This window comes from Streptomyces sp. NPDC048383, from assembly GCF_040651775.1.
Lineage (GTDB): Bacteria > Actinomycetota > Actinomycetes > Streptomycetales > Streptomycetaceae > Streptomyces.
The window spans coordinates 1-56,408 of record NZ_JBEZKS010000019.1; the positions used below are offsets into that span (position 1 = coordinate 1).

53 protein-coding genes and 9 pseudogenes (1 of these 62 running past the window's edge) are annotated in these 56,408 nt (G+C 69.1%); 35 read left to right on the top strand and 27 right to left on the bottom strand.

What is annotated here, in order from left to right; translation table 11 throughout:
• Positions 1-536 (bottom strand): annotated as a pseudogene (locus tag AB0D46_RS15545) (hypothetical protein); the annotation flags it as partial.
• A 226-nt stretch (positions 537-762) separates the two neighbouring features.
• On the opposite strand from AB0D46_RS15545, the pseudogene AB0D46_RS15550 reads away from it, so the two are divergent.
• The 4 genes and pseudogenes from AB0D46_RS15550 to AB0D46_RS15565 all read left to right on the top strand — a co-directional run.
• Positions 763-870: pseudogene (locus tag AB0D46_RS15550) on the top strand (IS5/IS1182 family transposase); the annotation flags it as partial.
• 448 nt (positions 871-1,318) lie between these two features.
• On the top strand, positions 1,319-2,500 hold the full coding sequence (locus tag AB0D46_RS15555) for a HEAT repeat domain-containing protein (RefSeq protein ID WP_362877847.1): 1,182 nt from the start codon (positions 1,319-1,321) through the stop codon (positions 2,498-2,500).
• Positions 2,501-3,050: 550 nt separating this feature from the next.
• Positions 3,051-3,200 (top strand): hypothetical protein, encoded by a 150-nt coding sequence (locus AB0D46_RS15560; RefSeq protein WP_362877848.1) that lies wholly within the window; start codon positions 3,051-3,053, stop codon positions 3,198-3,200.
• Between the two features lie 302 nt (positions 3,201-3,502).
• The gene (locus AB0D46_RS15565) at positions 3,503-4,495 is read left to right on the top strand and encodes an NAD-dependent epimerase/dehydratase family protein (RefSeq protein ID WP_362877849.1); all 993 of its coding nucleotides are present in this window, start codon (positions 3,503-3,505) and stop codon (positions 4,493-4,495) included.
• A 276-nt stretch (positions 4,496-4,771) separates the two neighbouring features.
• On the opposite strand, the gene AB0D46_RS15570 is transcribed toward AB0D46_RS15565, so the two are convergent.
• A complete protein-coding gene (locus AB0D46_RS15570) occupies positions 4,772-5,050 on the bottom strand; it encodes a hypothetical protein (RefSeq protein WP_362877850.1) in 279 nt (92 codons plus the stop codon).
• Between AB0D46_RS15570 and AB0D46_RS15575 the strand changes: the two genes are divergently transcribed.
• The gene (locus AB0D46_RS15575) at positions 5,049-5,333 is read left to right on the top strand and encodes a hypothetical protein (RefSeq protein ID WP_362877851.1); all 285 of its coding nucleotides are present in this window, start codon (positions 5,049-5,051) and stop codon (positions 5,331-5,333) included. The two genes, AB0D46_RS15570 and AB0D46_RS15575, sit on opposite strands and share 2 nt — an antisense overlap.
• Before the next feature lie 218 nt (positions 5,334-5,551).
• On the opposite strand, the gene AB0D46_RS15580 is transcribed toward AB0D46_RS15575, so the two are convergent.
• On the bottom strand, positions 5,552-5,854 hold the full coding sequence (locus AB0D46_RS15580; protein ID WP_362877852.1) for a hypothetical protein: 303 nt from the start codon (positions 5,852-5,854) through the stop codon (positions 5,552-5,554).
• Between the two features lie 52 nt (positions 5,855-5,906).
• Here AB0D46_RS15580 and AB0D46_RS15585 point away from each other — a divergent pair, with 52 nt between their 5' ends.
• From AB0D46_RS15585 to AB0D46_RS15595, 3 genes are all read left to right on the top strand, one after another.
• Positions 5,907-6,098 (top strand): hypothetical protein, encoded by a 192-nt coding sequence (locus AB0D46_RS15585; RefSeq protein ID WP_362877853.1) that lies wholly within the window; start codon positions 5,907-5,909, stop codon positions 6,096-6,098.
• A 197-nt stretch (positions 6,099-6,295) separates the two neighbouring features.
• Positions 6,296-6,595, top strand: a complete 300-nt coding sequence (locus tag AB0D46_RS15590; protein WP_362877854.1) for a hypothetical protein — start codon at positions 6,296-6,298, stop codon at positions 6,593-6,595.
• 284 nt (positions 6,596-6,879) lie between these two features.
• A complete protein-coding gene (locus AB0D46_RS15595) occupies positions 6,880-7,053 on the top strand; it encodes a hypothetical protein (RefSeq protein WP_362877855.1) in 174 nt (57 codons plus the stop codon).
• 289 nt (positions 7,054-7,342) lie between these two features.
• Here the strand turns inward: AB0D46_RS15595 and AB0D46_RS15600 are convergent, their stop codons facing one another.
• The 3 genes from AB0D46_RS15600 to AB0D46_RS15610 all read right to left on the bottom strand — a co-directional run bounded on the left by AB0D46_RS15600 (position 7,343) and on the right by AB0D46_RS15610 (position 9,082).
• A complete protein-coding gene (locus AB0D46_RS15600; RefSeq protein ID WP_362877856.1) occupies positions 7,343-7,582 on the bottom strand; it encodes a hypothetical protein in 240 nt (79 codons plus the stop codon).
• Between the two features lie 99 nt (positions 7,583-7,681).
• On the bottom strand, positions 7,682-8,575 hold the full coding sequence (locus AB0D46_RS15605) for a DUF1206 domain-containing protein (protein WP_362877857.1): 894 nt from the start codon (positions 8,573-8,575) through the stop codon (positions 7,682-7,684).
• A 114-nt stretch (positions 8,576-8,689) separates the two neighbouring features.
• On the bottom strand, positions 8,690-9,082 hold the full coding sequence (locus tag AB0D46_RS15610; RefSeq protein ID WP_362877858.1) for a hypothetical protein: 393 nt from the start codon (positions 9,080-9,082) through the stop codon (positions 8,690-8,692).
• Positions 9,083-9,378: 296 nt separating this feature from the next.
• On the opposite strand from AB0D46_RS15610, the gene AB0D46_RS15615 reads away from it, so the two are divergent.
• From AB0D46_RS15615 to AB0D46_RS15625, 3 genes are all read left to right on the top strand, one after another.
• The gene (locus AB0D46_RS15615) at positions 9,379-9,858 is read left to right on the top strand and encodes a hypothetical protein (protein ID WP_362877859.1); all 480 of its coding nucleotides are present in this window, start codon (positions 9,379-9,381) and stop codon (positions 9,856-9,858) included.
• Between the two features lie 286 nt (positions 9,859-10,144).
• Positions 10,145-10,354: an isoamylase early set domain-containing protein gene (locus tag AB0D46_RS15620; RefSeq protein WP_362877860.1), complete on the top strand. Its 210-nt coding sequence runs from the start codon at positions 10,145-10,147 to the stop codon at positions 10,352-10,354.
• Positions 10,355-10,453: 99 nt separating this feature from the next.
• The gene (locus tag AB0D46_RS15625) at positions 10,454-10,804 is read left to right on the top strand and encodes a PRC-barrel domain-containing protein (protein ID WP_362877861.1); all 351 of its coding nucleotides are present in this window, start codon (positions 10,454-10,456) and stop codon (positions 10,802-10,804) included.
• An 800-nt stretch (positions 10,805-11,604) separates the two neighbouring features.
• On the opposite strand, the gene AB0D46_RS15630 is transcribed toward AB0D46_RS15625, so the two are convergent.
• Complete coding sequence (locus tag AB0D46_RS15630; RefSeq protein WP_362877862.1) at positions 11,605-11,784, bottom strand: hypothetical protein; 180 nt, start codon at positions 11,782-11,784, stop codon at positions 11,605-11,607.
• Here AB0D46_RS15630 and AB0D46_RS15635 point away from each other — a divergent pair.
• Positions 11,758-11,907, top strand: a pseudogene (locus tag AB0D46_RS15635) (GNAT family N-acetyltransferase); the annotation flags it as partial. The gene AB0D46_RS15630 and the pseudogene AB0D46_RS15635 sit on opposite strands and share 27 nt — an antisense overlap.
• A gap of 157 nt (positions 11,908-12,064) precedes the next feature.
• Positions 12,065-12,970: an alpha/beta hydrolase gene (locus AB0D46_RS15640; RefSeq protein WP_362877863.1), complete on the top strand. Its 906-nt coding sequence runs from the start codon at positions 12,065-12,067 to the stop codon at positions 12,968-12,970.
• A 483-nt stretch (positions 12,971-13,453) separates the two neighbouring features.
• On the opposite strand, the gene AB0D46_RS15645 is transcribed toward AB0D46_RS15640, so the two are convergent.
• A complete protein-coding gene (locus AB0D46_RS15645) occupies positions 13,454-13,834 on the bottom strand; it encodes a hypothetical protein (protein WP_362877864.1) in 381 nt (126 codons plus the stop codon).
• Positions 13,831-14,043, bottom strand: a complete 213-nt coding sequence (locus tag AB0D46_RS15650; protein ID WP_362877958.1) for a hypothetical protein — start codon at positions 14,041-14,043, stop codon at positions 13,831-13,833. Before AB0D46_RS15650 ends, AB0D46_RS15645 begins: the two co-directional genes overlap by 4 nt.
• A gap of 335 nt (positions 14,044-14,378) precedes the next feature.
• Here AB0D46_RS15650 and AB0D46_RS15655 point away from each other — a divergent pair, with 335 nt between their 5' ends.
• Positions 14,379-14,528 carry a hypothetical protein gene (locus tag AB0D46_RS15655; RefSeq protein ID WP_362877865.1) on the top strand — a complete coding sequence of 50 codons (150 nt, stop codon included), beginning with the start codon at positions 14,379-14,381 and terminating at the stop codon, positions 14,526-14,528.
• Between the two features lie 105 nt (positions 14,529-14,633).
• Here the strand turns inward: AB0D46_RS15655 and AB0D46_RS15660 are convergent, their stop codons facing one another.
• Positions 14,634-15,098, bottom strand: coding sequence for a hypothetical protein (locus tag AB0D46_RS15660; protein ID WP_362877866.1), 465 nt, complete (start codon positions 15,096-15,098; stop codon positions 14,634-14,636).
• 907 nt (positions 15,099-16,005) lie between these two features.
• Here AB0D46_RS15660 and AB0D46_RS15665 point away from each other — a divergent pair.
• The 8 genes and pseudogenes from AB0D46_RS15665 to AB0D46_RS15700 all read left to right on the top strand — a co-directional run bounded on the left by AB0D46_RS15665 (position 16,006) and on the right by AB0D46_RS15700 (position 26,438).
• Positions 16,006-19,443: a hypothetical protein gene (locus tag AB0D46_RS15665; RefSeq protein WP_362877867.1), complete on the top strand. Its 3,438-nt coding sequence runs from the start codon at positions 16,006-16,008 to the stop codon at positions 19,441-19,443.
• Between the two features lie 161 nt (positions 19,444-19,604).
• Entirely contained in the window at positions 19,605-20,105 is a 501-nt protein-coding gene (locus AB0D46_RS15670; protein WP_362877868.1) for a hypothetical protein, read from the top strand.
• A 114-nt stretch (positions 20,106-20,219) separates the two neighbouring features.
• Positions 20,220-21,854 (top strand): S1 family peptidase, encoded by a 1,635-nt coding sequence (locus AB0D46_RS15675; RefSeq protein WP_362877869.1) that lies wholly within the window; start codon positions 20,220-20,222, stop codon positions 21,852-21,854.
• Between the two features lie 232 nt (positions 21,855-22,086).
• Positions 22,087-23,898: a S1 family peptidase gene (locus tag AB0D46_RS15680; RefSeq protein WP_362877870.1), complete on the top strand. Its 1,812-nt coding sequence runs from the start codon at positions 22,087-22,089 to the stop codon at positions 23,896-23,898.
• Positions 23,899-24,166: 268 nt separating this feature from the next.
• Positions 24,167-24,534: pseudogene (locus tag AB0D46_RS15685) on the top strand (VOC family protein).
• 234 nt (positions 24,535-24,768) lie between these two features.
• A complete protein-coding gene (locus AB0D46_RS15690) occupies positions 24,769-24,957 on the top strand; it encodes a hypothetical protein (RefSeq protein ID WP_362877871.1) in 189 nt (62 codons plus the stop codon).
• The gene (locus AB0D46_RS15695) at positions 24,923-25,330 is read left to right on the top strand and encodes a DUF4253 domain-containing protein (RefSeq protein WP_362877872.1); all 408 of its coding nucleotides are present in this window, start codon (positions 24,923-24,925) and stop codon (positions 25,328-25,330) included. Before AB0D46_RS15690 ends, AB0D46_RS15695 begins: the two co-directional genes overlap by 35 nt.
• A gap of 565 nt (positions 25,331-25,895) precedes the next feature.
• The gene (locus AB0D46_RS15700; protein ID WP_362877873.1) at positions 25,896-26,438 is read left to right on the top strand and encodes a hypothetical protein; all 543 of its coding nucleotides are present in this window, start codon (positions 25,896-25,898) and stop codon (positions 26,436-26,438) included.
• Between the two features lie 280 nt (positions 26,439-26,718).
• On the opposite strand, the gene AB0D46_RS15705 is transcribed toward AB0D46_RS15700, so the two are convergent.
• A complete protein-coding gene (locus AB0D46_RS15705; RefSeq protein WP_362877874.1) occupies positions 26,719-27,378 on the bottom strand; it encodes a hypothetical protein in 660 nt (219 codons plus the stop codon).
• A gap of 11 nt (positions 27,379-27,389) precedes the next feature.
• Entirely contained in the window at positions 27,390-27,710 is a 321-nt protein-coding gene (locus AB0D46_RS15710; protein WP_362877964.1) for a hypothetical protein, read from the bottom strand.
• Between AB0D46_RS15710 and AB0D46_RS15715 the strand changes: the two genes are divergently transcribed.
• From AB0D46_RS15715 to AB0D46_RS15725, 3 genes are all read left to right on the top strand, one after another.
• Positions 27,654-28,154, top strand: a complete 501-nt coding sequence (locus AB0D46_RS15715; protein ID WP_362877875.1) for a DUF6192 family protein — start codon at positions 27,654-27,656, stop codon at positions 28,152-28,154. The two genes, AB0D46_RS15710 and AB0D46_RS15715, sit on opposite strands and share 57 nt — an antisense overlap.
• A 73-nt stretch (positions 28,155-28,227) precedes the next feature.
• A complete protein-coding gene (locus tag AB0D46_RS15720; protein WP_362877876.1) occupies positions 28,228-28,656 on the top strand; it encodes a hypothetical protein in 429 nt (142 codons plus the stop codon).
• Positions 28,657-28,691: 35 nt separating this feature from the next.
• Positions 28,692-29,537 carry an IS5 family transposase gene (locus tag AB0D46_RS15725; RefSeq protein ID WP_362877877.1) on the top strand — a complete coding sequence of 282 codons (846 nt, stop codon included), beginning with the start codon at positions 28,692-28,694 and terminating at the stop codon, positions 29,535-29,537.
• 24 nt (positions 29,538-29,561) lie between these two features.
• Here AB0D46_RS15725 and AB0D46_RS15730 read toward each other — a convergent pair whose 3' ends face one another.
• The 3 genes from AB0D46_RS15730 to AB0D46_RS15740 form a co-directional block, all read right to left on the bottom strand.
• Positions 29,562-30,233, bottom strand: a complete 672-nt coding sequence (locus tag AB0D46_RS15730; RefSeq protein WP_362877878.1) for a chloramphenicol acetyltransferase — start codon at positions 30,231-30,233, stop codon at positions 29,562-29,564.
• Between the two features lie 122 nt (positions 30,234-30,355).
• Positions 30,356-31,207, bottom strand: coding sequence for an alpha/beta hydrolase (locus tag AB0D46_RS15735; RefSeq protein WP_362877879.1), 852 nt, complete (start codon positions 31,205-31,207; stop codon positions 30,356-30,358).
• Positions 31,204-31,659: a MarR family transcriptional regulator gene (locus AB0D46_RS15740; RefSeq protein WP_362877880.1), complete on the bottom strand. Its 456-nt coding sequence runs from the start codon at positions 31,657-31,659 to the stop codon at positions 31,204-31,206. The genes AB0D46_RS15735 and AB0D46_RS15740 overlap by 4 nt, the downstream gene beginning before the upstream one ends.
• 165 nt (positions 31,660-31,824) lie before the next feature.
• On the opposite strand from AB0D46_RS15740, the pseudogene AB0D46_RS15745 reads away from it, so the two are divergent.
• Together AB0D46_RS15745 and AB0D46_RS15750 are read left to right on the top strand one after the other, a co-directional pair.
• A pseudogene (locus AB0D46_RS15745) lies at positions 31,825-32,169 on the top strand (SMI1/KNR4 family protein); the annotation flags it as partial.
• 189 nt (positions 32,170-32,358) lie between these two features.
• Positions 32,359-33,160: pseudogene (locus AB0D46_RS15750) on the top strand (transposase); the annotation flags it as partial.
• Between the two features lie 742 nt (positions 33,161-33,902).
• Here the strand turns inward: AB0D46_RS15750 and AB0D46_RS15755 are convergent.
• From AB0D46_RS15755 to AB0D46_RS15765, 3 genes are all read right to left on the bottom strand, one after another.
• Positions 33,903-36,530 carry an RICIN domain-containing protein gene (locus tag AB0D46_RS15755; RefSeq protein ID WP_362877881.1) on the bottom strand — a complete coding sequence of 876 codons (2,628 nt, stop codon included), beginning with the start codon at positions 36,528-36,530 and terminating at the stop codon, positions 33,903-33,905.
• A 42-nt stretch (positions 36,531-36,572) separates the two neighbouring features.
• Positions 36,573-38,948 carry a non-reducing end alpha-L-arabinofuranosidase family hydrolase gene (locus tag AB0D46_RS15760; protein ID WP_362877882.1) on the bottom strand — a complete coding sequence of 792 codons (2,376 nt, stop codon included), beginning with the start codon at positions 38,946-38,948 and terminating at the stop codon, positions 36,573-36,575.
• Positions 38,949-39,523: 575 nt separating this feature from the next.
• Entirely contained in the window at positions 39,524-41,077 is a 1,554-nt protein-coding gene (locus AB0D46_RS15765) for a sigma-70 family RNA polymerase sigma factor (RefSeq protein ID WP_362877883.1), read from the bottom strand.
• Positions 41,078-41,372: 295 nt separating this feature from the next.
• On the opposite strand from AB0D46_RS15765, the gene AB0D46_RS15770 reads away from it, so the two are divergent.
• Positions 41,373-41,645, top strand: a complete 273-nt coding sequence (locus AB0D46_RS15770) for a transposase (protein WP_362877884.1) — start codon at positions 41,373-41,375, stop codon at positions 41,643-41,645.
• A gap of 154 nt (positions 41,646-41,799) precedes the next feature.
• Here AB0D46_RS15770 and AB0D46_RS15775 read toward each other — a convergent pair whose 3' ends face one another.
• Together AB0D46_RS15775 and AB0D46_RS15780 are read right to left on the bottom strand one after the other, a co-directional pair.
• Positions 41,800-42,879, bottom strand: coding sequence for a nitronate monooxygenase (locus AB0D46_RS15775; RefSeq protein ID WP_362877885.1), 1,080 nt, complete (start codon positions 42,877-42,879; stop codon positions 41,800-41,802).
• The gene (locus AB0D46_RS15780; protein ID WP_362877886.1) at positions 42,876-43,496 is read right to left on the bottom strand and encodes a flavodoxin family protein; all 621 of its coding nucleotides are present in this window, start codon (positions 43,494-43,496) and stop codon (positions 42,876-42,878) included. Before AB0D46_RS15780 ends, AB0D46_RS15775 begins: the two co-directional genes overlap by 4 nt.
• A gap of 125 nt (positions 43,497-43,621) precedes the next feature.
• On the opposite strand from AB0D46_RS15780, the gene AB0D46_RS15785 reads away from it, so the two are divergent.
• Positions 43,622-44,215 (top strand): TetR family transcriptional regulator C-terminal domain-containing protein, encoded by a 594-nt coding sequence (locus AB0D46_RS15785; protein ID WP_362877887.1) that lies wholly within the window; start codon positions 43,622-43,624, stop codon positions 44,213-44,215.
• 73 nt (positions 44,216-44,288) lie between these two features.
• Positions 44,289-44,621, top strand: a pseudogene (locus tag AB0D46_RS15790) (transposase); the annotation flags it as partial.
• 30 nt (positions 44,622-44,651) lie between these two features.
• Here the strand turns inward: AB0D46_RS15790 and AB0D46_RS15795 are convergent.
• Positions 44,652-44,900, bottom strand: a pseudogene (locus AB0D46_RS15795) (IS110 family transposase); the annotation flags it as partial.
• Positions 44,901-44,926: 26 nt separating this feature from the next.
• Here AB0D46_RS15795 and AB0D46_RS15800 point away from each other — a divergent pair.
• A pseudogene (locus AB0D46_RS15800) lies at positions 44,927-44,971 on the top strand (hypothetical protein); the annotation flags it as partial.
• Positions 44,972-45,544: 573 nt separating this feature from the next.
• Positions 45,545-46,363, top strand: coding sequence for a hypothetical protein (locus AB0D46_RS15805; RefSeq protein ID WP_362877888.1), 819 nt, complete (start codon positions 45,545-45,547; stop codon positions 46,361-46,363).
• A 534-nt stretch (positions 46,364-46,897) separates the two neighbouring features.
• On the opposite strand, the gene AB0D46_RS15810 is transcribed toward AB0D46_RS15805, so the two are convergent.
• The 6 genes from AB0D46_RS15810 to AB0D46_RS15835 all read right to left on the bottom strand — a co-directional run bounded on the left by AB0D46_RS15810 (position 46,898) and on the right by AB0D46_RS15835 (position 52,582).
• Positions 46,898-47,761: an alpha/beta hydrolase gene (locus AB0D46_RS15810; RefSeq protein ID WP_362877959.1), complete on the bottom strand. Its 864-nt coding sequence runs from the start codon at positions 47,759-47,761 to the stop codon at positions 46,898-46,900.
• A 23-nt stretch (positions 47,762-47,784) separates the two neighbouring features.
• A complete protein-coding gene (locus AB0D46_RS15815; protein ID WP_362877889.1) occupies positions 47,785-48,537 on the bottom strand; it encodes a class I SAM-dependent methyltransferase in 753 nt (250 codons plus the stop codon).
• A complete protein-coding gene (locus AB0D46_RS15820; RefSeq protein WP_362877890.1) occupies positions 48,534-49,778 on the bottom strand; it encodes a glycosyltransferase in 1,245 nt (414 codons plus the stop codon). The genes AB0D46_RS15815 and AB0D46_RS15820 overlap by 4 nt, the downstream gene beginning before the upstream one ends.
• Before the next feature lie 101 nt (positions 49,779-49,879).
• On the bottom strand, positions 49,880-50,662 hold the full coding sequence (locus tag AB0D46_RS15825) for a VOC family protein (protein ID WP_362877891.1): 783 nt from the start codon (positions 50,660-50,662) through the stop codon (positions 49,880-49,882).
• Between the two features lie 110 nt (positions 50,663-50,772).
• Positions 50,773-51,774 carry a GNAT family N-acetyltransferase gene (locus tag AB0D46_RS15830; RefSeq protein ID WP_362877892.1) on the bottom strand — a complete coding sequence of 334 codons (1,002 nt, stop codon included), beginning with the start codon at positions 51,772-51,774 and terminating at the stop codon, positions 50,773-50,775.
• 163 nt (positions 51,775-51,937) lie between these two features.
• Positions 51,938-52,582, bottom strand: a complete 645-nt coding sequence (locus AB0D46_RS15835) for a hemerythrin domain-containing protein (RefSeq protein ID WP_362877893.1) — start codon at positions 52,580-52,582, stop codon at positions 51,938-51,940.
• A 310-nt stretch (positions 52,583-52,892) separates the two neighbouring features.
• On the opposite strand from AB0D46_RS15835, the gene AB0D46_RS15840 reads away from it, so the two are divergent.
• The 3 genes from AB0D46_RS15840 to AB0D46_RS15850 form a co-directional block, all read left to right on the top strand.
• On the top strand, positions 52,893-53,786 hold the full coding sequence (locus AB0D46_RS15840) for a LysR family transcriptional regulator (RefSeq protein WP_362877894.1): 894 nt from the start codon (positions 52,893-52,895) through the stop codon (positions 53,784-53,786).
• Between the two features lie 309 nt (positions 53,787-54,095).
• A complete protein-coding gene (locus AB0D46_RS15845) occupies positions 54,096-54,983 on the top strand; it encodes a LysR family transcriptional regulator (protein WP_362877895.1) in 888 nt (295 codons plus the stop codon).
• Positions 54,984-55,350: 367 nt separating this feature from the next.
• Positions 55,351-56,408, top strand: partial view of a serine/threonine-protein kinase gene (locus AB0D46_RS15850; RefSeq protein ID WP_362877896.1) — the 5' portion only. Its footprint extends 646 nt past the window's final position; only the first 1,058 of its 1,704 coding nucleotides appear in the window; the start codon lies at positions 55,351-55,353; the stop codon falls past the right edge of the window.

Here is a 56,408-nt window from a genome sequence, read left to right on the forward strand (position 1 = left end):
CCGAGCACCAGCGCGACCATGGCCATGGTGAACTGGATCATGACGAGGACGGTTTCGATGAGTTCGAGTACGTCCCCGACCATCTTGTCGATGTCGGCTCGCGCGCCGGACGCCGCGGCCCGGACCTGCTTCTCGAACTGTTGGCGGTACTCCGGATCCGCGATCCTGGCCGGATCCGCCGTGAACTGCGCCCTGAGTTCCTTGAGCCCTGCGGCTTCCTTCTTCAGGTTGCCGAAGTGCTGGACCGTGTCCTTGTGCGCGTAGTGAACTCCGTACGCGAACATCCCCACGCCCGCGCCGACCTTGAGGGCCTTGTTCGCGAACTCGCGGTAGCAGGACGGCTTCTCCAGGAACGAGAGCTTGTCGCAGCCGGACACCCTGGCGGTGCCCTGGACGATGTGGACCAGCAGATCGGCATCGATCTTCGCTTCAGCTGCGCGAAGCTTCGCCTCGGTCCCGCTCAACTTGGCACTCTGCGCGGCGAGCGCGCTGTCCTGACCCATGCCCAGCGTCAGGAAAACGCTGAGAACGGTCAAAAGGGTGACTGTTTTTAGTTTGAAACGAAGGTACATGTATGTCCCGTGCCGGAGGGCGCGGCGTCCGCACGGATGGTCGAATCCGGCCTGTCGCGCCCTGTGTTCCCCCGGATGGAGCCGCCTCAACGGCGCAACTCCCCCCGATTACTGGCCAGTAGCTTATAACCTCCAATGAAATGATCTTCCGGTTGGCTGGATGGGCCGTAGAGCGTTGCCCCGGGGGTGCATGGCGGCTCGGCGCAAGCCGTGGGACGTCGACGATGAGCTGTGGGCGGTGATCGATCCCTTGTTGCCGAAGGTCGAGCGTCGGTTACGGCTTCCGGGGTGGAAACGGCATCCGCACCGGCCGGCGTTCGGGGCGGCTGTCGGTGGCAGGGCTGATCGCCATGCGGCCGGGCTCCCGGACCCGTCTGTGCCATCGCCTTCGGACACCCCGCGGGCAGGGGCAAGCACCGGAGCATGGGCGAGCGGGACCCCATCGCGCTGGTCGACGGCGTCCATCACCTGGTCCGAACGCCGATCCTGCTGGTCTGGGACCGGCTGAACGCCCACATCTCGCGCAAGATACAGAATCCCTGCGGCAGAGGGCGACGGCGAGCTCCTGGTGACCGAATCCCTTGACTGCGTCGGCTGCGCCCGGTGCCGGTGGGCTGGATGGGGCAAACCTAGACTGAGCTGCGGGGACACGACGAGGGAGTGAGGTCATGGATGTGGGTGGGCGTGTGAGCGGTGTGGTGGAGCCTCGTCTGATCGCCGCTGTTCGGGCGGGGGAAGTTCTTCTGGTGAAGCGGATCCTGGAGGAGGACGGGGATTACGACGAGCGGGCCGCGGCGTTCGGTGTGGCTGTCCGGGCGTGGCGCGGGGACATCGCTCAACTGCTGCTCATATCTGGCGCCGATGCCGGCCAGTGCGCGCCGGACGAGCTGCTGTCCCTGCGTGAGGCGGTTGATTCGGGTTCGCCCGCGCTGGTCGAGGCTCTCCTGGACAACAGCATCCGGGACAGGTATGCCGAGTCCGAGCTGCTGGAGATGCGGGATCTCGCGCGAAACTGGCACGGGGCGGGGGGCGAAGCCGAACTGCGGCGCCGCACGGGCTCCCGGGACGACCTCGTCCGTACCAGGGTCCAGGACGACGAGCACTACACAGTCGGCGAGCTCACTCTCGGCGGAATGACCGTGCGGGACGGTCACGGGGCGATCCTCACATGCCTGGAGGAACTACTCGGCATCCGCACCTCGTGTGAGGAGCTGATGGCACGCGCGTTGGACCACGACCAGGACCACACGACGTGGGGACGGGCCGCCATTCTGCTGTCTCACCGACGTGATCAGGCGACCTGGATGGCTGCCGCGGCCTTGCGAGCTCATACGGACCCGGCTCACCGCTTGTTCGGTGCCGAGCTGATGCGGCTGATCAAGCTTTTCGCCGACAGCCACGAGGACGAGTTCGCGGTCCTCGCCGTGGACGCCCTCACCGACTGGTCGGCCGAGGAGACGGACATCGCCGTCCTCACAAGGGTGCTGCACGGCCTTGATTCGTACTCCGGACCGCGCGCCGAAGCGGCCCTCCTGGCCCACATCGGCCACCCCGATGCCGGTGTCCGGCAGGCGGTGGCCAACGGGCTCGGTACGCGGTTGGAGTCCGGGTCCTTGTCCGACGAGGCTCGTGAGGCACTCCTGTCGCTGATGACTGACGTCGACACGGACGTACGGGTCGCGGCCTGCCGCCAGGCCGGTGAGAGCAGGAACGGCGATCCCGTCCTGACCGACGCCATGGCGGCTCTCCTTCACCACCCGGAGCGCCGGGTCCAGCTCGTTGCCGTGTACGGTCTTGCACTCCACGACGACGAGCGGTGCGTGGAAGCGTCACGACGTCTGGGCCCGCCGCGGCCCGGCTTCCGTGACGAGGAGATGGGCTACCTCGACGCGGCGTGGCGGTACGAGTGGCGCCGCGACGGCATCTGACGTCAACCTGAGCCTCTCAGGTGCTCCAGAGCCGGGAATACCGCACAGGTCCAACGACGCTCCCTGCCAGCTGAGCAGGCGCCGTGGTCCGCGGCCCGCCGGGAGGCATACGCCAACGACCAGGTCCCCGGACACCCTGATCGCGGTCTCCGCCGCCTCAAACCGGTCCAAGTCCGACAAGGACCCGGCCGAGTGGCTGCCCTCCGACGGCGGATATCACCGCACCTACGCCGCGACCTGGGTCGGCACCAAGCTCCGCTGGGACCTGGCCGTCGACGAGAACGAGCGCCAGGCCCTCCTCGGCCTCACCGAGGACTGCTCCACCACCACCGTCGTCTACGAACCGGCGCCATAGGAGCCGATCAACCGCACAGGGCGCCAGCGAAATAGCACAGCCAGGCCCCGGGGCGCGCGTCCCGGGCCCGTGCTGTCAGGGTGCTGCTGCCTCCCTCGCAACGGCAGGCCCGCACGCGACCCGTACGGAGAGATCGATGAGGAGGGCTCCTCGGTCGTGTGGCGGTGGACCGTCACCAACGAAGGGTCCGACTCGGTGAGCAGCGTAGTGCTGACCCACACGATTACTCCGCCCCTGCCCATCGAGCGGGCGACCGGCCCGTCCGAGATCATCGACAGCGTCGTCAAGTCCACGTGGCCGGCGCTGGCTGCCGGCGAGAGCGACAAGGGCGAGATCATCGCCTAGTGCTCTGACCGGGAAGGTTCACCGGGGTCAGTACGCTGAGCGAGGCTGCGGTGGGCGAGGAGGTCGGGCATGACGCGGAGACTATTGATGGACGAGGCCGTGGGATCGCTTGAGGGTGAACTGGGGTCAGGGCAGCTAGTGCTCTGACCGGGATGGTTTACCGCGCTGGGCGGTGAACCAATGAACGAAAGGGCTGGGTGTGGATCCTCAGCTTGAGTGCATCGGCAATTGAGCTGTGGGCGATTCTGTCCACAGCGAGGTTCGGTTCCCACGCCAGTGGTTGGTCGGGCAGAGTCGGAGTCATGAGGCTCTTGATCATGGGTGGTACGGAATTCGTCGGGCGTGCCGTCGCCGGTGATGCGCTGGCACGGGGTTGGGAGGTGACGGTGTTTCACCGGGGTCAGCATCAGGCCCCGGTGGGCGCTCTGGATCTGCGCGGTGACCGCACGGACTCGCGTGGCCTGGCGGCCCTCGCGGATGGGGAATGGGACATAGTCCTGGACACCTGGACGGGCGCCCCCACGGCCGTACGCGACGCGGCTGGGTTGTTGGCTGACCGCGCCGGCCACTACGTCTACGTTTCCAGCCGTTCTGTATACAGATATCCCGCCGCCGGGGCCCTTACCGAGAACGCTCCCGTGGTGGACTCCTCTCCGGACGCAGAGGATGTCCCCTATGGGGAGGCAAAACGCGGCGGCGAACTCGCCGCGATCGCCGCCTTCGGTGACCGCATACTGCTGGCCAGGGCCGGCCTGATTCTGGGCCCGCGTGAGAACGTCGGCCGCCTGCCGTGGTGGCTCAACCGAATAGCCGAAGGCAGCCGCGTACTCGCTCCCGGCCCACGCGAGCTCCCGCTGCAGTACATCGACGCCCGCGACCTCGCGGCCTGGATGCTCGACGCCGCAACGCGCGGTCTCGCCGGTGCCTACAACGTCGTCAGCCCATCGGGCCACACCACGATGGGTGAACTGCTCGACGCCTGCGTCCGCGTCACCGGCTCCGACGCGGAGCTGCGCTGGACCGATCCGGCACCGATCCTCGCCGCGGGTATCGAGGGCTGGACCGAGCTGCCGATCTGGATCGCGCCCGGTGAGGACCACGACACCATGCACCGCGGAGATGTCACCAAGGCGACCGACGCCGGCCTGCGCTGTCGTCCCATCGGGGAGACAGTGGCAGACACCTGGGCCTGGCTCCAGGAGATCGGCGGCACCGCGCCGCAGCGCCCCGACCGATCGCCGGTCGGCCTCGACCCGCGGCGCGAGGCCAAGTTCCTCGCCAGCCTCACGGACTGACGTCAAGGAAGTATTTCTGACCTGCTGTTTTCAGAGCGACTCACGCCAGCTACTGAGCTTCACCAGCGTCGCTGCCCTTCACATCTGACTCGCTTCCGAGGAGGAGGCCGGGATCCTGGCGCTGCACCGGGCGCTGCGTGAGGCGCTGCCGCGGCACCGACCGGAGCTGGACGAGACCGCTGCGCTGGCACGGCCGCTGATGCCGGACCGGATGCAGCCGCCTCGGATCGGTCGCCCCCGGCCAGAGATGTGGCCGGGGGCCGTGCCCGCGGCGGGCTACGACTGGTTGGTGAGCCCCTTGAGCCGGGCCGCGTAGTCGGCTGCGATGCGGGCGGCATCGCCGGGACCTGCGGTCTCCAGGCGCGACTGATCGTCGATCGCGGTTTGCCGGGCGGCCTTCAGCTGCTCGATGCGTTCGTCGTCCGGTATGGACGACCGCCGTTCGGCGGTGATGCGGGTGTTGTAGAAGGCGATGATCTCACGCACGGCGTCACGCGCGAGCTGGTCTTCGTCGCCGTCCAGGGGCTCGAAATCTGCCGTGTTCAGCTCGGACATGGGTCCACCTCTCCGAAATGATCTCGACCGTAAAGGGATCATTCTCCTCCACCTCACTGCTTTCCTTCATGTCTGCTGCAAGTCGCTCCCACAGTCCGCGCTCGCCGATGTCGCCCAGGCGCTGCTCCTGCCCGGCACCGTCGGCACGGCCGTGGGCGCCCTCACCGGCTCGCTGGTCAAGGCGCTGCGCGAACGGCGGCAGACCGTCCAGGCGCTGGCCGGCTGCGCCCGGCTGGGCGACCTGCTGAAGGCCGAACCGGACCTGGACTCCCTGTCCTTCTAACCGCACCTCCTGGCCTAGGAGATCGCCCAGCTGCCCGCGGACAAGAGGACGGTGCCTGTCGTTCTCCTCGATACCTTCGAGGATGTCGGGGACCGCACGCACCGCGATCTGGAACGCCTGATCCAGCGGGTGGTGTGGCTCATGCCGAACGTATTCTTCGTCGTCACCGGCCGCTCACGCCTGCAGTGGGCCGGCCCGGGCCTGCAGGGACAGCTCGACTACACCGGCCCGACCGCCTGCCCCGGCCTGGCATTCCCGGAGGCGTCCCGGCCGCCCGCGCCGCCCGCCCGGCCCCCGGACACGCGCGGCAGGTCCTCGTCGGCGACTTCTCCCCCGAGGACTGCGACGACCACCTCGCCCGACGCCTCCCCCGCGACGGCCGGCCCTTCATCAGCACCGACATCCGCCAGGTGATCACCGACCACTCCCACGGCCTGCCCCTCTACCTCGACACGGCTGTCATGCGCTTCCTCGAAATCCGCCGCACCGGCCACACACCACTGCCGGCCGACTTCGACCACGACTTCCCGGCCCTGATCGCCCGCACCCTGTCCGGCCTCGGACGAGCGCCACGTGCTCCGCTCGGTCGCCCTGCTCGACTCCTTCGACCTGACCCTGGCCGCCGCAGCAGCCGGCTTGCCACACGAGGCGGCGGCGATGCGGCTGATCGAGCGGCCCTTCGTACGCCAGAACCCCCTCGGAATCTGGCCCTACCACCTGCACGGCCTCATCAACCATCCGCACCGCCGACGACCACACCGATGACCGCTGATCGACGCGAGACTGGCAGCAAGCCGCCGGACGGCCCCTCACCGGGCTCGGCGCCCAGTGGCAGGCGCACACCGGCCGGACCGAATCCTCCTCATCGGCTGCCTACGCCAAGGGCTTACCCTGGCCCGAGACTTCCGACTCGCCCTCGACTGGCTGGCCGAGGCCGCGTGGGCCTACACCAGCGACTCCGTGTGGGAGCCCCTCGCCCCACCCACCGCCTCAACACCGACACGCCCCTCGAGACGGCAGCGGACGCCTGGTGGAGAACACTCAACGCAATCTCCCGACGCCAGCACAAACACCGCGACCGCACCATCGCCCGCCTCACCGCCATCATCGACAGCCGACGTCGTCCCGCAGAACTGCAGGTTGTCGCCGTGTACTACCGGGCCAAGGCCGACCGCAACCTCGGCCATACCGACGCCTCCCGGACCGGCATGCAACAGGTAGCCGACGGAGCCGGCCGTCTCGCACGGGCGGCCCGTCGGTGACTGGCCCACCTCGCCGCCTGAGCGGCGACGTCCGCACCGCCCGCGCCATCGCTGACCCTCGTCATCGCCTTTACCGATCCCGGCCGCGCCACCGACGAAATCGAACTCACCGAACAACTCCTGACCGGCCTCCGGCTGGGCTGGCCGCCGCCGTCGCGTTCGAGGGGACGGCTGGTGGGTCCAGGCCGACATGGAGCGCGCCGCGGCCGCCTACGCCGTCTCCCGCACCGAAGCCGAAGAACACGGCATCGCCGAGGAACGAGCCCCATCCCAGGCCCAGCGCCTTGCGCACGACCAGCTTCACCTCGAAGATCGCAGCCCTCGTACGCGACGCCAGCAGCCCATCAGCCCAGGTCGAGCACCGAGGGCACCTGCTCCGCACGGAAATCAACACGAGCGGGATCGTCACCGCCGCAGCTCTTCTGGAACTCGCCCTCACCTTCCACCACGCCGTCTAACACGAGCCGGACGAGGCCCCCGCCGCGATCGACCGGCTGCGCGACTATGTCCGGGGCGGTGACCACGCCTACTACTACGACATCGCCCACTACATGGCCGGCCTGACACTTCCCGCCGCCTCGACCGCCCGGTGGATCAACGGTGAAGAGCGGGCACGCACCGGATGGCACGCCCTGGTCCGGGAGCGGCAGGAACAGTTGCGCAGCGGTAACTGACCAGGACGTACCGCGGCCCCGAACCCTCGCCAGGTCCGGGGCCGCGGAGTGACGGGCTGATGCCCAGCGACGGTCAGCCGGCGTCGGGACGCTGGCCGACCAGCTGCGTGAGCAGCTCGATGATCCGGGCCTGGTTACGGTCGATCTTCTCGTCCAGAGCTTCGACCTTCTGGTCGAGGTTGCCGATCTGGAGGCGTACCGAGGTGAGGTCGGACTTGATGATCCCGAACTCACGGTCGTGCTTCTCCGAGACCTCTTCGAACCGCCGGTTCAGGGCAGCGAGCTCACTGTGGGCGATGGGGTCCGCGGGCACACGGGCACTCCTGCCGGATCACAAAACCGCAGATAAGAAAACCCACGACATCGCGTGCGCTGTACGAGGTCTGCAGCGGTCGGATACCGCACTGGGCGGTCAGTCGGCACCGCGGGAGGCTGGCTGATCCGCCGAGGCATCGTGTTCGGGGGCCTTGCGCCAGCGGGCTTCGCAGAACGAGTAGAGGCCGAACACCAGGAGGCCCAGTGCCGCGGCGATCAACAGCACCGGCCCGACGGGGGTCGCGGCGAACGATCGCAGCGTCTGGTCCAAGCCCCTCGCCTGGTTGGGGTCGAACCGCACCGCGGCGAGCAGGACGAACAGGCCCGTCACGACGGCGACGACGCCGCACGCCATACCACCGACGAGGCCCAGACCCGCGACGATGCGCCGCGTCGTCGGGCTCATCTCGCCCGTACGGAGATTCTTCTCGAATTTTCGCATCAGGCTGCGCACCACGATCACCACGCCCACGATGGCCAGAACAGCGCCGAACGCGCCGACGAGCACCCGGCCGAGGGGCCATTCCAGCACCCTCGCGGTGTACTCCTTCGACGACTCATCGCCCGCGCGGGTCCCGGCGGACCCGCCGACCAGCGCGGTCTGCGCCACGCCGACACAGATCACGGCGTAGAAGACCGCGATGCCCAGGGAGCCCAAGCGCCGGGTCCATGTGTCACCACCTGCCGTCGCCTGCCCGAACACGGCCTCGGACAGCCGCCACAGCGCCATCGCCGCCAAGCCAACCACCAACGCCCACAGCAGCACCCTGCCGAACGGCTGCTCGGCGATGGTCCGCACCGCCCCGGACCGGTCGGCCTCCTTGCCGCCGCTGTCGTCACCGAAACCGATCCGTACCGCGAGGAGTCCGACCAGGACGTAGATCACGCCCCGGGCGCAGAGCCCGACCCGGGCCGTGACCTCCATGGCGCGACTGTCGGCCATACGCTGCCCCTGGGTCTTGACCTGGGCGGCGTTCTTCTCGATCGCCATACCTGGCACCTCCTGTGCGCTGCCCCGATCTCGACACGGTGCGCACGCTGAGCCGACGGGCCCCCGCCCACCGTGCGACGCCCTGGAAGGCGGGCGATGGTTGCGGCTGTCGGTCTATCCCGCGCCGCGGTTGCCGGGAGGGTCCTGGGGGTCCACACCGGTAGTGGCGGAGGCGTCCTTGGTTCCGCTGGGACGCTGGGAGCGGCCTCGGCGGCCGGTGTCATGCATCCCCTGATCGCTGGAGCCCTTGCTCTGGTCCTCGCCTCGGCTGCCCACGCTCTTGGAGGGGGTGCCGTGGGGGTTGCCCGCCTCTTCCTTGGAGACGGTCCTGCCGGGTCCCTTGGCAGGTGCGTACTTCTCGGGGTGGAAGGAGCGGTGGGCGCTGGGGTTGTCCTGCTGTTTGGTCTCGTCCACATCTGGCGACCAGCCGTGCTGCTCGGTGCCCTGGTGTGGGCTCGGCCCTTCACCGTGGGTGGGCTGGGAAGCCCTAGGCTGTTGCTTGGCCATGGCCTGACCTGCTGTTCGTATGCGGAAGGCGTAGGCCGCTTGATCGCGTCGGCCATGCCGCCGATAGCCCCTATTGTCCCACCAGAGGCCCCAAGGCCGCCGTCCCGCGGCCTGAGGGGCGGCAGGGGTCGCCCATGCGCCACCCAGTCGGTCCCACGGTTCCCGATACGCGCGATCCAGAAGGCGACGTTTGCGGTTCGTGCACGCTCCGGGTTCGGGCGCTGGAGGGGGTTGTTGCGCCCGCCCAGCTGTTTGGCGCGCCGATAGCCCACGGCCGTGGCAGCGGCCGTGGTGGGATGGCCTTCGCCGAGGGCCTGGGCAGTTTCCGCGCGGGCGGCGTCGCGCTGCTGGATGAGGTCCTCACGTTCGCGGTCCACCACCGCGCTCTCGCGCTTCGAGGGGAGGAAGTCGACGCGGTTGCGACGGGATGCCCGACGGGCTCCGGCGAGCATGAGGACCAAGCCGAGAAGCGTCAGGGCGCCGATGGCGATGCCGTAGAGGAACAGCGCGCCGGTCGAGCTGGTGACGTGATAGCCGAAGACCGAGAAGTCGTTGGTGAGTTCGTGGGCGCTGCCGAGATTGGCCATGACCCCGGCCACCGCAACAATCAGCGCGGCGAGCAGGATGATCAGGCCCACTATGAGGATCATGGAGCGCTCCCTGCTCCGCACTGCCTCGTGCGAATGAGCGGCCGGCGGCGGAAGCCCGCCAATCCAAGGGCGCGTCTACCCGAAGAAGACGCAGCCACGCGGAACCGAAACTTCCTTCACACCTGAGCAGGGCATCAGACCAGCGATGCGGGACCTGGGGACCCGGCCTCGACGGGGCCGGATGGGGCCCAGGCCGGGATGGGCATCGTGGCGAAGTGTGGACCTGGGCAACTGGGGCATGCGGCGTTTCGCCCTCCTGCGGGCAGAGCTACAACGGATCCGCCGCGCCGCCTGAACGTGCGGCCGAGTGGGGGACACCCGTCCCGGGTGGCGTAGCGACCCGCTACCCAGGCCGACGCAGCGGGCAGTGATGGCGAAGCCATGTTCCCCCGGTGGTGAGGAGTGACCGTCCATGTTGGAGCGCACCCGGAGCAAGAAGCGGACCGAGATCACGTTCGTCCTGCCCGCCGGCCACCCGGCCGGTGAGGTCAGCGTGGTCGGTGACTTCACCGACTGGCGGCCCGGCGCCCACCCCATGGTCGAGCGTCCCGACGGAAGCCGCGCGGTCACGGTCACCTTCCCGGTGGACCAGCGCCACGGATTCCGCTACCTCGCCGACTGAGGCCACTGGCTCGACGAGGAAGGAGCGGTCGGCCGCAACTGCCTCCTGCACACCTGACCCCCGCACGACCTCGGACTCTGACCCAGAAGGAGAACACCTATGACTGACGACATGTGGAGCTACAACCCCGAGTCGCACTACACGCCCGGCACCAGCCTGGTCGGCTTCAAGGTCGAAGCCAGTGACGGGAGTATCGGCAAGGTCGACGAGGACACCGACGAGGTCGGCGCCTCCTACATCGTCGTCGACACCGGCCCGTGGATCTTCGGCAAGGAAGTTCTCATCCCCGCCGGCACCGTCGTCCGCGTCGATGTGCAGGAGAAGACGGTCAACGTCAACCTCACCAAGGACCAGATCAAGGACTCCCCCGAGTACGACAAGGACAAGCACCGCGGCGACGCCGCCTACCGCGACCAGCTCGGCCAGTACTACGGGCGCGACCGCATCTGAGCCCAGCGCGACGGCTGCGGCTCACCACCACGCCGGGGAGCCGCAGCCGTGCAAGGGATCGGCAAGGGAGCCAGACCATGGCGCGCAGAGAGTCCGATTCCGGCAGGCGCGCTGCCCGAGACGAGGGAAGGGCGCACGGGAGCACCGAAGAACGCGCGGACCGCATACGGGCGTACTTGCTCCAGGAACGGCGCGTGGCGCAGACCGGGGCGTGCGGATCCCCGTCCAAGTGCTGCTCATCGCCGTGTTCCAGTCCCTCTTCACCGACCCCGGCGACACTGACTGCCCCTGTACGTCGTGCCGTCACCCGGGAGCCGCCATGGCCGGGGCCCCGGATCGAGCCGGTCCCCCGCCACCGCCTGGTCAGCCCGCCACATCTGCTCGCAGCGACCGTGCTCCTGGTCCTGCGCATCGCCACCTGGCCATCGGCGGAGTTTCCCGGAGTACGTCAGTGGGCCGGGCGGTGGGTGGTCCGCCACATCGAGCGCACCGCGAGGTAAGAGCAGGGCGGTGACGAGGACCAGTGATCGGCGCACCGCTGTGGCAGTACGCCGGGCGAGGCGCCGTCGAACCAGCCGACCACCGGACCTGGGTCACCGCCACGCAACTGGAGCCCATCCCGGGGGTGAACCTCTCACTGGTTGCGACTCACCAGCCCGACTCCGGGCCGCCACCCACTTCCAAAAGCAGCTTCCGTCACCGCTACCCACTGATCATCCACGGCCAGGAGTGACCGCCCGCACACGCCCACACCACCGGACCCAGCGCCGAACCCCCCTGCACCGGGGGCGGGGCGCCCGTCAGACCGGCTGGGCTGCGAAAACGAAGAGGCCCCCGGCACCGCGGACGGCGGCGTACCCATTCGTCGTGAACTGCGGCATCTTCTCGATCCCGGAGGCGAACAGCTTCTCGTCGCGGACGTCAAGCGCGGCTCCGGTGCCGTCCAGGTACGTGCTTTGGTTACCGCCGTCTGCGATCATCTCGCACCCTACGAACTGCGCTGCGTGCTGCTGGCCACCGCGGACGCACACGCGGTCTACGCCAAGATGGGCTTCGAATCCCTCACGACGCCGGCGAAGTGGATGACGCTCGGCGCACAGTGAGGGCCCGGGCCGGTCGAGACGGTTCCGGACCCCTGCGAGCGTTCAGCCAGTAGCGAGACGAAACGTATTGCGTGACTCCGGGGCGTGCGTCATGATGGTGACGTCGCAATACGAGACGGTCCGTTTCGTCTCCAATCGTGCAGTGGGGAGCGGTGCTATGAATGAAAGATTCGTCCAGGTCAACCCGACGGCGCGACTGTGGTCCGAAGTGCGCGGCGCCCCACAGGATTCGGCCCTGCTGCTGATCATGGGGGCCGGGGCGTCCGGGCTGGGCTGGCCGGAAGAACTGATCGACGCGTTGGCCGTGAGCCATCGCATCATCCGCTACGACCACCGGGACACCGGCCGCTCAAGCTGGAGTTTCGAAACTCACCCGTACCGCATCGTCGACCTCGCCTCAGACGCGATCGCCGTCCTCGACGCACACGAAGTCGAGCGGGCGCACGTCGTCGGCCTCTCCATGGGCGGCATGCTCGCCCAGTTGTTGATCGCCGATCACCCCGAACGGCTGCTCAGCGCGACAGTGATGGGCACCTGCGCTCTCAGCAGCACCCCGCTGTCGCACCCGGACGGCTCCCGAACTCCAGTGGACCGACTACCACCCGTCGACGCACGGTTGCTCGAAATGTGGTCCCGTCCTCAAGAGGACCGCGGCCTGGAGGGCGAGTTGGACCACCGCGTGGAGCACTGGCGTTTGCTCAATGGCGATCGGATCCCCTTCGACCCCGAGGAATTCCGGGCCTCGGAGCGCCGCATCATCGAGCACTCCGGACGCTATGAGGCACCCATGACCCACGGGCGCGCGGACCACTCCGGCATGAACCGCACCGAGGAACTCGCGCGCACCGAGGTGCCGACCCTGGTCATATCCGCCCCCGCCGAGCCCGTCTTCCCACCGCCGCACGCCGACCATCTCGCCCAGGTGATCGCCGGGGCACGGCTGGTCGAGATACCGGGCATGGGTCATGCCCTACCTCGAGCCGTCCACGCCCCCTTGGCCACGGCCATTCTCGACCACACCCTGGCCACGGATGCCCCCGTCCGACCGGAGCCGGGGTCGTAACCCGATGGTCGCGCACCGGGGGGCGAACCCAACCGTCGGAGTTCAAGGGATGGGCCACCGCCGTCGGCCTCACCTGGGCTGACCTTGGCGGTAGCTGTCTCGCTCCGGCACCGGCCACAGTCTCGCAGGCTTCGTCGGCGCCAACACTCGGCTGGTCCAGGCCCGGCAGGAACACCTGCGCGCCGGAAACCCCCGACGCACGGACGGCCCCGACCAGAGGTCTCCGGTCGAGGCCGTCGCCATGGACGGGCCGGGCGCTGTGCCCAGAGGGATCAGCAGGCGCCGGGACGCTGCTCCACCAGCTGAGTGAGCAGCCCGATGACCTGGTCCTGGCTGCGGTCGATCTTCTGGACGAGGGCTTCAACGCGGCTCTCGACCCGCCTGTCTCCTGCCGCAGCCCGGCAAGGTGGCGACGAAACGTGGCCAGACCAGACGCGAAGCTCTCTTCGTAGCGCTTCACCGGGGCGCCGGCCAGGTCGCTGGTCAGGGGGTGAGGTCCAGGATCCGTGCCGGCTGACCTTCCCAGCGCTTCGGCAAGGTGGTGGCCACGATCGCGCCCTCAGGCCGGTCCGCAGTGGGCTGTGCCGCGTGCTGACTGTGGGCAGCCGCCCACGTCTCCTGCTGTGCCACCGCGAGCGCGGCGGGCAGGTCCAGGTCGAGGACGGTGATGCCAGGTAGGGCGGCCAAGTGCTCGGCAGTGCCAGGGCGGGCCCGGTCGGCTTCAACGAGGGCGCACGAGGGTGCGTAGAGGAACCAGCCGGTCTCGGCGTGCGCGCGATGGATCAGCCGGGAGGCCAACACGTTGCCCTGCCCGGCCGCCGCCATCGCTGTCTCGTCGAGCACGATGTGCATCGCTTCACTCACGGGCGCTGCACCTGCGCGAGGCGTCGGTCCAGTTCGTCGTCGAGTGCGTCTCGCTCGGACGCGGTCGGGTCGTAGCCGTTCCAGGCCCGCAGTGCCGCCTGGGCCCTCTTCGCGCGTTCGGCGCGTTCGGCGGGCGTCAGCATCGTCTCCGCGAGCCGGGCCAGGTAGGCGCGCAGAGACAGTCCCTCGGCGGCCGCAATCGCGGCCAGGCGAACGTACCCGTACCCGTACCCGTACTCCGATCTGCATGATCGCGGATGCGCCGACTGGAGCCGCCGATCAATTCTGTGCTGTGGATCATGAACGGTTCACGTCTGGTGAGGCGGGGGGCGTGGGTACCTTGGCCGCGGGAGACGGACGCGGTGCCGCGTCGGTCGGCGAGGCTGGGAGTTGCGGTGGAACAGCTGGTACAGGTCCTGCCCGACGAGGACGGTGTCCGCGTGATCGTGTGCGGGGGCGAGTTCGACCAGGACAGCCTCGGCCCCCTGAAGGAGGCTGGCACGGCGGCTGCGAACGATCCGGATGTACCTTCGCGGACTCCTCCATGCTCAACCTGATGCTGCTCCTGCTGCGTACCGGCCGTCTGGTCCTGGCGGGCCCGGTACCAGAGCGGCTGGTCCGACTGTTGGACATCACCGAGGCCCGCGCTCTGTTCACCACGACAAACGGCACCGAAGAGGCCCGCGCGCTGTGACGCCGTCACCGGCCACCCCGCCGACACCGGCGACGTAGTCACCGGGACCCCGGCAACTACGCCTCCTCACCGACGAGGAGGACGGGCACGGCCGGTGGATCGCCGTCATGTCCTACGACTGACCGAATCACCGATCACGCGCTGCGCTGCGGCTTCCGCCGCACAGCCATCTTCCTCGCGGAGCCAGCCGCAGGCCTCACAACCTTCGTCGCGGCCTTCTTGCCCGTGGGGAGGTCGTGGACGGAGGCGTCGACTCTCCTGCCGCGCGGCACGTGCGTCCTCGACTGACTTCTGGAGCGCGGCCATCAGGTCGACGACCTCCCCCGACAGTGCCGGCTCGCCCGCGGCCGCCACCGGGCGGCCGGACTCCTTCGAGGCGATCACCTCCTCGACGGCGGCACGGTAGGCGTCGCGCTGCTCCGACAGCTCGAACCCGCCGGTGGCCAACGCGGCCGCCAGGTCAACTGCGGCCTGAATCTCCGTATCGGTGACGTCCACGGCGGCCGGCGCCGGGACCGCGCCGGGCGGGCGCACCTCGTCCGGCCACCGCATCTGGTGCAGGGCGATCACGTCGCCGGTCGGGGACGGTGGTCGCCGCCAACCTGCTCGGTGTGGTCGTCCGAGTCCCGTACCGAGACAGCCTCCATGACGACGCTCCACGGGGGATCCCCGCACCGATCCATGCCACCGAGATCCCCCCTGCTCTACGTCGAGCCGGGAGCGTGGGTCCCTCCGCTCCGCCGTGGTTCGAACGCGACTGCGGGCCGCCGTCGGGCGGGTGCTCGACGGAGGCGCCAGGGCCCTCGCCCAGGCTGCGGCGGGGCCTTGTAGCGGGCTGTGCGCCCGGTCGCGACGTCCAAGGCGAGGGGCAGGTCGCTGAGACGGCGGGCCACCCGCCCGAACCGCCCATCAGCCCGAGCTGCCATCAGCCGGAGCCGGCGACGCAGGGCGGTTTCCGGGGGCTCGCCCCCGTGCAGCTGCCCCGCAATACCCCTTCGCCGGCTGCGATCTGACAGGTACTTCGCGACGTGGAGCGTCCTGCGGATCACGCCGCACTGCACCCCTCCGAGGGAGGGGGATCTCGCCCGGTCCCGGATCCGCCGCGGAGAGAGAGGGCGGAGCGCCGCAGGAAGCCCGCGCAGGCCGGAACAGGTCAGGGCCCCTTTCGGCCGGCTGGTTTCCCTTCCCCCCACCCCGCGGTGCGCCGAGAGTAGTGATCGCCGCCGGGAGCGAAACGCGAACCCGGTCGGCGCCACCGGAGAACACGACATCGCGGTCGTGGTTCCCGAGTCCGAAACGGCACACCCGGTGCGGACCACCGACCATGACAGCCCGTCAGGCCGGGAGCACGTCCTGGTCGGGATCAGCGCAAGAGAAGGGAGTCGTGATGGCATCACGTTCACGACAGCTCAGCAGACGTCAGATAATCACCGCCTTCGCCGGGGTGGCGGCCGGTTGTGCGTTGTCCAATTGCACGGTGCTCAGTCGGTCCGCGTACGCGGCGGGTCCGGTCGGGTCCGCCGCGGTGCCCGAGGGGGCCGGCCTGCCGGACACCGAACGCGGCAGGGTCGTCTGGGCGTACCGGACGGGCGGCCGAGCCGTTCGCGTCGCTGCCGCCGCGGCCCTGGTGGGGAACGCGGCGGACGTGAAGGCGTTCCTCGACGAGAAGCTGGCCTCGGCCCGGGCCGAGGACAACAGGTTCACCCTCACGCAGTCGCTGGTCATGGCGGGTAAGGCGACTCGCGAAGGCATCGGCACGGCGCTGTCGGGGGGCACGGCGGCGGTCGAGGCCTTCCTCAAGGGCGGGTTCCAGACCGCGGTGCGCGAGGACCTGAAGGTGGCCGTGACCACGGTCATGGCCCGCGGTGGCCGTGCCGTCAAGCGTGACGCGTCCGCCGCGCTGGAGGCCGATTCGGACTTCGCGTTGCGCGCCTTCCTCAGCGGCGGACAGTTCACCGCTCACGAGGAGGACGACCGGGTGCAGGTGACGTCGATCCTCGTGACGGCGTCACCGCAGGTGAGGGTGTACGCGCAGCGGGCACTGGACGACGGGACGCCGAGGGCGATCCGGTGGTTCCTGGAAACGGGCCAGTACATCGCCCGTGCCCGTGACGAGGAGACCGCGACGATCCAGCAGCTGGTCAAGGTCGTGGAGGCGGAGGGGCAGCGCGCCGGTCGGAAGACCGACGAGGCCGTCGAGCTGTCCCAGCAGGCCGTGAAGGCCGCCGAGAAGGCGAAGGAGGCGGCGCTGGAGGCCAAGGCCGAGGCCGAGGCCGCCAATCAGGACGTCCAGCGTTCCGCGAGGGCCGCGAACAAGGCGGCGCAGGCGGCCCGGGGTGCGGCGGCCGCCGCGTCGACCGCGGTGTCGGCGTCGCGGACGGCGCAGGCCGCCGCGCAGCGTTCGGTGGCGGCCGCGCACGCCGCCGCGGCAGCGGCCGCGTCGGCGGGACGGGCGGCGACCCGGGCGTACCAGGCCGCGATCGGGGCTTCCAAGGACGCGGGGATGGCAGACGCGGCCCGAGCGGCGGCGCAGGCCGCCACGGCCATGGTCAGGTTCGTCCGCGCCGTGGCGGAGAAGGCCGATCTCGCGGCCAAGTCCGCCGAAGCGGCGGACGCCGCGGGTGCGGCCGCCGCCGGCTCGGCCCTCAACGCCGCCGCCGCGGCTCGGGCGTCGGCCGACGCGGCCGTGGCTTCCGGCGCCGCGCAGTCCGAGGCCGCCGTAGCACAGCGGGAGGCCGCCGTGGCCGAGGCCGCCGCGGGCAGGGCGACGCGGGCCGCGAGCAAGTCGCGGACCTTGGCCGGGCAGGCGGCGACGGCCGCCCGTGCGGCGCGCGACGCGGCCAACAGTGCCGCCGATCATGCCGAGAAGGCGGCAGCGGCCGCCCTGGAGGCGGCGAACCACGCGGGCCAGGCGGTCGACTACGCCAACCGGTCGACGGCAGCCGCCAACGCGGCCGTCGAGGCGGCGAACAAGGCCGCCGACGCCGTCGACAAGGCACGTGCGGTCGAACAGACGGCCCGTGAGGCCGAAACCGCCCGACTGGCCGAGGAGACCGCCGAGGCGATCGAGCGGGCGCGGCTGGAGGCGAGCGCGGAAACGAATCAGCTCGAACGGTACAACCGGGAGCGGACCCAGGAAGCGCGCCTGTCGCAGGAGCTGCTCGGGCTCATCGGCTCCGCGGAGTCGGCGCTGAAGGCCGGCAGGACCGCGGACGCCGTGGTGGCCGGACGCAAGGCGGCGATCCAGCTCATCGGGCGGGCGGGAACGTGGACCCATCGGGCCGCGGAGTTCGCGCTGGCCGGCTCGGACGAGGACGTCGTCCACTGGATCGACGCCGACCGGCTGATCGCCCTGCGGCAGGACAACGTCGAGAACGTCGCGGCCATGGCCGCGATCTCGACCAAGAACGTGGCCTTGGCGGCCGTGGCCGTGCTCAGGACCGAGGACCCCACGAAAGTGCGGACGTTCCTCGAAAGCGGAGCACTTGAGGCGGCCAAGGAGGACAACCGGGTCGAGGCCACGACGATCCTGGCCGACGACAACACCGGCCCGGCCGAGCGCCGTGCGGCCGTGGCCGCGCTGGAGAAGGGCACCGCCCAGGCCCTGCACGTCTTCCTGCACGTCGAGCGTGCCGCGGCCGTCCGCGAGGACGACCGCGTGAAGGCGACCACCCTCCTGGCGAACGGAGGTCCCTACGTCAAGGCCGCCGCCAAGATCGCGCTTGAGGGCGACTCCCACATGCTGCGCCGCTTCATCGGCACCACGCAGCACGAGTTCGCGCGGATCGACCATGACCACGCCACGCACATCAGCGCGATCCGGGCGATGATCGCGGGCGCTGCCAAGGTGGCCCAGGAGGCGCAGGAAAACGCGGCACGGGCTTCCGAAGCGGCAGCCCTCGCACGTGACGCGGCCGCCAAGGCGGTCGAGTGGGCCGACCGTGCCAAGGGTTACGCCGCGGCCGCCAAGCTGTCCGCCGAGGAGGCGCGCAAGAACGCGGCGTCCGCCGAGGCGTCCGCTGCCTCCGCGGCACGCTCCGCTGAGACCGCGCGTCAGGCGGCCGTGGCGGCGCGCAGGGCGAGCAGCGTGGCGCGGAGCGCGGCGACCCGCGCCGTACGGTCCGCCACCGAGGCCGCTTCCTACGCCGCTGACGCCGCGGCCTCGGCCGCCGCGGCCCGCCAGGCTTCGCTCGCGGCCGGGGCGAGCGCCGGCGCGGCCTCCCAGGCCGCGGCGGAGGCCAAGCACCTCGTCATCGAGGCCGCGATGCGCGAGGCGATCCAGAAGGCCCTGGACAACTCGAAGGTCCCCATCGTCCCCGGCAAGAACGGCCTCCCCGAAGGCGCCGAGAGCTGCCTGACGCCGTTCGGCACGCCCATCGAGTCCAGCAACAACACCAATCCGTGGGAACTGGGCGTGGATTGGCTCACCGGAAAGGGACCCCGGTCGCAGTGCTTCGGTCCGAATGATGAACTCACCCGCGTCTACCGTGAGCACGAGCACACGCAGAAGGCCCTGGCCTTCTTCGCCGACCGTACGCGGAACGGGAACTTCGAACTGGGCCACCCCTATCTGTACGACTACTCGCTCAGCGGCTTCGACGGTGCGGGGAAGTACCTGAAGGACTACGGGACGCTCTCCACAGCCGGCCTCACGGGAAACCTCGCGTACACGTTCCTGGGCTCGCACTCGGTCCGGATGACCCCCACCCGCAAGAACGCGGACGGCTCCGTCGTGTGGCGGTACACCGCGTACAACGAGTCGGACATCGAGTCCGCGACCCACCCCCCGGTCATCGGATACACGGACTGGTGGAGCAACAGCGTGGGCGCGCTCATCGACAAGATCGTCGGTGATTCCGGTCCGATGTCGCCCAAGACCCAGGTCATCGAGTTCGACGTCACGCTGAAGCCGTGACGGACGGCACGACGAGCGGGAGCGGGCTCAAGGCTCCCACGGCGTCCCGATCCTGACGGGCCGCCTTCTCCGAACCTCGCCGAAGTGGCGGCGCCGCCCACACTGCGCGCCGCCGCCCCTCCGGCATCACCCCCTGATCAATACCTACAGCTAGGACTGTCATGAAGTCACGCAACGCATGGAAGCGCATTCTTGGAACCGCTGCCACGGCCGGTGTTCTGGCCTGGGCCGTGACGGCCGGGGGCGGTCAGCCGTCCGACGTCACCGCCGGACCTGTCGCCGAAACGGGGCCGGGATACGCCATCGAGGATTACAACTACCCGAACGCCGACAAGGTCCTGGCCGAGCAGGGCATCGTCCTCAAGCGGGGTGACGGCCACATCGTGCTCGCCGACTGCCGGAGCGAGGAGAACCTCCTCAAGTTCCTGGCCCGTGACCGGGCGGACGTGTGCTTCAAGGTCATCGGCGATGAGGGCTTCCTGACCTTGGAACTCAAGTCGGTGCACGGAGTGCGGACCGACGATTCCGGCAACACCCACCTCGCGATGACCGCCGAGAACGACCGCGTCGAGTACAACATCCCCGCGAAGACCTGGGAAGGCGTCGGCGAGTCCGTGGACGGTCGGGACCACGTCCTGGTCGAGATCCGCGTCACCAAGTAGTCCGCGCCGCCCTACGGCGAGATCGCGATCCGGGCGCCACTCGTGCCCGCCCTCGGTCGCCCGACCGGCGCCCCAGCCATCTGCCACAGTTCTCGGAAAGATCGAAGGAAAACCATGTCCCGCATACGTCCGCGCACGATGTGGTCGGCCACGGCCATGACCATCGCAAGCGCCACCGCGCTCATTCCCGCAGGTACGGCTCTGGCCGCTGCCGGCACTCCCGCCGCCGCCGGCACCTACACCCACACCGCCCGGCTGACCATCGGGGACGAGTCCAACGGCCGAGCCTGCTCGGCGGTCCTCGTCGACGAAAGCTGGGTCCTGAGCGCGGTCAGCTGCTTCGCGAAGACGCCTGGGGCGTCGGTTGCCGCCGGCAAGCCGGAGCTGAAGGCCACCGCGAGGATCGGCACGACCACGCTCGACGTGGTGAGCATCGTTCCTCGCGGTGACCGGGACGTGGTGCTCGCGAGGCTGTCCGCCCCCGTCACCGGGATCACCCCCATCAAGCTCGCCGCCGCGCAGCCCGCCGTGAACGCCGCCGTGTCGGCGGCAGGCTTCGGCCGGACCAAGACGGAGTGGGTGCAGGACAAGGTCCACACCGCCGCGTTCGGTGTCTCTTCCGCCGATGCGGCGACGCTGGCCCTCACGGCCAAGGGCGCCGACGCGATCTGCCAGGGCGATGCCGGGGGGCCGCTCGTCAACGGCAAGGGCGAACTGGCCGGCATCAACAGCCGTTCCTGGCAGGGAGGATGTCTGGGAACCCCCGCCACCGAAACCCGCACCAACGCGATCGCCGCACGGGCGGATGACCTCCGCGGCTGGATGCAGCAGGAAATTCTGCCGCAGACCCCCGGTTGGAAGACCCAGGCCCTGGTGCAATCCGGCAGCGGCCTTTACCAGGCCACCCGCGGCAACGACGGCTCCTGGACCGCTTTCAACGACGTCCAGAGCCGGACCGGCGCGGTCCCCGGCGGGCTTCGCAACTCGGCGGCCGTCGGTATGAACGGCGACACCCACGTCCTGGCCGTGAGCAACGACAGCAAGTTGTTCCACACCATCCGCAAGCAGGACGGCACCTGGGGCACCTTCGGCAACGTCTTCGAGGTCGCCGGCACCCTGGGCAACCTCACCAGCGTCACCGCGACGAACATCGGCTGGGACCTCCACGTCGTCGCCGTCGCCGACGGCAAGGCCCTGCACACCGTTCGCAACGCCACCGGCCACTGGACGCCCTTCAAGGACATCACCAGCGGCAAGGTCGCCAACGTGACCGGCGCCGCCACCGCCGTCGTCCGCGGTGAACTCCAGGTCACCACCCTCAGCGGCGGCAAGGCCTACCACACCATCCGCCAGACCAACGGAAACTGGCTCAACTGGGGCGACGTGGCCGCCGCCGCCGGCGCCACCGGACCCATCACCTCCCTCAGCACGATCGGCGCCGGAGACGAGACCCACATCGTCATCGCCACCGACAACGGCAGCCGCCAGTACCACGCCGTACGCAACTTCAACGGCACCTGGACCCCGCTGACCGAGATCAAGTCCATCCTCGGCACGGTCACCGCCAAGTCCGTGGCCACCGCCAACATCGCCGGTGAGGTCCAAGTGGCCGTTACGACCACCGACGGGAAGCTCCTGCACACCACGCGCCACACCGACCGCACCTGGGCCCCCACCACGACCGTCCCCACCCCGGGCCTGCCGGGCGCCCCCGGTCACCTCGCCCTCACCGGTACCTGGAACGGCTGACCCACCCTCGCGACCCGGCGCCGACCACACCAGTGACACCGGCCCGACGATGAGCCGGACGGCGCCGGTCACCAGGACTCGGATCCAGGTGACCGGCGCCGCCACAGGCACCCGGCACTCAGCCGGCACCGGCATCGGCGCAGGCGCCGGCCACCGGTCCGGCACACGGCACACGGCACACCCGAATTTCGACGCACACCTCACCCCATCCCGTTCTTGAAGGAACCCGCTCATGTCTGCATTCCGTCCGCGCACCGCGCGGATATCGGGCCTGCTCGTCATCGCCACCGCGGTCGCCGCGGGCATCGTTCCCGCCGGTTCCGCCCAAGCCGTCTCCGGCCCGGAGGTGACGGCCGGCCAGCACGCCTCCGTCGTCAAGCTGAACATCGGCGACGAGGCGAACGGCCGCGGATGTACCGGCTCCATCGTCGACGTCTCCTGGGTCCTGACCGCAGCCAGCTGCTTCGCCGCGACGCCCGGTACCGCGGTGCCGGCCGGTGCGCCGGCGCTCAAGACCACCGTGACCCTGGGCGACGGCCGACGCGTCGACGTTTCCGAGCTCGTCCCCCGCACGGACCGGGACGTCGTCCTGGCCCGCCTCGCCACTCCTTCCGGCGGGACCGCGCGCATCAAGCAGGCGGGCACCGCCCCGGCGGCCGGCGCCGACCTGACCGCCGTGGGCTTCGGGCGGACCAAGACCGAGTGGGCACCCGACAAGGCCCACACCGGCGCGTTCACCCTCAACACCTCCAACGCCACCACCCTGACCATCACGGGCAAGGGCACCGACGCCATCTGCAAGGGCGACACCGGCGGTCCGCTGCTGAACGCCGCCGGCGAGCTGGTCGGAGTCAACAGCCGTTCCTGGCAGGGTGGCTGCCTCGGCACCGCCCCCACGGAGTCCCGCACCGGCGCCGTTTCGGTACGCGCCGACGACCTCGGCGGCTGGATCAAGGAGACGGTACGACGTTCCATCGCACCGCGTGACGTGAACGGTGACGGCCGCTCCGACGCGGTCATGGTCTACCACCACGCCAACGGCTCCGTCGGTTTCCACAGCTCCCTGGCCAAGACCGACGGCGGTTTCGGTGAGTACAACGTCGGCTACACCGTTCCCGCCAGTGGCGGCTGGGACCGCAACGCGATGAAGCTGATCACCGGTGACTTCAACGGCGACCGCCGTACCGACATGGGCATGATGTACCGCCAGGCCGACGGCACCATGAAGATGTACACCGGCCTCGCCGACAACGCCGGTCTCATCCAGCCCTTCACCAGCAGCTACACCACCCCGGCCAACGCGAACTGGGACTGGAACGCCATCCAACTCCACTCCGGCGACGTCAACGGTGACGGCCGCTCCGACACGGTCATGGTCTACCACCACGCCAACGGGTCCGTCGGTTTCTACAGCTCCCTGGCCAAGGCCGACGGCGGTTTCGGTGAATTCAACGTCGGCTACACCGCCCCCGCCAGTGGCGGCTGGGACCGCAACGCGATGAAGCTGATCACCGGTGACTTCAACGGCGACCGCCGCACCGACATGGGCATGATGTACCGCCAGGCCGACGGCACCATGAAGATGTACACCGGCCTCGCCGACAACGCCGGTCTCATCCAGCCCTTCACCAGCAGCTACGCCACCCCGGCCAACGCGAACTGGGACTCGAACGCCATCCAGCTCCACTCCGGCGACGTGAACGGTGACGGCCGCTCCGACGCGGTCATGGTCTACCACCACGCCGACGGCTCCGTCGGTTTCCACAGCTCGCTGGCCAAGACCGACGGCGGTTTCGGTGAGTACAACGCCGGTTACACCGTTCCCGCCAGTGGCGGCTGGGACCGCAACGCGATGAAGGTCATCACCGGTGACTTCAACGGCGACCGGCGTACCGACATGGGCATGATGTACCGCCAGGCCGACGGCACCATGAAGATGTACACCGGCCTCGCCGACAACGCCGGTCTCATCCAGCCCTTCACCAGCAGCTACACCACCCCCGCCAACGCGAACTGGGACTGGAACGCCATCCGGCTCCACTGACCCCCTCGCCGGACGCGGTGCAACCCACCCCCGTCCCCCACCTACCGTCTCCCGCCTCGGCGCCCCCTCGGCAGCCGGGGCGGGACGGGTCGTGCTCACGATGAGGGGGCTGCCGACAGTTCCCTGACGGGTGGCTGACGGAGCATCGGTTTTGCCCTCACGGGAAGCGAGCGTGCTCCGCGCGCCGTCCCCGTGTACGTCCGGGCGCGTACGGATCGATCAGGAATCGAGAAGTGCGGGGCACGGAGCCAGCTCTAGCCTGCTCACCATGGACATCACCATTCACACGACCTCCCTGCCGCACGACGACCCGGACGCGTCGCTCGCCTTCTACCGCGACATCCTCGGTTTCGAGGTCCGCAGCGATGTCGAGCAGAGCAGGATGCGCTGGATCACGGTCGGCCCGGCCGGTCAGCCGGGCACGTCGATCCTTCTGACGCCACCCGTCGCCGATCCCGGCATCACCGAAGGCCGAGCGCCGGACGATCACCGAGATGATGGCCTAGGGCACCCACGGCTGGATCCTGCTGGCCACCCCGGACCTCAAGCGCCACGTTCGAGAAGGCGCAGGCCGGCGACACCGAGGTCGTCCAGGAGCCGACCGAGCAGCCGTACAGCGTCCGCGACTGCGCGTAGCTGCTGTCGACCACGGCTGTCCCCGTCCCGCCCGGACGGTTGATCACGTCCGATGAAGGTGACGAGGCGCGCAGGCCCTCAAGCTGAAGCACGGCGCCGTATCCGCAGGGTTTGTGGACGCGGAATCACGACGAGCATCCCCGCTCAGGCGTCTGGCCCCAGCTTCTCGACTCGAGAAACCCCGAAGACAGCGACTTCCGTCCCTGGGGCACCGGCGAGCTCTTCCCCAAGCAGATGTCATCACCCGACGACCACGACCCGAGCGAGCTGTTCACAAGGTGGTGGGCGACGTACACCGCGATCGATGACGACGACGGCATGTCGCCCGACAAACGGCCGGCCGTCATGGCCCCCTCCGGGCAGACCTGGCCGGGCCTCGCACCCCGCCGTGAAGACGCGGCGGACTCCAGCCCTGGCCGCTGAGCACGCAGAACTTTTCGTTCTGAGTCGGCCGCGGTCATGTCTGGGCCTGGTCGCCGCGCCTTCCGGCGCCGACGCCCTCGCCCTCGTCGGCTGGGACGGACCCGCCAACTGGGACAACGACACCGCCACGTTCTCCGCCGTGGTGAGCAACTGGGAACAACGCTTCGGTGCATGCGTCGCCGCCCTTGGATCCGACACACCCCACGTGAGCGTCGCCACACCCCCGACGAGCAGGGAAGACGCCCTGCTCGTCGCCGCCGAACACTTCCCCTTCTGTCCCGACAACATCTGGCAGGGCCCCCGCCCCCAGACCCTGGACGCGTACGCCGACCGACTCATCGACACGCACTGCCGGGAATTCTGGTGGGACTGATCCCGGCCCGTCGAGAAACGATCACCCGATGGGGAGCGATCTTCAAGCCCGCGGACTTGCCTCAGGTCAGCGGCACTCGTGAACAGCCCTGAGGTCCGGACCCTGCTGAAAGCCGCCGTCCATGATGGAAACGACGGCAGGCAGGGTGAGCTGCGCCGTTTGGCTGGATGAGCTTGTCGGCGCTCGGGCGCTTACGCCTCGCCGTGGACTTGGTCCGCCACGTCTTTGCCGAGCACACTGACTTGAGTTCCACCACTCGAGTCGATCCGTCCGCGATGCCCCCTGCGGACTGGTTTGAGGGTTGCTGCGATACCCTCGCCGCCGACCTGCCCGGCGACTCCCTCGCCCGGGTACTGGGCGTCCACATCCAAGTCGCCGTCCAATGGCAGAAGGCATCAGCCGGCAACTGGGCCCCTTTCGCCGCCGATGTCAGCCGCCGTGTCCCGGAGAACCAATGAAGCTACCCATCGCCATCCACCAAGCACGGCTCGGATCGACAGAGTTCAAGGTCATCCGACCAGCCCGGCCCCTGGTCCACGCCGTGCTCATCGACCATGATCGGCACTTGGACACCTACCTCGATCAGGACGCCGCCCAGCGAATCGGTGGGCTATGGAAGCTCGCCGCCTCTTCGCCGCGTTCGCTGGTCCACCTGCCGATGCGGGGGAACCGTGGCCCCTCCCGCGAGTTGCCAGAAGACGGCACACGACAGCTTGATCTCGTGCTGCTGCACCACTCGCTCCAGTTCGCCCCCTCACGCTGGAAGAAAATACGAGGACGGCTCGGCCCAGGGCGTCCGCAGACCGTGACGATGCCTGGTGCAGGACACACCGACGAAGTCGTGATTGATCACGAGGCACGGCATTACCAGGAAAACCGGGATCTGTTCCACCAGCATCTCCACGCCGAGACCCTTTTCATGACCGGCAGCGCGAAGGTGTTCGGGGACACCGCCCGGCACTTCTTCGACGTCGCCCGAAACGGCCCCGGATACGTCCCCGTCCATCCGAGCTACCCGCACTTCTGCACCGAGCTCCACTCCAACGACGGCATTCTCGGCAACGCGCGCGAGATCCACATCGAGTACTGCGACCAGTGGGACGAATGAAACCCAGGCCCAACGCCACATTCAGAACGCCCCTGACCGGGCAGAAGACCAGCAGCCGCAGCCCTCGATACGGGCGGCGTCATCGAAAGCGAACAGCCTCCCGGCTGCAATTACCAGTAAGGGAAAGGCTGCGGCTGTCAGCCCTGGGGACGGGCGTCGTGAACCCACGCGCTGACGCACCGATTCGCCCCGCTCGATCGGCCGCTCCCGCAGGCGTCGCGACGGCCGGGCCCCTCCTACCTCGCCGAGATGTCCAGCCACTCCCCCACCACACCGGCTGTCAGTCCGCCCCCGCACCGGTGCCGCTGAGGACGTCGCGCATCGCCTCACGGATGTCATCGACGGGTTCGCGGGCGGCGGCGCGTACGAGGGCCTCCTGCAACTCCACCGGGACCGCAGCGCGCGGCCAGTCGGCCACGGCGTACGCCGCCATCCGGCGGTTGCGTTCGCAGCGCGTGGCGAGTGCCGTCCGCAACAGCCTTACGCCGTGGCCGGGATGGGCGCCCAGCCGGCTGACGATCAGGTCCAGGATCCGGTCGGCGGCGTACTCCGACCCGAAGAAGATGTCCGGTTCGGGGTTCGCGAGGAGCTCGACGAGTGGAAGGAGTTGTTCGGCGGCCGCGACCACGCCGGCGATCTCGTCGGTCGGGCAATCCTCCGTCAGCAAGTACCAAGCGGTCGAGTCCAGGGGCGCCGCCCCGATGCGGCGCAGCACGGTATCCCGGTAGGGCAGGCCGAGGACGCGGGCGGCCCAGGGCGCTTGGTGAGCGTGCGGATCGTCGTCATCGGCCAAGGCCTCGATCACCGTTCGGCGGGACTCCGGACGGTCGATGATGGCGGTGATCTCCGCTCCGGCTCGCGCCAGTTCGCCCTCGGGTGGCTTGCCGAGGGCGAACCAGTCCCGGATGCCTGTGAGGGCGAGGAGGTCCTGCGGAGTCACGGGGGTGGCCGTCAGGTGGCGCAGGTAGTGCGCAGGGCGGGTGCGGCGTCCTCGTACGCGTCGAGGGAGGCTCCGGGGCCGTCCATGTCGGTGAGTGCGTGGATCAGTCGGGTGGCGCCCTTGAGGATCGGTTCGTCGAGTCGCTCGCGGGCGAGTACTCCGGCGAGGTCCCCGGTGCGGGCGGCGACGAGGCAGAAGTAGCTGTCCAGGACGTCACCGGTGCAGGCGTCCCGGATCAGCCACTCCCTGATGTGTGGGTGCCGTGCGCCGTCAAGGTGCTCGACGGCGGACACGCGCGCCCAGCCCTTGGTCGCGCGGGCCAGCGGGAACACGGCGAGCTGCGGGTCGCTCGGCCGGGACGCGGCGAGGGCGGTGCAGGCAGGCCGGAGACCGCGGCCTCACTGCCGGCGGCCGAGCGGGTCCGGGTGGTGCAGGAGCTGACCCGGGACGGCGAGGTCGCCACCCAGGTGACCTCCCGCCTGCTCCAGCGCCCGAGGGTGGCCCGGGAGGCGATGCGCGACGACGACACCCGCTTCACCGTCAACCGTGCCCAGTTCGACAACTCCGAACAGACACGGGACAAAGTCCGCGAACGGATGCCGGCGGTCCGCAGGATCGAGCACACCATCGAGTACCTCGACCTGGTCGGCTCCTGCCACAGCTACGTCGCCACCCTGGGCCGACTGGTGCCCCGGATGCGTGGCCAGGAGTTCACCGACGACGAGCGTGAAACGGTCCGGCGGGGAATCGCCAAGGTCCGCGGGGCAGCCGACTGATTGGAGGCCGCCCTGGAGACCGGCCGGTTCACCCTGGATGAGCAGCTCGCCCAGCTGTTGAAGGGCGAGTGAGGTGCTGCCCGCCCGCCGCCGGATACGCGGCGCGGCCACCCCGCTCAGCGTGCACTACGGCGACCTGGTCCGCGTCGCCCTCATGGAAGCCAGGCCCGCCGGCCTACAGACCAGGCAACTGGTCGCCGCAACCCGCCTCACCCCGTCCCAGGTCGCCCGGGGCGTCCGTCACCTGCGGGATGTCGGCGCCGCCGAACACCTCACCCCGATCATCTGGCGCCGCCGCGACGGATACCTCTTCTCCGACGAACCGGCCGACTGGATCGAATACGAGAAACAGCAGTTCCGACAGATCCTCGGCCGCCTCACCCGGATGATCACCGGCACGCTCGACCCGCACCTGGCACGCTACCCCGACGACGAATGGGCTCAGCTCGCATCCGCCCAGCTCACCGGCGTCCGCGCCACCCTCGCCCAACTCACCAAATAGCCTCCCAGGCCCGAACCGACCGAAGGGAGGCCGTGATGCCCTTGACCTCCCGTCGGCGCCGCTATCCCTCTGACACCACCGTCGCGGAATGGGCGCTCCTCGAACCGCTGCTGCCCGTTCAGGCATGCCTGACCAAGGCCGGAGGTCGGCCGGAGAAGTGGCACCGCCGCGAGATCATTGATGCGATCCGGTACATCGTCGGCAACGGGACCAAGTGGCGGGCTCTGCCATCTGACTATCCGCCCTGGCAGACCGTCTACTACCACTTCGCGCGCTGGATGCGGGTCGGGATTGTCGGTTTCATCCGTGACCAGCTCCGCCGACAGATCCGCACTGGCCAGGGGCGATGCCCCTGGCCAGTCACGCTGATCGTGGACTCGCAGTCCGTCAAAGGCGCCTACACAGTCTCCAAAGCCACCCGAGGCTACGACGCCGCGAAGAAGATAAACGGACGCAAGAGACACATCGCGGTGGACACCCTCGGCCTGCCCGTGATGATCACGGTGACACCCGCCGACATGACCGACCGCGACGCCGCCCGCGAACTCCTGTGGCGCCTGGGCCACATGCAACCCCAGATCGCCCAGGTCTGGGCCGACTCCGCCTACGCCGGCCAGCTCATCACCTGGGCCGCCGACTTCCTCAAGATGACCCTCAAGACCGTCTCACGGCCCCGCAATGCGAAAGGCTTCGTCGTTTTGCCCCGTCGCTGGAGGGTCGAACGCACATTGGGGTGGATCACGAAAGCGCGGCGCAACGTCCGGGACTATGAGAGGCTGCCTCAGCACTCCGAAGCCCATCTGACTTGGGCACTCATCACGCTCATGACCCGACGCCTCACCCGCAAAAGACCACAGACCAAGTGGTCCAAGAAAGGCTGACGGCTCGAATGCCCGATCCGTCACTCAGGCCTTTGGAGTCTCCTCCAGCCAGGTCAGGTCCGTCATGAGAGCTTGCAACTCGTTGACGAGCCGCGTGGAGTGAAATCCGTCTGCGGCAGCGTGGTGCACCTGTACTGCCAGGGGGAGCAGGACCCGGCCGTCTTTCTCAACATAGCGGCCGAGGGTGAAGATGGGCGCGAGATGGTTCCAGCCGTTGCCGCCGATGTTGAGGTTGAACCCGGTGAAGGACGCCCAGGGCAGGCTCGACACGTCAAAGATGTTGGCCGGCAGCTCTCCCTGCGGGAAGAAGTCGCTGGCGCGACTGTGCTCCGCGAGCAGAGGGGCGGCTACATCGTGGAACGCGCCGAAGTCAGGGTCGTAGGGCGCCCACACGCAGGCGAACGTCTCGCGTTCCGGGTTGAACACCGTGAACGCTGGGTGCACGACAGGCCAGACCGCTGGCCCGCCCGCGGCAGTGAGGCACATCTTGAACTCATCGTGACGGTTGACGATCGTGGCGAGAGCCCAGACCTGCGCGATGTAGGACTTACGCTGCGATCGCCGCAGAGCCACACTGAAGGCGGAGACATCCAACTCGACTGTCATCGAGTACGTACACGGAACGAGCCGACGGTAGTGCTCGAAGTGCTGCCGACGCGGCCACGTGTCGAGGTCGATCGAGATAGGGACATCCATCAAATCATGATGCCATCTGCTGGCATTTGACCCGGAACCGCATTCGAAGACCGCCAGGTTCGGCGAGACAGCAGTTGTCGGCGTACCCCCGAATGTGCTCACGCCGGTACAGGCGAAGGTGCTCAGTTGAGGTCAGTCGTGGACACGAGGAAGGATTCGACCGCGAGGTTGAAGGGTGCCGTGCTCTCGAGGCTAACCATGTGGGCCGCCGAGGCGAACCGTTGGTGCCGGGCATCGGGAACGGCTCGGGCGATGGCCTGAGCGTTTGACGAAATGTCACTGCTGTCGAGTTCTCCGTCGAGAACCAGGGTGGGCACGCCGATGGAGGCCAGCCGGTCCGCCGCACCGACTTCTCTCGGCATCCCCGCCCCCAACCCGCGGGCGTGCCGCATGACGTTGGCGGACGCCGACGCATGCATCCGCTCGCGCAGTGTGCGGCTGACCTGGGACGGTTCACGGTACGGCCCGTCCACCCACATCCGGAGAAAGTGCTCCACGAACCGCTGCGCTCCGCCGTCCGGGTCGCCCATCGCGGCCATCTGCTGTGCGGTGTGGTGCGCGACGTAGGGGTCGGCGAAGGGCCGGCCGCTCACCCCGGGCGAGGCAAGGACCAGGGCCGACACAGACTCAGGATGAGCTATCGCCGTGTCGACCGCGGTCCGCGCCCCGAGGGAAAGCCCTACGAGCGTGGCGCACGGGACATCGAGGTGGGTGAGCAGAGAGTGTAGATCGTCATGGTTGGCGTAGTCCCCGGCCACGGTGGAGGAACGCCCGTGGCCGCGGGCGTCGTAGCGGATGACGCGGTACCCCAGGCTCGCGAGCCACGAGAACTGCTCGTTCCACATGTTCAGGTCGAGCATGCCGCCGTGGAGCAGTACGACGGGGGGTCCTTCGCCGGCCGACTCGCAAAAGAGCTCGCCCGCCTCGACGGGTACGGTGGTGGCTGTGACCGCGTGTGTCCGCGCATGCGTCATCGTCGGTCGTCTCCTCGATCCGTGGGGTGCGGCGGGGCATCCCGTGCAAGGTCCTTGAACTCCTCGCCCAGGCGACGGAGCACGTGCAGAGCCGTCGTGACGTCACCGGTGGTCAGATCGGACAGCCGGCGCCGCAGTTCGGTTTCCTCGGCTTCCTGGATGCCCCTGATGATGGCTTCCCCTTTCAGGGTGAGCCGGATCAGGCGCGAGCGCCGGTGCTCCGGGTTCGGGGCGCTCTCAGCCAGCCCCAGAGCTGTCGCATCGTTCACCAGACGCTGGACCGGCTGCCGGTCCAGGCCCAGCAGGCGGGCCAGTTGAGGAACCGTTCGAGGGCCACCCCTGCACAGTTCGTCCATCACCGCATGCTGACCAGCTGTCATCCCCGTGTGCATCAGCTCCCGCTCCACGGCACGCACGACCGTGCGGTGCAGCGGCCACAGGCTGCGGATCACTTCGTACAGCAGAGGCCCCAACGGGGGCTCACCCCTCGTACGCCCATCGACACTCATGATGTCATCATGACATCTTCTATGTCTATGTGGCCATAGGTTCAAAGCAGCAGAGCCTGAGCACGTTCACTCGTACGCGACTGGGCAGAGTGAGTCGTACGCCGACACTGTTCCCTGCTTGTCATGAATCCGCGCGAAGAACCGGGGGCACCCTGCGGCTTCGACGGCATAGGTTCCGGGGCACACGAACTCGACCTCTTCCTCCACATCATCGAGATGGGCTGCACCGACGTATGCATCATCGCGGTGACCGGTCCCCTCACCGGCCGCGTCCTCATCGGTAACAGCGACGGCTACTGGGGCCCCAACGTCTCCTCCGCCACCGACTTCCTCGACTGGTACGAACGCTGGCTCAACCACATGAGTGCCGGACGCGACAACCGGGCCCTGGAACTCACCTCACCCCAGCTTCGTGCCCATCCCGACCGGCATCGCATGGCTCCGAGGATCTGACGCTCCGTAACAGCTACACGGAATGTGAGCCAGAACCCAAACTCGTGAATAAAGCCACCGGGAGAGCCCGCCCCTGCCCTGGCAGGGCGAACCCCCGCACGCGGAGGGCTGTAACCGGTAACCGGCAACTCACGCCGGCCGCCCGCCCTCACCGCCGGTCGGAATGGTGGGCCGAAAGAATGGACCGGTGAGCACCGCGATGTCGTCCAACGTCTTGTGGACGCCGGCCAGTGGCGGGAGGGGGATCCGGAGGTCCTGGTCGTGCTGGATGCGGGCTACGACGCTCCCCGCATCGCCCACCTCCTGGCAGACCTGCCCGTCGAGGTCCTGGGCCAGCTCCGCTCGGACCGGGTGATGCGCAGGCCCGTTCCGGTGCCGTCGGTCTGCCCGCCGCAGGGCGGCCGCCCGCCCGAACATGGTGGTGAGTTCGTCTTCGGCCGACCCGAGACCTGGGGCGAAGCCACCGCGGCGACCGTCACCAACACCGACCGGTACGGGACCGCGACCGCGCAGGCATGGGACCGGCTGCACCCCCGGTTGACCCGGCGGGCAGCCTGGCTCGACCACGAGGGGCCGTTGCCCATCATCGAGGGCACTGTGATCCGCCTGACGGTCGGGAAGTTGCCCAGCGGCGGGGTGAACAAGCCCGTCTGGCTGTGGTGGTCGGGCACCAGCGCGGGCCCCGCCGACGTCGACCGGTGCTGGCGGGCGTTCGTCCGCCGCTTCGACGTGGAGCACACCTTCCGCCTGCTCAAGCAGACTCTCGACTGGACCAGGCCCAAACTGCGGGACTCCGCTGCGGCAGACCGTTGGACCTGGCTCGTCCTTTGCGCACACGCTCAGCTCCGCCTCGCGCGCCCACTCGCACGCGACCCGACGTCCCTGGGAACGACCCGCGGAACCGAACAGGCTCACCCCCGCCCGGGTCCGCCGGGGGTTTAGGAACCTGCGGGCGAAGACAGGCACGCCAGCCGGTGCACCAAAACCCACCGGGTCGGCTGTAGGGCTCGCCGGTGGCGAGGACGCGTCCGACGTCGTAGCGGGTGGCGGGCTGTCGGTTCTTCGAGCCGGCCGGGCGACCGGGGCCGACCCGCCCACCACAAGGTCGGCACGAAACCCAGACGCACACGAAGCCGCGACGCACCAACTGAGCCGCAAGTGATGTGCCATGGCACGGTCTCCTCTGGCAATGTCACCCCATGATCTTCCACAGAAAGGCCCATGCCGCGTAAGCGGCCAGGGCAAGTCCGCGCGGGGCAGCACCTGCGCGACCAGCTCACCTACCGACCACGCATCCCTGGTCTGTCCGCGGCAGCTCACGCCGAAGTCGCCAGGGTAGAGACCATCCGGAACTACCTGAACGTCGGCGTTACGGCCGACGCCGTCAGGATGTGGCGCGACCTCGTACACGATCCGTACCGCAGACTCTGGATCGAATACGAGGACGGCGGCTGCGGCGTGTGGCAATGCTGTGGCAGCCCCTTCGGGGCCCGGAAGTTGCTAGAAGCCGTGATACTCGGCATGTCCCGACCCCGAGCTCGCGAGCTGCGGTCCCTTGTGGATCAACTCGACGGCCTCTACTGAGCAAGTTCAGGCCGGACGTTAAACGTCAAGCTGAGCCCCGCGAGTACGGCAATCGTCAGCCCGTCACCTCCGGGTGCTCCCCAGGTCCTTCGGCCGGGCGGTGGCGGGGCCGCAGGCCGTTGCGCCTGCGGCCCCGCCCGGTTGTCGGGTCAGGAGGGGTCGCCGTACTGGAGGCCGCGTCCGTTGGTTCCGACGTACACGCGGCCGAATGCGTCGGGGTCGCCGGTGATGACGCCGGTGCCGCCGATGCCGCCCCACTGGTGGGCGTCGTCGTTGACGCGGAGCCAGGTGGCGCCCTTGTCGGTGGAGCGGAAGACGCCGGTGACGTCCTTGACGGTGCCGATCAGGTACAGGGCTTGGTAGGAAGCGCCCGGTGCGGCCTTGCCGAAGCCGATGGCGGAGGCCGACTTCACCGGGGCGAGCCGGGTGAAGGTGCGGCCGCCGTCGGTCGAGTGCAGCAGTCCCTGGCCGCCGCCGGCGATCCACAGGTCCCCCGCGGCTCCGGGGACCGCCTCGAGCCGGCCGTCGGCGGGCAGGTTGGCGGCCCGGGCGCTGAAGGTCGCCCCGCCGTCGGTGCTGGCGTACAGGGTGCCGCCGGCCAGGGAGTAGAACGTCCCGGCCGAGGAGCGGTCGGCGATGACGACGGCGTTGGTGCCCAGGCCGTTGACCTTCGACCAGCTCGCTCCCTTGTCGGTCGAGCGGTACGGGGCCTGGCCGGTCTGCGTCCAGACGATGGCCGAGCCGTCGGCGGAGAGCGCCACCCGGCCGCTGTCGGCGCCGGCCACCGGTTCGGACGCGAAGCCCCTCCAACTGCGGCCGCCGTCGGCGGAGTAGGCACCGTCCTGCGCGCCGCCCCGTCCGACGCGGACCATCATCGAGGGGGTGGACTGTGCGAAGTCGATGGATGTGCTGTTGGCCATCATCGGGTTCGTCAGCCGCCCGGAGGGCACCTCGGTCAGGGAGTCGTGGCGGAATCCGCCCAGGTCGCCCAGGGCCGTGACGACGTGGGCTCCGCCGGGCGGGGCGATCGCGTCCAGCACGGCGGTTTCCTCCAGCCCGCGGGCGCCCACGGTCCAGTGGCTGGTGGCGCCGCTGTCGGAGGCGTTGGTGTCCTTGCTGCGCAGGATGCCGCTGCCGGTGCCGTACAGCACGTGGCCGGAGTCGAAGGGGTCGATGGCCAGGGCGGTCATCCAGTGCCCGGTGCCGGTGCCCACGTACGGCGCGGCGGAGGCGTCCCGCACCGTCTTGTCGGCCAGGGCCTTCCACGTCGTGCCGCCGTCGGTGGTCCGGTAGATCTCGTCCTCCGGCCACCAGCGGTCGAGGGTGGTGACCATCACCGTGGAGGGCTTGCGCGGGTCGACGGCCAGACCGGAGAACCCGTAGGTGCCCTGGGAGGGGGAAACGTTCTTCCACGTTCCGCCGGCCGGCGTGTGCTTCCAGACCGAGCCCCCCGTCACGCCATTCGGGCCGAGGGCGTTGGTGTACGTCAGGTACAGCGAGCCGTCGCCGGAGAGCACTCCGTGCTGCGGCATCTGTCCGGTGGGCTGCCCGGGGACGGCCTGCCACGTGCTGCCGCCGTCGGTGGAGCGGTAGAGGGAGGTGGTCCTGTCGGCGACGCCGACGTAGACGGTCTTGCTGCCGGCCGGGCCGTACGTCACGAAGGAGATGCCCGCGCCGCTGCCCGCCCCGTCCTTGACGGGGAACGAGGGGACCTGGCTCCAGGTCGCGCCGTGGTCGGTGCTGCGCCACAGGCCGTTCTTGCGCGTGCCCAGCAGCAGGGTGCCGTTGTCCGCGGGGTTGACCGCCAGCCGTTCGCCCGCCCCGCGGCCGTCCTCGTTGCCGCCCAGCTTGAAGGGCAGGTCGGTGCGCTGGAAGGTGCGGCCGCGGTCCGTGGAGCGGAGGATCGCGCCGTTGCCCGCCCAGTTGTTGGTGTAGGTGCCGGTGGCGAGGTAGAGCCGGCCGGGGTCGACCGGATCGGTGGCCAGCGCGTCGATGCCCAGCAGGTTCCAGTCCTTCTCGCCGATCCAGTCGGTCAGCGGGATCCACTGCTCGGCCCCGGTGTCCCAGCGGTAGGCGCCGCCCATGTCGGTGCGCGCGTACAGCAGACCCTTCTCCCTGGGGTTGAACACGAGTCCGGTGACGTAGCCGCCACCCACCACCTGGGCGTTGCGCCATGTGTACGGTCCGGATCCGGGCGTCTTGGTCCCGGTCGTCCTGACCAGTTTCCACTGCTGGTTGGTGCCGCCGTGGCCGCGGTACTGGATGACTTCCGCGCCGTCGGCCGTGGAGCTGCCGGAGACGTCCAGGACCTGGCCGCTCCTGCGGGAGGTGAGGACGACGGCGTCGGAGCCGCTCACGTCGTCGATCCGCCATTCCTGCGAGGTGGCGGAGCCGTCGGTCTGCTGCTCGGCGGCGGCCGCCTGGGCGGTCGAGTCGCCGGTTATGCCCAGCACCTTGCCGCTGTTGCGGTTCACCAACTCGTGGTAGCCGTCCCCGGTGGGTCGCAGCTGCCACTGCTGGTTGGCGGTGTTCTGGTCGGTCCACTGCTGGATGCGGGTGCCGTCGGCGGTGGAGAAGGCGTTGACGTCCAGTGCCTTGCCGCTGCGTACGGAGACCAGCCGGTAGTAGGCGCCGGCGTCGACCGTCGCGGCCTGCGAGTCGTCCTGCACGTACAGGAGGTACGGCACGAGGACGGCGGGCACACCGAGCAGCAGTCCGGTCCCGGTCCAGCGGCGGCGGTGGCGTCCGCGGCGCACGCCGTTCGTGGGGTTCTTCATGGGGGGTTGTGCTCCTTGCTTGGTTCTGTGGATCGGGGCAGGTCAGCGCTGCAGGGTGAGGAGACCCGGCCGGTAGGGCAGTCGGTCGTAGGGGCCGCCTGCCGCGGGCGCCTTGCCCTGGTAGAGGAACCGCAGGTTGCAGGGGTCGACGGTCATGGTCTGGTCGGGGTTGTCGCGCACCAGGTCGCCGTGGCTGATGTCGTTGGTCCAGGTGGCTCCGCTGTTCGCCTTGCCGGCGAAGGGGTTGCTCTCTGTGGCGGCCTGGGGGGTCCAGGGGCCGTTCAGGGTGGAGGCCGTGAACGAGCGGAAGTAGCGGGCCTGGTTCGCACCCCTCGCTTCGACGATCATGAGGTACTGGTTCTGGCCCTGGACCTTGTAGACCTGCGGCGCCTCGAACAGGTTGTCGGGCGAGTCGCTCATGACCGTCGTGTACGAGGAGCCGAAGTTGCCCGGGAACTTTCCGATCGGCATGCTCGCCCGGTAGATCTTGCCGTTGTCACCGGCGAAGAACAGGTACATGTTCTCGCCGTCGGCGATCAGTGTCTGGTCGATCGGGCCGGTGGGGGAATCGGTGCGGGGGATGCTCCCGCTGAACAGCGGCTGCGGCGCGGACCAGCCCTCGGGGTTGGCTGGGTCGCTCGACGTGCGGTAGATGAAGGGCCACGCCCCCCACTGGGAGGCCAGCACCCAGATCTTCTTGGGCGCGAAGTAGAACAGCGTGGGAGCCACCGCGGCCTGGCTCATCCCAGTCTGGCGGGCCGACGCCATGTCCGACCAGTTCGTGAAGGGCCCCGCCATCATGGAGCCGTACGAGGATCCCGAAAAGTACGACCCGTAGACCATGTGCTTGCCGTTGTACGTCACGTGGGTGAAGTCCTTCAGCGACGCCCACCCGTTCGCCGGCTGCGCCAGCGCACCCGTCGACGTCCACCGGTAGGTCGACGGAAGAGCACACGTGCCCGTCGGCGTGGGAGTTGTCGGGGTCGGCGTCCCGGATGGGCCGGTCCACTTCTGGTTGCCGCCGGACCAGCAGGAGTGCAGCTGGATCCTGGTGCGGTTGGCGGTGGCCGCGCCGACGGCGTCGAGGCACAGCCCGGACTGGACGCCGGAGATTGTGCCGTCGGTGTTGACGTTCCACTGCTGGCCGGCGCCGCCGTTGCAGTCCTCGATGACCACCGCGGTGCCGTTGCCAGTGCCCTTGTCCTTGGCGGCCAGGCACTTCTTGCCGTAGACCGTCAGCTGCTTGCCGGAGGTGCGGGTCCAGCGCTGGTTGCTCCGTCCGTGGCAGTCCCACAGCTGCGCCTGGGTTCCGTTGGCGGTGGTGGAGCCCTCGATGTCGATGCAGCGACCGGAGGCGACGCCCTTGATGGTGCCGGTGCCGGTCCCGGGGGTGGTGCCGGGGGCTGCGTTGAAGGCGTTCACGACGGCGGTGTAGGCGGTCTTGGGGTTGCCGTTGCTGTCGAACAGCAGGGGGTTCTCCCCCTTGCGCCAGGAGTCGCTGTCCCGGATGCCCCAGACCGTGATGCCGGTACACCGGGCCACGGACAGACAGGCCTTCACCGTGTTGGTGTAGTGGGTCGGCGACGCCTGGGCGATGTCCAGCTCGGTGATCTGGACGTCGACGCCCAGGGCGGCGAAGTTGGCCAGGGTGGTCTGGAAGCTCGCCGGGGGGCCGCCGGCGCCGAAGTGGCTCTGGAACCCGACGCAGTCGATCGGCACGCCGCGGGACGTGAAGTCCTTGACCATGCTGTAGACGCCCTGGGTCTTGGCGTCCGACCAGTTCTCGATGTTGTAGTCGTTGTAGCAGAGCTTCGCGGAGGAGTCCGCCGCCCGGGCGGTGCGGAACGCTTCCTCGATGAAGCCGTTGCCCAGCACGTTCTGGAACACCGAGCTGCGGTGCTGGGTCGACCCGTCGGCGAACGCCTCGTTGACCACGTCCCAGGAGTGGATCTTGCCCTTGTAGCGGGTCATCAGGGTGGTGATGTGGTTGTTCATCACGCCGCGCAGCGTGTGGGCGTCGCTGATGGAGTTGACCCAGGAGGGGAGCTGCGCGTGCCAGACCGCGGTGTGGCCGCGCAGGCGCTGGCCGTGCGCCGCGGCATGGTTGACGATCTGATCGGCCGGGCCGAAGGTGAACGTGCCGCGGGACGGTTCGACGGCGTCCCACTTCATCTCGTTCTCCGGGGTGATCATGTTGAACTCCCGGTCCAGGATGGCGGCGTACCCCGCTTCGCCGAGCCTGCCGGCGGCCACAGCGGTGCCGAAGTACCTGCCCGAGGGCGCCGCCTGCGTGCCCAGGGGTGTTGCGGCTCCGGCAGAGCTGGGGAGGAGCGTCACGACACCCCCCACCAATGCCGCGGCCGCCAGTCCGATCGTCAGTGTCCGCAGGCGCCGACCGTGCCGGTGTAGGCCCTTCATGCTGCTCCTCGGTGGTCTCGGGTCGCCTCGGAGGGTGTGATCGTGGGTGAATCGTCCGATGCGGCCTGATTCGCCGAGGGGTGCGTGCGGTGCAGGACGAGGTGCCGCTCCTGCGTACGGGGCGCGCGGCGTTCACGGGTATGTCGCGTCATGGGGCGCTTCCTTCCGGGGATGTGCCAATGGCTGGGGGGCCTCTCACACCGGCTCGCAAGGTGAGCGGCGGAAAGAACCCCACGAAGTGGAGGCTTCCGAACGCGAGGCCGCGTAACAGAAAAGCCGCGCCACCCCGAAGATCACCCCGTGATGCATCTCGCAGGCAGAAAGTGTTACGCCCGGCCCCTCGGTCTGGTCGTCCCTGGGGAAGGGGAGGCCGCGCTGCTCCGCTGTGCTGTTCGTCAGGGCACCGGCCAGCAGTCGCCGTGCCCGAGCCTTCAGGTCGGTCGGTTCGGCGAGGCGCCCGTCGACGGGTGGCCCGCTGTAGCGGTGTGCACTGCGCAGTGCTGGAGCCGGCTGCGGGTTCGCCGGCTGTCACTGCGCGGCTCGCGGCTCCGTGCGCGATGCTCAGCGACCGGTTTTCAGGACCAGGCCTTACGGACGATGAAGGAGGCCTGGCCGGCGAAGGCCCGGCTGCCGTCGGAACCGTCGAGCCAGATGCCGCCGTCGCGGTGGCGGATGACCGACCCGGGGTAGTTGTGCGAGTGCATTGTCACCGACCCTGCGACCACCCCGGGACGCGGACAGAAGGTGGCGTCCTTCCGGAACAGGTCGCTGCCGTCGTCGGTGCTCAGCCGCAGCCGCAGGTAGTGGTGCCGCAGGTAACGGCCGTCGGACGCGCGGAAGGTGACGCACCCTGTGTCGGCCAGTCCCCGGACCACCGTGAACGTGACGCGCTGCCGTGCCTGCGTGCTGCTGGACGCGGAGACCGGACCCAGCGCTGCGAAATCGCCGGCATACGTCAGGTAGAAGTCGGGTCGGTCCACGGGCTCCAGTGAGTGTGCGCCCAGCGGAACAGTGCCTCCTGCGACGGCGGACGGACTCGCCGACGGCGGTCCGGCCGACGTGGGGGTGCCCGACGGGACCGGCCCGGGATGGCCGACCGTGGGAGCGGCACTGACGCCGGGCGCCCGGGGCTCCGGTTCCGGCCAGGTCGCGTAGGTGGCGGCCCCGGTGATGAGCACCGCGCCGGCGGCGAGGCTCGCCAAGGGATGAGCGGTCGCCGCGTGGAGTTTGCCGGCCACCGCGCCGTGCGGGCTGCCACCCATCGTCGCCGTGCCGGCGGCAACGGGGACCATGGCCGGCCCGGCGGCGATCGCAGCCGAACCCGACAGCAGGCCCTTGGCGGTCAGCGTGGCGATGAGTCCGGCAGGGACGGCCAGGGGCGCGAAGCTGAGGAGCAGCAGCTCTACAGGGACCCGGTTCGTCGTCGTCGCCGTGCAGACCGGACAGTCGCGGGTGTGCCGCGCGATCCGCTTCCGCCACACCGATGTACGCAGACCGTCCCAACCGGCGACGGTCTCCGCCAGCTGCGGGCATCGCGGGTGGGCCGCCAGCGCGGCGACGATCGTCCGGCTCAGCTCCAGCTGCTCGCGCATGCGTTGCAGGCGCACCCCGGCGTGGGCGACAGTCAGGCCCGTCGCGACGGCGATGTCCTCACGGCTCAGCAGTCCGGCGCGCTCCTGCCACCACAGCGAGAGCAGCACCCGGTGGTCCGGGTCGAGCCACCGACGGGCTTCGGCGATCTGACGGCGCTCGTCCGACACATGGAGACGCAAGATCGTCGCGTCCTCGGGTTCGGGGCCGGCGTCCGGTATGTGGAGTGCTTCGTCGATGACCGCGGTCCGGCCGGCAAAGACGCGCTGCCGCTGCCCATGGGTGTGTATCTGGCGGAGTGTGATCGACACCAGCCAGGAGCGGAAGCTGTCGGGGGCGCGCAACGCAGGCAGATCGCGCACCACGCGCAACAACGTCTCCTGGACGACGTCGTCGACGTCGGCATGTCCGCTCAGCGCCCGTCGGACGATGTTGTAGACCAACGGCAGGTAGCCGGCGATCAGTTCTTCGCGTGCCCGGGCATCCCCGGCCTGCGCCGCGACGACCAGCCCGGCATGATCCGCGTCCATGAGCCCCATTCCCACCCTCCTCATCAAGGCGTCAGACCCTAACGTCCGCAAAGGTGTACGACCAAAGCCCGTGCCTCAGGCCAAGGATCGGACCCCTGCCGGTGGCAGGCTCCGTCCCCGTGCCTGTTGGCGCGCGGGCGGGGGCCGTCCGATCCTCGCCGCGCCGTCCCTCGGATGCACAGTGGGCAGGGCTGGAGCCGTTGCTGCCGGTGGGTGGCGAGCCGGGCCGGCCACGGCTGTGGACTCGGCGGCAGCTGATTGACGGCATACGGTGGCGGACCCGGGCAGGGACACGTGTCGGGACGTGCCGGAGCGGTACGGACCGTGGGACCGGGTCTACGACCTGTTCCGCCGGTGGCAGCGTGACGGCACGTGGCAGCGGATCTTCGAGCAGCTCCAGGCCGATGCCGATGCGAACGGCCTGATCACCTGGGACCTCAGTGTCGACTCCACTGCCTGCCGCGCCCATCAGCGTGCCGCCGGGGCGCGTAAAAAGGGGCCCTCCGGAAAGAGCCTTCCGGCGGCTTGTCCATCGAGCCCGACGACCACGGACTCGGACGCTCCCGCGGCGGCCTGACCACAAAGATTCACCTCGCCACCGAGCAGGGACAAAAACCCATGTCCCTGCTGATCACAGCCGGGCACCGGCACGACAGCCCGTACTTCCAGCCCGTCCTGGAGAAGGTTCGAGTTGCCCGCCCCACACCGCTCGACCGGCCACGGCGAGGCCGTCAGCTCTTCAGTAGCCTGTCCGCCTCGTTGACGAGGTCGGCGAGGTACGAGCCCGCCGTCGGTGACTCCTGGGCCAGGGCTGCCGCCTGGCCGGCCCATAGGCTCACGTACTCGGACCGGCCCTGCGCCGCCGCAGCCCGGCGGATCGGCTGCATCAGGGCGTTCTGTACGGGATACGGCGGTACGTGGTCCTCGTGGGGTGCCATGTCGCGGACGAAGCGGTTCGGGATGCCCCGGGCTGTGCGGCCCGAGAACAGGCGGGTGAGGACCGTCGTACGGGCCCCGGGGGTGCCGAGCGTCTCCTTGTGGATCACGCTCGCTCCCGACTCCTGGCAGGCGAGGAAGCCGGTGCCGATCTGGACCGCGTCCGCGCCGAGAGCTAGGGCTGCGCTGACGCCGCGGCCGTCGGCGATCCCGCCGGCGGCGACCACAGGCACCGCGACCGCGTCCACCACCTGCGGGACCAGCGAGAACGTGCCCACCAGGGACTCCCGCACGGGGCGCAGGAAGGCTCCCCGGTGGCCGCCCGCGTCGCTGCCGGAGGCGACGATCGCGTCCACGCCCGAGATCTCCAGCGCGATGGCCTCGTCGACGGTCGTCGCTGTGCCGATCAGCGCGATGCCGAGCCGCCTGGCTTCCTCGACCAGACGTCGGGGCGGCAGCCCCATCACGAGGCTGATGACCGGCGGGGCTGCGGCGAGCAGGGCATCTACTTGTGCGTCGAAGTCCGGCCACGCGGCCACGTCGGCGGCGGTGGGGGCGGGGACGCCGAGCTCCTCGTAGTACGGCCGCAGCCGCGCCACATGAGAGGCCAGGTCCCTGTCGGACGGCTGGAGTTCGGATTCACCATCGAGCGGAACCCACAGGTTCACCGCGAACGGCCGGTCCGTGCCCGTTTTCAGCCGTGCTACCAGATCCCCGATCTCCTCCGGGAGGAGGATGTGGGCCCCGTACGAGCCGAGCCCGCCGCCCTCCGACACCGCCACGGCCAGCTCGACGGAGGAGAGTCCGCCGCCGAACGGTCCTTGGATGAGGGGCAGTTCGATGCCGAGGAGCTCGCCGAGACGTCCCGGCCTCATCCGGTCACCGCCGAGGCGAGTTCGGCCTCGCGACCCAGGGCCTGACGACGCGCGGCCCGTGCAACGCGCTCTCCCAGGCGCCGGGCCGTGCGCAGGTCGGCCGTGCCGGGCGCCTGCTCCGGACCGAGGTCGGAGGGTGATTGCGCCATCGCGCCGACGAAGCCGCCGAGCCGGTTGAGGTCCTCAGGGGTTCCCTCGGAGGAGTAGATCCATCCGGGCACCAGGCCCAGCGGCACCCAGGTCATTCCGTGCTGGGCGGCGAAGACGGTCATCGACAGCAGGGCATTGTCCTTGTTGCCGTTGGCCCCGGCGGAGTTGGTGAAGCCGGCCGCAAGCTTGTCCTGCCAGCCCCGCTCGGCCCAGACCGGCGCGCTCGCCTCGGCGAAGTGCTGGAAGACCGCAGAGGTCGAGCCCATGTAGGTGGGAGAGCCGAAGACGATCGCCTCGGCCGCGCCGAGGGCGGTCCACAGGCTCTCGTCGAGGACCGACACATCTCGCAGATCGGGGCGGACTCCGGGCACGGAGTCCACACCCTCGGCGACAGCGGCGGCCTGACGGGCGGTGTGCCCGTACCCGCTGTGATAGGCGATGACGACGGTGGTCGGGGGTACAGCCATTGGGGCAGCCTCCTGGAGCGCGGCGAGCCGATTGCCTGCCGACCTCCCGAACACTAGACGACCGGTCAACTAAAAATCCACACCAGGAACTCTCGGGATAGTTGACCGCCCGTATAGTGACCGTCATGGGACGCAACAGCACGGCACGCGAACGGCTCCTTGCAGCCACCGGCGAACTCATGCGCAGCCACGGCTACAACAGTCTCGGCGTCGCCGAGATCTGCACCCGTGCCGAGGTGAAGAAGGGCAGCTTCTACCACTTCTTCGAGTCCAAGCAAGCCCTCACCGTCGAGGTCGTCGACGCCTACTGGCAAGGCGAGCGAAGCTGCTGGGCTGGGGAGCTGTCCGCTCCCACTCCCGCCCTCGACCGGCTGCGGCGGCTGCTCGACGCCATAGCGGCTGTCCAGCGACGGATGAAAGAGGACTCCGGCACGATCGACGGCTGCCTCCTGGGAAACCTGGCCCTAGAGCTGAGCACCCGGGAGCCGGACATCCAGGCCCGCCTGACGGAGATCTTCGACGAACAGATCCAACTGGTCACCACCGTTCTCAGGGACGCGGCAGCCGAGGGTGCTATCCCGGCGGACCGGGCTTCGGCGGGAACCGCCCGAGCCCTCGTCGCCCAGCTGGAGGGCATGGTTCTCTTCGCCAAGCTCAAGAACGATCCGGCAGTGCTCGACGACCTCTGGCCGCACACGCTGATGCTGCTCGGTGCCTGACTTACTGATCGCTTCAGAATGAGTTGAGCTGCGGGTCTCGCACGCTGCGATCTTGGTTCGGCAGGGTGGCCGGATGCGTGCTGATCTTGTTCCGGACGACCTGTGGGGGCAAGTGGCCCCGCTGCTGCCGCCCGCTCCCGAACGACGCCGTCGGCATCCCGGGCGACTTCGCGTTCCGGACCGGGCGGCTCTCGCTGGCATCATGTACGTCCTGCGGACCGGCGTCGCCTGGCGCGATGTTCCCGTCGAGACAGTGGGCTGCTCCGGTGTCACGGCCTGGCGCCGGCTGCGGGACTGGACGGAGGCGGGCGTCTGGCCACGTCTGTACGTCGCCCTGCTGACCGAACTACGCCGGGCGGGCTCGTTGGATCCGGACGACTGCGCCGTGGACGGCTCGCATGTCCGGCCCTCAAAGACATCTCAGGGAGCGAAGAAGTCAAGCCGGCTGCCCGTCGGAGGGCGCGAGTAGTGGGCTGAAGTGTTGTTCGTCGTAGTGCTTGCCGCTCTGGAGGCAGTGGTGGAGCTGGCCGAGAAAGCGATTGAGCAGGTTGCGTTGGGCGGCGTTGTGCCAGTCTCCGTGGTCGCGGCGGCGCCGATAGTGGGCGTCGGCTCCCGGTGGGGCCTGGAGGGCGGCGAATGCCCAGAGGAACCCGGCGTTCATGAGCCGGTTGTTCTTGACGAAGCGGCCTCACGCCCGAGGGCGTCCAGGCCTGCCCGCACTGCCGTCCGGACACCGCGCTCGGGCTGCTGGAGTAACCGATGAATCGAGACCGCATGTCCCCCGTGATCGTGATCCACCCGCCCGACGCCACTGGCGGGCGGCGCGTGCACGCCGGCTCGGCCATCCTCGGCCTCGCCCACTCGATGCGGGACCTTCAAGAATTTCTGCGGCGGGCGGGCCTGGGCTGGGAACAGGACCAGACCGGCGCCTCCCCGCTGGCCAAGTGGACGCGACGGCGGACCCGAATCCTGGGAACCGCAATAGGCCTCGCCACGAACTATTCGACCGGGCCCAGAGGCGGCGCGAGGTGATCCCGCTTCCGGCCAGGAGCATGATCGACGCCCGCTGTAGCAGGTGGGTTCGCGGATGCGAGCAGGTCAGGCGTACCGGCTCCAGCCGCCCCGCCCAGTCGACACCGCCTCCCGGGAGCGGGACGATGGAAACAATTGACGTATGCCACCGCGCCCTCCTTCGTCATCCGCGGACGGAAGGACGGCCGTGGACCGCCCGTCCGCTGACGGAGACCGCACGGACGGAACGCGAGGGAGACGAGCATGTCCCCGAGAACAACATCCGCCCCACACCACCGCTCCGGCCGACCCACTCGGGTGCCCCTCGTCCTGGCCGCCGCAGGTGCGTTGGTGGTCGGCCTGGCAACCTCCGCCACCGCACAGGACCCGATCTACAATCCTCCACGCCTGGTGAGCCTCCAGCTCCAAGCACCCAACGTCACTGTCATATTCCGGGACAACTCCGAGCCGGACACCGCCTTCTTCATCGAGCTGACAGAACGGGACAACCCGACCTACGCGAGGATCAACAAAACCCTGCCCGGCACCAACGCGCCAGGTGTGGGCAGGACCGTCACCCGGTCCGTCAACGCCGGCATCAAACCCGGCATCGCCTACTGCGCCACGGTCAAAGCCTTGGTGCACTCGGAGGACCCCCTCCTGTACGACCTGGAGGACGCCGTCACGGACCCGTCCAACAAGGTCTGCGCGAACCCCACCGACGCGGCCAACCCGGCCGGCTCGCCCAGTAACGCCTCACTGGGCACGATCACAGGCGAGGCGGAACCGGCGGCCGGCACCAATCGCAACTTCTGGCTGCCGTACGGGAATGTCGGCGCCGAGGTCAAGGGCGCGGTGATCGAGGTGTCCACTTCCGGAGCCCTGTCGATAAGGAGACCCCCGGAGAACGGCACCTTCAGCGGCTTCCAGTGCGTGCAGTCGGGAGCGGTAGCCGGCAGTACAAGCGGCGGCTTCCGCTGCACCGGTGGCACGCTCAAGGCCGGTGAGAAGAACCAGATTCCGGTGCTGGTAAAGGTGGGGACAGCTGGGCAGGGTGCCATCCACGCCACGATCCGCGCACCCGGCGACACCAATCCTGGAGACAACAACAGCACGCACACCGTGCGCGTCAAGTGACTGCGCCCGGAGCCGCGCCAGGTAGCGCATCTGCGTCCGCGGCAAGGTGAACCTTGCTCGTGACCGCGCCCCGGGACCCGAGCAGGGCTTCCTTTGCTTGGCCCTGCGGATCACGTCCCGCTGCCGCGCCGCGAGTCAAGCGGCCCCGGGTGGCCACGGCGCTCCGATCCGCGGTCCAGGCGGTGCGGACTATGCCTGCCTGAGCGGGGCGAGTCGTGGACCGTGCTTGCCGATCCGGAGGGAATGAATTCTGTGTTGTCCGCTCCAAGGACACTCCCGTGGATGAACCCTTCCCAGCATCTGCTGGTTCGCCGGGGAAACCTCCTCCAGTGCGAAGTGGGCGCCGACCTGCCCGCGCCCGGGAGGGGTGGATCGCGTCGCCGGGATTAGGCCGAGCGAGCAATTGTGCACACGTCTGGTTGGGGCAGGGGACAGCGGCCTCGCAGTGGATGAACAAACAGCTTCGTGGTGCGCGACGGCCTCGGCAGGGACGTCCGTCCCCGCCGAGGCACTCGCCCCTCTCGCACAGGAGGGTCAGGCGGACGGCATCGACCCGGTGACCAGTGTGCCGAGGAGACGGGCCGCCGGTGCGGGGTCGACCAGCCACTTCAGGTGGCTGCCGGGAAGGGTGTGGACGTCGTACGGGTTGTCCGGGGTCAGTTCGTCGCCCTCGCGGATCAGTCGGTCCTGGAGGGCGAGGGGCAGGCTGGTGTCGTCGGCCAGGCGTATGTAGGTCTTGGGGACGCGACCCCAGGTCTCGGCCTGCGCGCGGTCGGCGTGGCCGCCGGCGTCGAGGTTCTCGTCGGGTTGGAAGGTGTTCAGGAAGGTGAGGAACTGCTCGTCGGTGCCGTCGGCGAGGAACGCGGCCTTGAGCGCCGCGAGGGAGTCCGGGTTCGCGGTGCGGAAGTTGACGCGGAGCAGGCCGAGTTCGGCGGGGTGCGCTGCCAGTGCCGAGGCGAAGGCGGCGGGGTCGATCGTGGCCATCTCCGGCTCGGCGTAGTAGGCGCCCACTTCGAGGTTGGTCGGGGCCCAGGCCGAGACGTAGACGAGGCGGTCGATGAGGTCCGGGCGGGCATTGGCCGCCGCCGTGACGGTGATGCCGCCGCGGCTGTGGGCGACGAGGATCACGGGGCCGTTTCGCTTGGCCCGCTCCAAGATGCCTATCAGGTGTGCGGTGTTGTCGGCGAGGGTGACGCCCTTGACCGAGCCGGGCGTGGTGGCCAGCGCGGCGGGGTCCTGGGGTGACTGGTAGGCGGGGGTGAAGGTGGCCTGGAAGCCGTGGCCGGGGAGGTCGACGGCGACCGAGCGGTGTCCGAGGAGGCCGAGTTCGGCCTGGAGCGGGGCGAAGGAGAAGGAGTTCGCGAAGGCTCCATGGACCAGTACGAACGTCGGGTGCATCTGTGTACTCACTTTTCGGGTGTTCACTTCTTGTCGGTCAGGACAGGGGTTGGGCGCAGGACCAGGCACAGGAAGCCGAAGCTGTTTCGGTACCCGTGCAGCCAGTCCGAGCGTCGGGCGTTGGCGGTCTCCAACGCCCGCGCGGCGGCCGGGTCGGTCGGGTGGTCCAGGGCCCATGAGGCCAGTGAGCCCCAGCAGGCCCACTCGTAGGCGTCCAGTTCACCGCGGGAGCTGACGTGGCCCTGGATGGGGGTCCATCCCTCGGCGACGACGCGGTCCACCGTGGTGGCCAGGTCGTCGAGGTGGCCGAACATGTCGGCGGCCGCCGGGGATGGGGCCCGGTCCCAGTACGACTCGCCGATCAGGACGCGGCCGCCGGGGGCCAGATGCCCTCGGGCCGCCGCGAGGGTGGGGCGGAGGCCGCCGAAGGCGTGTGTGGCGCCGACGCTGATTACCAGGTCGTACGGCCGCGGAGAAATGAAGTCGGCGGCCTCCTGGTGGTGCAGGACCAAGCGCTCGTCGACCCCTCGTTCGCTCGCGGCCCGGTGGGCCTGGTCCAAGGCCTCAGTGGAGACGTCGACGCCCTCGGCGTGCAGGGAGGTCCGGGATGCCAGGGCACGCAGCAGCCATTCCGCGGTGCCGCATCCGAGGTCGAGGACCCGCCCTTCGGCCTGCGGCAGGGCGCGTTCGAGCAGCGCGTTGACGGAGTCGTCGTCGAGCGGGGCCTTGATCGGGTGCTGGGTGTGCGCGATGCCGGAGATCCGTTCGCGGTTCACACGGCCACCGGGACGGCCTGCGTTGAATCGAGGAGCAGCTTCGCGGCCACCGCCGCCCCGTCGGTGCGGATCGTGGCGCCCACGGCGCCCGCCCGTGCGCGGGTCTCGGCGGCCAGGGCAACCCTGAGGGCGGGTGACAGGGATTCGAACGTCGGGTTCGGGCCGTCGTGGGCGGCGCCGATGCCCAGGTCGGCGACCCGGCCGGCCCAGTACGGCTGGTCGGCGAACTGGGGTACCACCACCTGGGGCGTGCCCGCCCGGGCGGCTGTCGTGGTGGTGCCCGCGCCGCCGTGGTGCACGACCGCGGCCAGCCGGGGGAAGAGTGCGTGATGGTTGGCCTCGCCGATGGTGAAGCAGTCGTCCTGGTCGTCGGTCAGGGCCAGGTCGGCCCAGCCGCTCCCGAGGAGTACACGGCGACCCTGAGCGCGGACCGCCTCGATGGCCACCTTGGCGACGTCTTCCGGGTCGCGCAGGGGAATGCTGCCGAACCCCACGTACACCGGTGGTGTGCCGGCCTGGAGGAACGCTTCCAGATCGGTTGGAAGCGGGCGCTCGTCCAGCGGCCGGAACCAGGTACCGGTTTGTACCACGTCGAGGCTTGCCGGCTCCGGCCACGGGCTCAGGACCGGGTCCGAAGCGAGCAACGGCCTGTCGGTGAGGACGTAGTCGCGGGCGTTGTCCACCGGGGGCAGGCCGATCGACGCCCGATGAGCGTTGATTCCCGGGCCGAAGAGTTCGTTCAGGTGCTCGGTGTTCAGGTCCCACAGTTTCCGGTTGTCGGTCACCTCGGGCGGGAACGTGCGGCCCGGCCACGTGAGGGGAGGGTGGTGCGGCGACGGCAGGTACGTGGGGAAGTAGGCCACGAAAACGTAAGGAATGCCGAGTTTCTCGGCCACGGTCCGCGCGGCTGCCGCGGCCGGTATCAAGCCGGTCGCCACGATCAGGTCATGGCCCTCGGCCACCGGGGCGAGCGCGTCGTAGGTCGTGGTGACCATTTCGGCCGCGCGCTGGGGCAAGCTCGAAGGGGGCTGTGGCTTGGTACCGGTCACCGCCCCCTTGACCATCGGGCGCAGGGCCGGGCCGATGGGCGTCAGCGGGATGCCGGCTTCGTCCGTCAGTGCCGTGAAGTCGGGCGGGGCGCACATCCGCACCTCTGCGCCCAAGGCACGCAACTGCACCGCCAGGGCGATCATCGGCTCGACGTCCCCGCGCGATCCGCACGTCATCAACAACACACGCATTTTGCATCTCTCGTTTCTTGGGTTCCGCCGTGGTCGGCGGTTTCACTGCGGGCCCCGGTGGCCACAAATCCCTCCGAGGGGCCGGGGGTGGGCTGTGGCCGCTATCGGGCCCAGGGCAGTTCTCGGGTGCCCTCCGTGCCGGGAACGGAGGCGACACCGTCGGCACGCATGGACACGTGGGCCTCGGTGTGCTCCGGGGCGTGGATTTGGCGAACCAGGTCCGGCGGCAGGATCAGGGTCTGGCCGGCCGAGACCTTCTCGGTTCGGCCGTCACAGGTCATCTCCAACGCTCCGGTGGTGACCGTCCAGATCTGTTCACGGCTGATGGAATGCTCGGGTCCGGTCGCGCTGGCGTTCATCGTGACGGTCCAGGTGCTCAGTTCGGCACTGCCGCGACTGGGAGAGGCGAGGCCCGTCATGGTGGCATTCGGAGAGACGGTGACGTCGTCGGCCGAGGGGGCGATCACGCGCGGGGCGACACTCTCGTTCCCCTCCATGCCCGGTGCAGGGACGACCCATTCGACGAGCTGGATGACGACCCCGTTGGGATCGGTCAGCTGGAACAGTCGTTCGCCCCACGGTTCTTCGCGCAGGGGCATGGTGATGGGCGCGCCCGCCGCACGCAGCCGAGTCTCTTGCGCGCCGAGGTCGCTGACCGTGAGCGCGACAATCAGCCCGCCCGCCTCCCGATTCCTCTGCTCGGAGGGCAGGACCTCGGTCCCCGTGCGGAGCAGGACGATGTTGACGGCGGCGTCCTCGCGGGTGAGCGAGCAAAAGCCGTCGTCGGCCATGGCCACCTCGTAACCGAGGTGGGTACGGAAGAAGTCACGGGAGGCATCGACATCGGCGACGGTCAGGGAAAGGGTGGAAGTGGAAACTTTCACGGCAGCTCCTTCGGAACTGTGTAAAGGGGGTGAGTGATCGGGTCGGCTCGCGTACGGCCGTCTGCTTCTGCGGTACGGAGGTGAGTACGGGTACGGGTACGGGTAGGGGGTCAGGATGCGGGCACATCGAGCTGGAACTCGCGGGTGCGCCGGTAGGAGCGGAATCCCAGGGCATGGTTGACCGCGAGCATGTGGACGTTGTCCTCGGCGCAGTCCGTCTCGATCTCGATGACACCGGGGTGCTCGGTGTGCAGTCGGCGCAGCATGGCGGCCTTGACCCACAATCCGAGGCCATGGCCGCGGTGGGCGGGCACGACAGCGGTGTCGTACTGCTGCGCCCGCGGCGACGCGCCTTGCGGGAGCAGGATCTCGGTGTATCCGGCCACGGTGCCGTCATCGTGGACGGCGGCGAGGGTCAACAGGGTATCGCCGCGGTCGGCGACTACCTGGGCCATCGTCCGTACGCGGGCCGCGTCCCAGGTCACGGTGCCGTAGTCCAGATCTCCGACGGGCATGTCGTTCATCGCGTTCTTGGCGGTGGCGAAGGCGGCAGCGAGAGTGTCGGGCACCGTGCCGGTCCAGCCCGTCAGCCAGTAGCCGGGGTGCTCGGCCTCGGCGGCCTGGAGAACGGCGGATGCGTCCAACCGGTCCAGGTGCAGGATCAGATGGTCCAGGGCCAGGGCCTGGCGGAAGTTCTCCTTCTCACAGAAGGCTTCGCCAGGACTGTCCGCGGCCGCTTCGACGATCAAACTGCGCCGGTTCTCGGCGCGGCAGGCCGCCACGACCGCCGACAGCAGGAGAGATCCGGTTCCTTGGCGCCGGTGCGCGGGGTCGACGTGGAGTTCCAGTTCGGCCAGGTGATCCCGCCCCGGGGAGGTGAACATTCGCAGGCCCGCGACTCCGACCGGGCGACCGTCCCTCCCGGTGGCCATCCAGGTCAGCCGGTGGCTGTTCAGCGTGGGCTGGGTGAGCTGGGTGTGGATCTGCTCGGGGCCGGGAGGCGGTACGTCCGGCAGGTCGTGGAGCATCGACGCGGAGATGACTTGGTGCCAGGCGGCGGCGTCGGCGGGCAGGACGTCGTGGAGCGCAGTGAGGTGGATGTGCTCGGGCAAGGCAGTGGCTCCAAGGATCTTGTTAGGGGAACGTGGGTGCGGGTTCCAGACGGTGTGCACGAGGTGGTGCGCCCGCCGCGGCGCGGATGAACCAACCCCACGGTTGGCGGCGCGGGCCTCGAGACGGCGACCGACTTGATGTTGCGTAAGGCGGCAGCAGCTGTCAGAGCGTCCTTGTGGCAGGGCTCCATCGGTCCAGTGCGGTGTAAGCCGGAGCCCACTGGGCGGTGTAGGAGGTTCGGACGGATGCGGGCAGGGAGGAGAGAATCCTCTCCACGGTGGCCTCGGCCGCGCCGTCCAACAGCCAGGGCAGCAACAGCGGTCCGTCCAGGCCGATCAGCTGGGCATGGAGCCGGCAGAAGTGGTCCCATTGCCCGGCCGTTAACGCTCGCGGGACCAGCGGCAGGGCCGCGTCCTCCTCGTGCTTGAGGTGCCCGGCCAGGCCGACGACAAGTGCGTCCGCCAGAACGCCCAACCGCAGCTGGTCGACCTCGAGGTCGGCGAGCGTCGCGTCGACGGCCTGGACCAGTGAGCCGATGGCGGCGTGCTCGGCCTCCATCGCCTCCAAAAGGGCCACATCCTTCGGGCGACCGGTCAGACCGCGGCGCAACACCGGCCACAGCGCGACGTCCTCGGCCATGTGATGTGCGTGAAGGGCCTTTTTGAACAACGTCCATCCCGCCGTCGCCGGCAACTGCCGAGGGTCACGGTCCGCGCGGGTGGTGACGCGGTCCAGGTGCGCCAGATCCCTACGCAGGGCATCGTGCGTCGCGTACACGACGGTGAGATCGATGACACGGTCGTTCATGGCCCGCATCGGCTCCATGACGGATCGATCGGTACACGGACGCCGATGACGCGACAGTTGGACAAGTTGACCTCGGCGGTCAACCGAACCAGTGTGCACAGCTGTTCCCTGAGCTCGTGCTGCTTGTCGCAGAGGACACTTCGGGAGATGCCGCAATTGTCGGTTCGCGTACCCGCGTCCGACCGTGCGAGCACCGCCTCCTTCACGCCTGATTGCATGCCCAAACCTTCGTACGGGCCGCAATCGTGATCAAGGTAAACTTCCGCGCGGTTCGATAACCACTGGGTTATCGGTGGAGGCTGGGGGGCCGATGGAGCTGCGGGACATCGAGATATTCCTGGTCTTGGCGGAGGAGCTGCACTTCGGACGGACCGCACAACGGCTGCGTGTATCCCAGGCGCGCGTCAGCCAGGCCATCAAGAAGCAGGAGCGGCGCATCGGCGCCGAGCTGTTCACCCGCACCAGCCGCACCGTGTACCTGACCGAGGTCGGCCGTCAGTTCCGCGACGACCTGCAGCCCGTCTACGCGGGCCTGCACCATTCCCTGGAGCGGGCCCAGATGGCGGCCCGCGGAATCTCGGCACAGCTGCGCGTCAGCCTGATGCCCTTCAACGTCGTCGATCTGCACCCCTACTGGAAGACGTTCCGCGCGAGGTACCCGCACTGGGCACTCCAGATCCGCCAGGCCACCTACACCGATCCGTTCGGCCAGCTCCGCAGCGGTGCCATGGATGTCATCGTCGCCTGGCTGCCCGTGGAGGAGCCGGACTTCACCGTCGGGCCCGTCCTGGCCACCGACTCAAGGATCCTGGCCGTCGCCTCCGACCACTGGCTCGCGCAACGGGCCTCGGTGCCCCTGGAACTCCTCGCCGACTTCCCCCACGCCACAGCCCACGGTCTACCGGACTACTGGGAGGACAGTTACCTGCCCTTCCACACCCCACGAGGCCGCACGATCGAGCGCGTCGAATCCGCCGCCTCCGACAACGCCGATCAGCTGATCAGCCACGTCGGCATGGGCGAAATCGTCCACACCTTCCCGGGCCACGTCACCAGACACTGGGGCATGCCGAACATCCGCTGGCTCCCCCTCCCGGACATGCCTGCCCTTCACTTCGCCCTGGTCTGGCGGACCGAAGTCGAGAATGACCTGATCCGCGCCCTGGCCGGCACGGTGCGAGATATGGGCGCCTTCCGCTTCTGACATTCTCCCGCGGCGCGAAGTCGAGGTTCGGAACCGAGCCGGATAAGGGCAGACCCGGATGCTCTACAGGCTGAGACACGCTTGCGCCACAGCGAGTGACGCCTCGAACCAGCGACGTCGGGATCGGATCCGGCGCCGGACCATCTGCGACCGTATTCCTTTCCCGGCCGGCACGCTGCGCGTGGCCCGTGGAAAGGTCGCGGCCCGCCGCCGATGACCTACCGATCTCGCGGGTCGCATACGCGGGTTGTCGTACACTTCCGCACGGTTTGATAGCCGCAAAGTTTATCGAAAGGGGTTTGGGGACCGGTGGAGCTGCGGGACATCGAGATATTCCTGGTGCTGACGGAGGAACTGCACTTCGGACGGACCGCAGGGCGGTTGGGTGTCTCGCAGGCGCGTGTCAGCCAGGCCATCAAGAAGCAGGAGCGGCGCATCGGCGCCGAGCTGTTCACCCGGACCAGCCGCACCGTGTACCTGACCGAGGTCGGCCGTCAGCTCCGTGACGACCTGCAGCCCGTTTACACGGGCCTGTATGAATCGCTGGAGCGCGCCCGGCAGGCGGCCCGCGGCGTCACGGCCCAGCTCCGCATCAGCATGATGCCGTTCAACATCATTGATTTCCACCCCTATTGGAAGGAGTTCCGCGCGCGGCTTCCGCACTGCGAGCTCCAGATACGCACGGCGACCTTCAGTGATCCGTTCGGCCAGCTGCGTTCCGGCTCGATGGACGTACTTGTCGTCTGGTTGCCGGTGGAGGAGCCGGACCTCACCGTAGGCCCGACCCTGTGTACCGACTCCAGGGTCCTGGCCGTGGCAGCGGACCATCCGTTCATCGAACGGGACTCCGTGCCGATGGAACTGCTCTCCGAATTTCCGCACTCCACGGCCATCGACCTGCCGGAATACTGGGAAAACGCCTATCTTCCCTTCCACACTCCCCGAGGCCGCCAGATCGAGCGTCTCAAACCCGCCGACAACAACGACGAACTGATCAGCATGGTCGGCATGGGCGAGATCATCAACACCTTCCCCGAACATGTCACCAGGTACTGGGGCATGTCTAATATCCGGTTCCTACCCGTTCCCGAAATAGGAAGCCTCAAATTCGCCCTGGTCTGGCGGACCGAGACGGAGAACGACCTCATCCGCGCCTTGGCCGACACCGTGCGCGATCTCGGCGTCTGTCCCCTCTGACACCACGCCGCAGGCGGAATGCCTCCTCACAGGCGCCTTTCACAGACCGCCGCGCAACCTGTCCTTCGTCGAAACACGCTCCTCCTCCGCGGATCCGGTCAGGGGTAACCCTCTTGAGCCCAAGTCGGCCTGAAGGGCGTCCACCCGCTGCCGAGCGGCACGTTCACGCTCCTCCAGCAATCCCATCACCGACGGCATCCGGCACCTCCACCGAAGGGACGACACGACATCTCGTCCCTGCCACCGGAAGCCCCACCCCATGCCTGACCAGCAGAAACGCCTTCATTACTCTCGGAAAGACAACCGCCTTTGACTCCGCGCTGCGGGGTTGGAGCTGTTCCCATCGCATGGCGATACCTTTGTCTGTATGATCCTTCCGCTTCGGGACCGGAAGGTCCTCCACGGGGAGGGGCAGGGCGTCATGCGTGCAACAGGGCTGTCCGGGCCGTCGTACATAGGTCCGTTCCGGGTGGTGACAGAACTTGGGCACGGCGGCATGGGACGTGTTTTGCTCGCAGTGGCCCCCGACGGCCCTCTCGTCGCCGTTAAGCAGGTGCATCCCGAACTGGCCGAGGACGCCGGGTTCCGGGCCCGTTTCCGGCGCGAGGTGGCGGCCTCACGCACAGTCTCCGGTGCTTACACCGCCGCCGTGATGGACGCCGATACGGAGGCCCAAGAACCCTGGCTGGCCTCGGTTTTCATACCTGGTCCCACGCTGAGCCAGGCGCTCGACGCCGCAGGCCCGTTGCCTGAGGAAGCGGTAAGGCTCCTGGCGGCGGGCCTCGCACAGGCGCTGATCGACGTGCATCGGGCCGGCCTGGTCCACCGCGACCTGAAGCCGTCCAACGTGCTGCTCGCCGAGGACGGGGTACGCGTCATCGACTTCGGCATCGCGCGGGCCGCCGAGGGGCACACGAAGCTCACCCGCACCGGTGCCATGGTGGGATCGCCGCCGTTCATGGCGCCGGAACAGGTACAGGGTCTTCCGCTGACCGGCGCCGCCGACGTGTTCTCGCTTGGTTCGACCCTCGTGATGGCGTGCACCGGCATGCCGCCGTTCGCGGGTACGTCGGTGCCGGGTGTGCTTTACAACGTCGCGCACGGCGCACCGGACCTTAGCGCGGTGCCGCATGCGCTGCGATCGTTCATCGAGTCGTGTCTGGCCAAGGAACCGGCGGAACGTCCGTCGCCGCTGGAGCTCCTCACAGCGATTGGCACGGTGACGTCGACGTCCCGGCCGTGGCCCGAAGCGGTACACCGGCTTGCTGCAGAACAGCGCGCGGATGTTGACCAACTGGCCGCCGGACCCGCCGTCTCCGCTGTTTCCACCGCCTCCGCGTCCGCCAGACTTCCTTCCCCGCCCGTCGTGTCCCCGCTGCCATTCCCTCCCGCACCGCCCGCCGTCGCAGCCCGTGGGAAGCGCGC

Coding starts and splice junctions, on each gene's coding strand:
- AB0D46_RS15735 (WP_362877879.1), bottom strand. CDS start 31,207: ATGACGCATGCGCGGACACACGCGGTCACAGCCACCACCGTACCCGTC.
- AB0D46_RS15765 (WP_362877883.1), bottom strand. CDS start 41,077: ATGGGGCTCATGGACGCGGATCATGCCGGGCTGGTCGTCGCGGCGCAG.
- AB0D46_RS15690 (WP_362877871.1), top strand. CDS start 24,769: ATGTCATCACCCGACGACCACGACCCGAGCGAGCTGTTCACAAGGTGG.
- AB0D46_RS15655 (WP_362877865.1), top strand. CDS start 14,379: ATGCTCAACCTGATGCTGCTCCTGCTGCGTACCGGCCGTCTGGTCCTG.
- AB0D46_RS15835 (WP_362877893.1), bottom strand. CDS start 52,582: ATGAACGACCGTGTCATCGATCTCACCGTCGTGTACGCGACGCACGAT.
- AB0D46_RS15575 (WP_362877851.1), top strand. CDS start 5,049: ATGGGTCCACCTCTCCGAAATGATCTCGACCGTAAAGGGATCATTCTC.
- AB0D46_RS15675 (WP_362877869.1), top strand. CDS start 20,220: ATGTCCCGCATACGTCCGCGCACGATGTGGTCGGCCACGGCCATGACC.
- AB0D46_RS15810 (WP_362877959.1), bottom strand. CDS start 47,761: ATGCACCCGACGTTCGTACTGGTCCATGGAGCCTTCGCGAACTCCTTC.
- AB0D46_RS15820 (WP_362877890.1), bottom strand. CDS start 49,778: ATGCGTGTGTTGTTGATGACGTGCGGATCGCGCGGGGACGTCGAGCCG.
- AB0D46_RS15620 (WP_362877860.1), top strand. CDS start 10,145: ATGTTGGAGCGCACCCGGAGCAAGAAGCGGACCGAGATCACGTTCGTC.
- AB0D46_RS15625 (WP_362877861.1), top strand. CDS start 10,454: ATGACTGACGACATGTGGAGCTACAACCCCGAGTCGCACTACACGCCC.
- AB0D46_RS15670 (WP_362877868.1), top strand. CDS start 19,605: ATGAAGTCACGCAACGCATGGAAGCGCATTCTTGGAACCGCTGCCACG.
- AB0D46_RS15615 (WP_362877859.1), top strand. CDS start 9,379: ATGGCCTTCGCCGAGGGCCTGGGCAGTTTCCGCGCGGGCGGCGTCGCG.
- AB0D46_RS15680 (WP_362877870.1), top strand. CDS start 22,087: ATGTCTGCATTCCGTCCGCGCACCGCGCGGATATCGGGCCTGCTCGTC.
- AB0D46_RS15725 (WP_362877877.1), top strand. CDS start 28,692: ATGCCCTTGACCTCCCGTCGGCGCCGCTATCCCTCTGACACCACCGTC.
- AB0D46_RS15775 (WP_362877885.1), bottom strand. CDS start 42,879: ATGAGGCCGGGACGTCTCGGCGAGCTCCTCGGCATCGAACTGCCCCTC.
- AB0D46_RS15630 (WP_362877862.1), bottom strand. CDS start 11,784: ATGATCGCAGACGGCGGTAACCAAAGCACGTACCTGGACGGCACCGGA.
- AB0D46_RS15640 (WP_362877863.1), top strand. CDS start 12,065: ATGAATGAAAGATTCGTCCAGGTCAACCCGACGGCGCGACTGTGGTCC.
- AB0D46_RS15605 (WP_362877857.1), bottom strand. CDS start 8,575: ATGGCGATCGAGAAGAACGCCGCCCAGGTCAAGACCCAGGGGCAGCGT.
- AB0D46_RS15730 (WP_362877878.1), bottom strand. CDS start 30,233: ATGGATGTCCCTATCTCGATCGACCTCGACACGTGGCCGCGTCGGCAG.
- AB0D46_RS15760 (WP_362877882.1), bottom strand. CDS start 38,948: ATGAAGGGCCTACACCGGCACGGTCGGCGCCTGCGGACACTGACGATC.
- AB0D46_RS15565 (WP_362877849.1), top strand. CDS start 3,503: ATGAGGCTCTTGATCATGGGTGGTACGGAATTCGTCGGGCGTGCCGTC.
- AB0D46_RS15610 (WP_362877858.1), bottom strand. CDS start 9,082: ATGGCCAAGCAACAGCCTAGGGCTTCCCAGCCCACCCACGGTGAAGGG.
- AB0D46_RS15840 (WP_362877894.1), top strand. CDS start 52,893: ATGGAGCTGCGGGACATCGAGATATTCCTGGTCTTGGCGGAGGAGCTG.
- AB0D46_RS15780 (WP_362877886.1), bottom strand. CDS start 43,496: ATGGCTGTACCCCCGACCACCGTCGTCATCGCCTATCACAGCGGGTAC.
- AB0D46_RS15785 (WP_362877887.1), top strand. CDS start 43,622: ATGGGACGCAACAGCACGGCACGCGAACGGCTCCTTGCAGCCACCGGC.
- AB0D46_RS15570 (WP_362877850.1), bottom strand. CDS start 5,050: ATGTCCGAGCTGAACACGGCAGATTTCGAGCCCCTGGACGGCGACGAA.
- AB0D46_RS15755 (WP_362877881.1), bottom strand. CDS start 36,530: ATGAAGAACCCCACGAACGGCGTGCGCCGCGGACGCCACCGCCGCCGC.